The 54,041-nt window shown below is 33.1% G+C and carries 56 protein-coding genes, 1 tRNA gene and 1 pseudogene; 19 read left to right on the forward strand and 39 right to left on the reverse strand.

The genetic code is table 11. The features are described from left to right. Nucleotides 1-54: 54 nt before the first annotated feature. The 3 genes from BLP60_RS08330 to BLP60_RS08340 all read right to left on the reverse strand — a co-directional run bounded on the left by BLP60_RS08330 (nt 55) and on the right by BLP60_RS08340 (nt 1,390). Nucleotides 55-384 carry a type II toxin-antitoxin system PemK/MazF family toxin gene (locus BLP60_RS08330; protein ID WP_092062827.1) on the reverse strand — a complete coding sequence of 110 codons (330 nt, stop codon included), beginning with the start codon at nt 382-384 and terminating at the stop codon, nt 55-57. Then, nucleotides 369-569, reverse strand: coding sequence for a DUF2281 domain-containing protein (locus tag BLP60_RS08335; protein ID WP_092062824.1), 201 nt, complete (start codon nt 567-569; stop codon nt 369-371). The genes BLP60_RS08330 and BLP60_RS08335 overlap by 16 nt, the downstream gene beginning before the upstream one ends. Nucleotides 570-691: 122 nt before the next feature. After that, entirely contained in the window at nt 692-1,390 is a 699-nt protein-coding gene (locus BLP60_RS08340; protein WP_092065930.1) for a hypothetical protein, read from the reverse strand. Nucleotides 1,391-1,645: 255 nt separating this feature from the next. On the opposite strand from BLP60_RS08340, the gene BLP60_RS08345 reads away from it, so the two are divergent. Both BLP60_RS08345 and glnD read left to right on the forward strand, forming a co-directional pair. Then, complete coding sequence (locus tag BLP60_RS08345) at nt 1,646-2,872, forward strand: integron integrase (RefSeq protein WP_092065932.1); 1,227 nt, start codon at nt 1,646-1,648, stop codon at nt 2,870-2,872. 60 nt (nt 2,873-2,932) lie between these two features. Further along, the gene (gene glnD / locus BLP60_RS08350) at nt 2,933-5,479 is read left to right on the forward strand and encodes a [protein-PII] uridylyltransferase (RefSeq protein ID WP_092065934.1); all 2,547 of its coding nucleotides are present in this window, start codon (nt 2,933-2,935) and stop codon (nt 5,477-5,479) included. Here the strand turns inward: glnD and BLP60_RS08355 are convergent. From BLP60_RS08355 to BLP60_RS08410, 12 genes are all read right to left on the reverse strand, one after another. After that, a complete protein-coding gene (locus BLP60_RS08355) occupies nt 5,476-7,677 on the reverse strand; it encodes a tetratricopeptide repeat protein (RefSeq protein ID WP_092065936.1) in 2,202 nt (733 codons plus the stop codon). The genes glnD and BLP60_RS08355 overlap by 4 nt on opposite strands. Nucleotides 7,678-7,679: 2 nt before the next feature. Further along, nucleotides 7,680-8,807, reverse strand: a complete 1,128-nt coding sequence (lpxB, locus tag BLP60_RS08360) for a lipid-A-disaccharide synthase (protein WP_092065938.1) — start codon at nt 8,805-8,807, stop codon at nt 7,680-7,682. A gap of 14 nt (nt 8,808-8,821) precedes the next feature. Beyond that, nucleotides 8,822-10,198 (reverse strand): tRNA uridine-5-carboxymethylaminomethyl(34) synthesis GTPase MnmE, encoded by a 1,377-nt coding sequence (gene mnmE, locus BLP60_RS08365; protein ID WP_092065940.1) that lies wholly within the window; start codon nt 10,196-10,198, stop codon nt 8,822-8,824. Nucleotides 10,199-10,366: 168 nt separating this feature from the next. Beyond that, nucleotides 10,367-11,047: an RNA-binding cell elongation regulator Jag/EloR gene (gene jag / locus BLP60_RS08370; RefSeq protein ID WP_092065942.1), complete on the reverse strand. Its 681-nt coding sequence runs from the start codon at nt 11,045-11,047 to the stop codon at nt 10,367-10,369. Nucleotides 11,048-11,174: 127 nt separating this feature from the next. Next, nucleotides 11,175-12,770 (reverse strand): membrane protein insertase YidC, encoded by a 1,596-nt coding sequence (yidC, locus tag BLP60_RS08375; protein WP_092066023.1) that lies wholly within the window; start codon nt 12,768-12,770, stop codon nt 11,175-11,177. Between the two features lies 1 nt (nt 12,771). Next, nucleotides 12,772-13,023: a membrane protein insertion efficiency factor YidD gene (gene yidD, locus BLP60_RS08380; RefSeq protein WP_092065944.1), complete on the reverse strand. Its 252-nt coding sequence runs from the start codon at nt 13,021-13,023 to the stop codon at nt 12,772-12,774. Beyond that, on the reverse strand, nt 13,016-13,378 hold the full coding sequence (rnpA, locus tag BLP60_RS08385) for a ribonuclease P protein component (RefSeq protein ID WP_092065945.1): 363 nt from the start codon (nt 13,376-13,378) through the stop codon (nt 13,016-13,018). The genes yidD and rnpA overlap by 8 nt, the downstream gene beginning before the upstream one ends. Next, nucleotides 13,366-13,500, reverse strand: a complete 135-nt coding sequence (rpmH, locus tag BLP60_RS08390) for a 50S ribosomal protein L34 (protein WP_092065947.1) — start codon at nt 13,498-13,500, stop codon at nt 13,366-13,368. The genes rnpA and rpmH overlap by 13 nt, the downstream gene beginning before the upstream one ends. A gap of 116 nt (nt 13,501-13,616) precedes the next feature. Then, entirely contained in the window at nt 13,617-13,952 is a 336-nt protein-coding gene (locus BLP60_RS08395; protein WP_092065949.1) for a hypothetical protein, read from the reverse strand. Nucleotides 13,953-13,968: 16 nt separating this feature from the next. Further along, entirely contained in the window at nt 13,969-15,273 is a 1,305-nt protein-coding gene (gene hemA, locus BLP60_RS08400; protein WP_092066025.1) for a glutamyl-tRNA reductase, read from the reverse strand. Between the two features lies 1 nt (nt 15,274). Beyond that, complete coding sequence (locus BLP60_RS08405; RefSeq protein WP_092065951.1) at nt 15,275-16,096, reverse strand: cytochrome C assembly family protein; 822 nt, start codon at nt 16,094-16,096, stop codon at nt 15,275-15,277. Further along, nucleotides 16,080-16,751: a precorrin-2 dehydrogenase/sirohydrochlorin ferrochelatase family protein gene (locus BLP60_RS08410; protein WP_092065953.1), complete on the reverse strand. Its 672-nt coding sequence runs from the start codon at nt 16,749-16,751 to the stop codon at nt 16,080-16,082. Before BLP60_RS08410 ends, BLP60_RS08405 begins: the two co-directional genes overlap by 17 nt. A 63-nt stretch (nt 16,752-16,814) precedes the next feature. On the opposite strand from BLP60_RS08410, the gene BLP60_RS08415 reads away from it, so the two are divergent. Genes BLP60_RS08415 through BLP60_RS08425 form a run of 3 tightly spaced genes read left to right on the forward strand, consistent with a single transcriptional unit; the run spans nt 16,815 to nt 19,676 of the window. Beyond that, nucleotides 16,815-18,023: a glycosyltransferase family 9 protein gene (locus BLP60_RS08415; RefSeq protein WP_092065955.1), complete on the forward strand. Its 1,209-nt coding sequence runs from the start codon at nt 16,815-16,817 to the stop codon at nt 18,021-18,023. Next, nucleotides 18,010-18,999 (forward strand): GTP 3',8-cyclase MoaA, encoded by a 990-nt coding sequence (gene moaA, locus BLP60_RS08420; protein ID WP_092065957.1) that lies wholly within the window; start codon nt 18,010-18,012, stop codon nt 18,997-18,999. The genes BLP60_RS08415 and moaA overlap by 14 nt, the downstream gene beginning before the upstream one ends. A gap of 2 nt (nt 19,000-19,001) precedes the next feature. Then, the gene (locus tag BLP60_RS08425; RefSeq protein WP_092065959.1) at nt 19,002-19,676 is read left to right on the forward strand and encodes a septal ring lytic transglycosylase RlpA family protein; all 675 of its coding nucleotides are present in this window, start codon (nt 19,002-19,004) and stop codon (nt 19,674-19,676) included. On the opposite strand, the gene BLP60_RS08430 is transcribed toward BLP60_RS08425, so the two are convergent. Both BLP60_RS08430 and BLP60_RS08435 read right to left on the reverse strand, forming a co-directional pair. Then, entirely contained in the window at nt 19,660-19,953 is a 294-nt protein-coding gene (locus tag BLP60_RS08430; protein WP_092065961.1) for an HU family DNA-binding protein, read from the reverse strand. The genes BLP60_RS08425 and BLP60_RS08430 overlap by 17 nt on opposite strands. Nucleotides 19,954-20,044: 91 nt before the next feature. After that, nucleotides 20,045-20,455: an HIT family protein gene (locus BLP60_RS08435; protein WP_092065963.1), complete on the reverse strand. Its 411-nt coding sequence runs from the start codon at nt 20,453-20,455 to the stop codon at nt 20,045-20,047. 86 nt (nt 20,456-20,541) lie between these two features. Between BLP60_RS08435 and BLP60_RS08440 the strand changes: the two genes are divergently transcribed. Then, nucleotides 20,542-21,579, forward strand: a complete 1,038-nt coding sequence (locus tag BLP60_RS08440) for an elongator complex protein 3 (protein ID WP_092065965.1) — start codon at nt 20,542-20,544, stop codon at nt 21,577-21,579. Here BLP60_RS08440 and BLP60_RS10665 read toward each other — a convergent pair. The 5 genes and pseudogenes from BLP60_RS10665 to prxU form a co-directional block, all read right to left on the reverse strand. After that, nucleotides 21,576-21,728 carry a hypothetical protein gene (locus BLP60_RS10665; protein ID WP_200779126.1) on the reverse strand — a complete coding sequence of 51 codons (153 nt, stop codon included), beginning with the start codon at nt 21,726-21,728 and terminating at the stop codon, nt 21,576-21,578. The two genes, BLP60_RS08440 and BLP60_RS10665, sit on opposite strands and share 4 nt — an antisense overlap. A 248-nt stretch (nt 21,729-21,976) precedes the next feature. Next, nucleotides 21,977-23,029 (reverse strand): aminofutalosine synthase MqnE, encoded by a 1,053-nt coding sequence (gene mqnE, locus BLP60_RS08445; RefSeq protein WP_092065967.1) that lies wholly within the window; start codon nt 23,027-23,029, stop codon nt 21,977-21,979. Beyond that, a complete protein-coding gene (gene sppA / locus BLP60_RS08450; RefSeq protein WP_092065969.1) occupies nt 23,022-23,918 on the reverse strand; it encodes a signal peptide peptidase SppA in 897 nt (298 codons plus the stop codon). The genes mqnE and sppA overlap by 8 nt, the downstream gene beginning before the upstream one ends. Next, nucleotides 23,902-25,629, reverse strand: a complete 1,728-nt coding sequence (locus BLP60_RS08455; protein ID WP_092066027.1) for a 30S ribosomal protein S1 — start codon at nt 25,627-25,629, stop codon at nt 23,902-23,904. Before BLP60_RS08455 ends, sppA begins: the two co-directional genes overlap by 17 nt. A 433-nt stretch (nt 25,630-26,062) precedes the next feature. Beyond that, nucleotides 26,063-26,665: pseudogene (gene prxU / locus BLP60_RS08460) on the reverse strand (thioredoxin-dependent peroxiredoxin); the annotation flags it as partial. A 135-nt stretch (nt 26,666-26,800) separates the two neighbouring features. Here prxU and BLP60_RS08470 point away from each other — a divergent pair. Genes BLP60_RS08470 through rbr form a run of 3 tightly spaced genes read left to right on the forward strand, consistent with a single transcriptional unit; the run spans nt 26,801 to nt 28,185 of the window. Further along, entirely contained in the window at nt 26,801-27,226 is a 426-nt protein-coding gene (locus BLP60_RS08470; RefSeq protein WP_092065974.1) for a Fur family transcriptional regulator, read from the forward strand. Between the two features lie 10 nt (nt 27,227-27,236). Further along, on the forward strand, nt 27,237-27,578 hold the full coding sequence (locus BLP60_RS08475; protein WP_092065976.1) for a DVU0772 family protein: 342 nt from the start codon (nt 27,237-27,239) through the stop codon (nt 27,576-27,578). A 31-nt stretch (nt 27,579-27,609) separates the two neighbouring features. Continuing rightward, on the forward strand, nt 27,610-28,185 hold the full coding sequence (rbr, locus tag BLP60_RS08480; protein WP_092065978.1) for a rubrerythrin: 576 nt from the start codon (nt 27,610-27,612) through the stop codon (nt 28,183-28,185). Nucleotides 28,186-28,245: 60 nt separating this feature from the next. Here the strand turns inward: rbr and hcp are convergent, their stop codons facing one another. The 3 genes from hcp to BLP60_RS08495 form a co-directional block, all read right to left on the reverse strand. Further along, complete coding sequence (hcp, locus tag BLP60_RS08485) at nt 28,246-29,874, reverse strand: hydroxylamine reductase (RefSeq protein WP_092065980.1); 1,629 nt, start codon at nt 29,872-29,874, stop codon at nt 28,246-28,248. A 98-nt stretch (nt 29,875-29,972) separates the two neighbouring features. Beyond that, nucleotides 29,973-31,280, reverse strand: coding sequence for a 4Fe-4S binding protein (locus BLP60_RS08490; RefSeq protein ID WP_092065982.1), 1,308 nt, complete (start codon nt 31,278-31,280; stop codon nt 29,973-29,975). Further along, nucleotides 31,262-31,909 carry a 4Fe-4S binding protein gene (locus tag BLP60_RS08495; protein WP_092065984.1) on the reverse strand — a complete coding sequence of 216 codons (648 nt, stop codon included), beginning with the start codon at nt 31,907-31,909 and terminating at the stop codon, nt 31,262-31,264. Before BLP60_RS08495 ends, BLP60_RS08490 begins: the two co-directional genes overlap by 19 nt. 196 nt (nt 31,910-32,105) lie before the next feature. Between BLP60_RS08495 and BLP60_RS08500 the strand changes: the two genes are divergently transcribed. Continuing rightward, on the forward strand, nt 32,106-32,786 hold the full coding sequence (locus BLP60_RS08500; RefSeq protein WP_234970978.1) for a Crp/Fnr family transcriptional regulator: 681 nt from the start codon (nt 32,106-32,108) through the stop codon (nt 32,784-32,786). Between the two features lie 9 nt (nt 32,787-32,795). Here the strand turns inward: BLP60_RS08500 and BLP60_RS08505 are convergent, their stop codons facing one another. From BLP60_RS08505 to BLP60_RS08545, 10 genes are all read right to left on the reverse strand, one after another. After that, nucleotides 32,796-33,476, reverse strand: a complete 681-nt coding sequence (locus tag BLP60_RS08505; RefSeq protein WP_092065986.1) for an ATP-binding protein — start codon at nt 33,474-33,476, stop codon at nt 32,796-32,798. Between the two features lie 191 nt (nt 33,477-33,667). Beyond that, nucleotides 33,668-34,693, reverse strand: coding sequence for a cytochrome d ubiquinol oxidase subunit II (gene cydB, locus BLP60_RS08510; RefSeq protein ID WP_092065988.1), 1,026 nt, complete (start codon nt 34,691-34,693; stop codon nt 33,668-33,670). Nucleotides 34,694-34,727: 34 nt separating this feature from the next. Then, complete coding sequence (locus tag BLP60_RS08515; protein ID WP_092065990.1) at nt 34,728-36,029, reverse strand: cytochrome ubiquinol oxidase subunit I; 1,302 nt, start codon at nt 36,027-36,029, stop codon at nt 34,728-34,730. Nucleotides 36,030-36,063: 34 nt separating this feature from the next. Next, nucleotides 36,064-36,744 carry a DVU0298 family protein gene (locus tag BLP60_RS08520; protein WP_092065992.1) on the reverse strand — a complete coding sequence of 227 codons (681 nt, stop codon included), beginning with the start codon at nt 36,742-36,744 and terminating at the stop codon, nt 36,064-36,066. 47 nt (nt 36,745-36,791) lie between these two features. Beyond that, complete coding sequence (locus tag BLP60_RS08525) at nt 36,792-37,991, reverse strand: FprA family A-type flavoprotein (protein ID WP_092065994.1); 1,200 nt, start codon at nt 37,989-37,991, stop codon at nt 36,792-36,794. Between the two features lie 100 nt (nt 37,992-38,091). Then, on the reverse strand, nt 38,092-38,250 hold the full coding sequence (gene rd, locus BLP60_RS10700) for a rubredoxin (protein ID WP_234970979.1): 159 nt from the start codon (nt 38,248-38,250) through the stop codon (nt 38,092-38,094). A 21-nt stretch (nt 38,251-38,271) separates the two neighbouring features. After that, nucleotides 38,272-38,469 (reverse strand): rubredoxin, encoded by a 198-nt coding sequence (locus BLP60_RS10705; RefSeq protein ID WP_234970980.1) that lies wholly within the window; start codon nt 38,467-38,469, stop codon nt 38,272-38,274. 13 nt (nt 38,470-38,482) lie between these two features. After that, nucleotides 38,483-38,863: a desulfoferrodoxin gene (locus BLP60_RS08535; RefSeq protein WP_092065996.1), complete on the reverse strand. Its 381-nt coding sequence runs from the start codon at nt 38,861-38,863 to the stop codon at nt 38,483-38,485. A 42-nt stretch (nt 38,864-38,905) separates the two neighbouring features. Continuing rightward, nucleotides 38,906-39,082, reverse strand: a complete 177-nt coding sequence (locus tag BLP60_RS08540) for a MarR family transcriptional regulator (protein ID WP_092065998.1) — start codon at nt 39,080-39,082, stop codon at nt 38,906-38,908. Nucleotides 39,083-39,173: 91 nt separating this feature from the next. Continuing rightward, nucleotides 39,174-39,869, reverse strand: a complete 696-nt coding sequence (locus BLP60_RS08545; protein WP_092066000.1) for a type 1 glutamine amidotransferase — start codon at nt 39,867-39,869, stop codon at nt 39,174-39,176. Between the two features lie 162 nt (nt 39,870-40,031). On the opposite strand from BLP60_RS08545, the gene BLP60_RS08550 reads away from it, so the two are divergent. Then, nucleotides 40,032-40,367, forward strand: coding sequence for a tRNA-binding protein (locus tag BLP60_RS08550; RefSeq protein ID WP_092066031.1), 336 nt, complete (start codon nt 40,032-40,034; stop codon nt 40,365-40,367). A gap of 47 nt (nt 40,368-40,414) precedes the next feature. On the opposite strand, the gene BLP60_RS08555 is transcribed toward BLP60_RS08550, so the two are convergent. Together BLP60_RS08555 and rimO are read right to left on the reverse strand one after the other, a co-directional pair. Further along, nucleotides 40,415-42,010, reverse strand: coding sequence for an AAA-like domain-containing protein (locus BLP60_RS08555; protein ID WP_092066002.1), 1,596 nt, complete (start codon nt 42,008-42,010; stop codon nt 40,415-40,417). Nucleotides 42,011-42,193: 183 nt separating this feature from the next. Next, nucleotides 42,194-43,498, reverse strand: a complete 1,305-nt coding sequence (rimO, locus tag BLP60_RS08560; RefSeq protein ID WP_092066004.1) for a 30S ribosomal protein S12 methylthiotransferase RimO — start codon at nt 43,496-43,498, stop codon at nt 42,194-42,196. Nucleotides 43,499-43,571: 73 nt separating this feature from the next. On the opposite strand from rimO, the gene BLP60_RS08565 reads away from it, so the two are divergent. Genes BLP60_RS08565 through BLP60_RS08580 form a run of 4 tightly spaced genes read left to right on the forward strand, consistent with a single transcriptional unit; the run spans nt 43,572 to nt 47,612 of the window. Then, the gene (locus tag BLP60_RS08565; RefSeq protein WP_092066006.1) at nt 43,572-44,495 is read left to right on the forward strand and encodes an aspartate carbamoyltransferase catalytic subunit; all 924 of its coding nucleotides are present in this window, start codon (nt 43,572-43,574) and stop codon (nt 44,493-44,495) included. 16 nt (nt 44,496-44,511) lie between these two features. Beyond that, nucleotides 44,512-45,798, forward strand: a complete 1,287-nt coding sequence (locus BLP60_RS08570; RefSeq protein ID WP_092066008.1) for a dihydroorotase — start codon at nt 44,512-44,514, stop codon at nt 45,796-45,798. Beyond that, the gene (locus BLP60_RS08575) at nt 45,783-47,141 is read left to right on the forward strand and encodes a sigma-54-dependent transcriptional regulator (protein ID WP_092066010.1); all 1,359 of its coding nucleotides are present in this window, start codon (nt 45,783-45,785) and stop codon (nt 47,139-47,141) included. Before BLP60_RS08570 ends, BLP60_RS08575 begins: the two co-directional genes overlap by 16 nt. Beyond that, nucleotides 47,142-47,612 carry a metallophosphoesterase gene (locus tag BLP60_RS08580; protein ID WP_092066012.1) on the forward strand — a complete coding sequence of 157 codons (471 nt, stop codon included), beginning with the start codon at nt 47,142-47,144 and terminating at the stop codon, nt 47,610-47,612. 72 nt (nt 47,613-47,684) lie between these two features. Here the strand turns inward: BLP60_RS08580 and BLP60_RS08585 are convergent. After that, nucleotides 47,685-47,761: transfer RNA gene (locus BLP60_RS08585), tRNA-Pro, on the reverse strand. Between the two features lie 163 nt (nt 47,762-47,924). Beyond that, nucleotides 47,925-48,701 (reverse strand): inositol monophosphatase family protein, encoded by a 777-nt coding sequence (locus BLP60_RS08590; RefSeq protein ID WP_092066015.1) that lies wholly within the window; start codon nt 48,699-48,701, stop codon nt 47,925-47,927. Between the two features lie 251 nt (nt 48,702-48,952). Here BLP60_RS08590 and BLP60_RS08595 point away from each other — a divergent pair, with 251 nt between their 5' ends. The 4 genes from BLP60_RS08595 to BLP60_RS08610 form a co-directional block, all read left to right on the forward strand. Beyond that, entirely contained in the window at nt 48,953-50,773 is a 1,821-nt protein-coding gene (locus tag BLP60_RS08595) for a sensor domain-containing diguanylate cyclase (RefSeq protein WP_159427717.1), read from the forward strand. 111 nt (nt 50,774-50,884) lie between these two features. Then, nucleotides 50,885-52,174: a sulfate adenylyltransferase gene (sat, locus tag BLP60_RS08600; protein WP_092066019.1), complete on the forward strand. Its 1,290-nt coding sequence runs from the start codon at nt 50,885-50,887 to the stop codon at nt 52,172-52,174. Nucleotides 52,175-52,375: 201 nt separating this feature from the next. Beyond that, on the forward strand, nt 52,376-52,870 hold the full coding sequence (gene aprB / locus BLP60_RS08605; protein ID WP_092066021.1) for an adenylyl-sulfate reductase subunit beta: 495 nt from the start codon (nt 52,376-52,378) through the stop codon (nt 52,868-52,870). A 37-nt stretch (nt 52,871-52,907) separates the two neighbouring features. Continuing rightward, a partial coding sequence (locus BLP60_RS08610) for an FAD-binding protein (protein WP_143338929.1) occupies nt 52,908-54,041 on the forward strand: 1,134 nt, incomplete at its 3' end.

Raw genomic sequence — 54,041 nt, forward strand, 5'->3', positions numbered from 1 at the left:
AACGCTAAGGTCAGCGGCGAGCGAGTAGCGAGTCCGCTGGACCGCCTTGTTAGATTACTTTATTATTTCTATAATTCTATTTATTACTTCTTGCAGCTTATGAATTTTCAAACTACCTATTTTATATAAAATTATATCTTTATCTGCTGTAAATATTTTATTAGGTCTTATATTACTTTCTTGTCTTAAGCCTCCTGCTGCAAAGTCATCATCTTTTAGGTCTATTGCATACTTATCTTTTATATTTTTACTTGTTATTTGACACAAAATTAAATCATATCCTTCTAAATTTGAAATTATTAATGCTGGTCTTCTTTTGCTTCCGCTTAAATCAGAAAAAGGAAAAGGAATAACCACTACATCTCCTTTTATAAATTTTTCCATGCTTCATCTTCCTCTGGAAGAAGCCAATCTTTTGATAGAGATTGCTCACTTAAATATAGGGTTTCTTTTCTTTGAGCTTTTAATTGCAAATATTCTATAAAATCCATTAGTTCTTTTTTATATATCAATGGTAGTTCTCGTATTTTTTCTAATAATTTTTCTTCATCTCGAAGTTCTACTTCCATTTTTTGTTTTCTCCTTTTTATTAATCTAACGCCCGGCTCACCGAGCAAATTTTTGATGGCGGCTTTTGTGCGTGTTTTTGCACAAAAGGTGACAGCGGAAATTTGTCCGGTGCAGCCGCTTGTTAACTGATTATTCGCTCATTATTGATGTATGCATACTTAATATTTTTTAGTTCATTGAGTGCATCATTATCGGTCATATTTTTGCACCGAGTAACTACTATCTTTTCTAGGTTCGGGGCTATAACCTCAAGACCTTTTAATGTTGTTAAGTTACGGCAATAATGAAACTGTATTTCTCTTAACCTAGGTAAACACTGAAGGCCTTCTAGTGTGGAAGGGTTCGCCCAATTCACCTCTAACTTTTCAGTATTTGGAGGAATGCATAAACCATCATAGCTTTTCGCCTTAGGATTATAGCGCCACAAATCAAAGTTTTTGACCTTTAATAGCTCGATAAGTCCTTCATCCTTCTTTGTGTAATTCCAAACCATATGCTCAAGTTCAGAAAACATAGAAAAATCTATCGGTGCTCTTTTCTCTTGAATCCCGAAATACCGTAGATTTTTTAAATTATAAATGCCGTCTATATTTTTAAGGTTTATTTCCCAAAACCACAACTGCTCTACATCAGGAGTTTCTTTTAAGAAGTCCAAATTATCTTGTTTAAATCCAAATACGGGGCATCCGAACAACCCTTTGATTCCGGATTTATTTACCTCGGCAATACACTCATCGATTTTGTCTGTTTCAACCCCCAGCGAGGGAGTGATACCCAGATCATCAAATCTTAGAAATTTTCCTATTCTCTCTACTGGCATAATTTGCTTCAGTTAACATATTCATATTTATTATCTTTAATCTCCGCCAATTATTTTCTACTTACTTTATTTTTTATTGTCAATATTAGTTGTCAGTATCTAAGCTAAGTAGCAAATTTAGATAGTTGACAGAAAAATTGGGGGTGGGTATTGGAGAGAATTAGATTTGAATATTATTTGATATTTAATAATATAAAGAAACTATGATATTGGATATTTTAATATTTTAGTAATATGTTTATGTAGGGGGGAGGGATGAGGAAAGATTTTGAAAAGTTTTTGCTTAACACAGTGAGGATAGAAGAGAGAAAAGTTCCTTATTATTTAAGATGGGTTGGATTGCTATGGAAAGAGATGGGAGGAAAATGGGGAGAAAGAATAGAAGAAGATCAACAAAAGAGATTTTTAAATCTATTAGAGAAGAAAATAGAAAATTGGCAGTTACATCAAGCAAAAGAGGCTATTTCCTTTTATAATTACTATTGGGAAAAGGTAAACAAGAAAGAGCAAGCCAATGTAGAGTCGATGGCTTGGGAGCAATTTGAAGAAAATATGATTAAAGTATTACGATTAAAACATTTTTCTTATAGAACAGAGAGAACATATCTTGCCTGGATACGGAGATTAAAAATATTTGTAGAAGGTAAAAGTCCTTATTTATTAAATTCTAAGGATGTGCAAGATTTTTTAAGCTGGTTGGCCATAGAGAAAAAAGTGTCTCCTTCTACTCAAAATCAAGCCTTAAATGCTTTTGTTTTCTTTTTTAAAAAGGTGTTAGAAAAAGATTTAAAAGTAGATGCCTTAAGAGCAAAAGAGAGGAAGAGGATTCCTGTGGTTTTATCTAGGAAGGAAGTTAAAAATGTTTTAAATTTTTTAGAGATGCCATATAAACTTATGTGTCTTATTATTTATGGTTCTGGTTTACGATTAGCAGAATGTATAAGATTACGCGTAAAGGATTTGGATCTTGAGAAAGAGATAATTGTAGTGCGTTCTGGAAAAGGTGATAAGGATAGAGTCACTCTTTTATCTTCTTCTATAGTTCCTCTTATTATTAAACACTTAGAAACAGTTAAAAAAATTTTTTTAGAAGATAGAAAAAATAATATAGATGGGGTTATGCTGCCTCATGCTTTAGAAAAAAAATATCCTAATGCAGGAAAAGAATGGGGTTGGTTTTGGGTTTTTCCATCTCCACGTTTATCTGTTGATCCTAGAACTAAGATAATTAGACGGCATCATCTTCATGTGGTAAATTTACAAAAAGTTTTTAAGACAGCTTTAAAACAAGCAGGCATAAGTAAGCCCGCAAGTGTTCATTCCTTACGCCATAGTTTTGCCACACATCTTTTAGAAGATGGTTATGATATAAGAACTGTTCAAGAGCTTCTAGGACATAAACATGTTCAGACAACTATGATTTATACTCATATTGCCAAAAGGAATATTTTAGGTGTAAAGAGTCCTTTAGATAACATATAAATTTTTGAAACTATCTGAAACTATTTAATATATTTATAAAAAAAGTGCTTAGGAATATAAATGAAGGGTAAAGAAATTAACAATTTAAGTTCATTAAAGAGAATCCTTTCGCCTCGTTTTCTTACTCAAATAAGTGGCAGAAAATTTGCGCATCTATTTTCTTTTGCTACGGATTGTTATTTTAAAGATAAATATAATGATTTAAATTTGAACACAAAAGGTATTAGCTTGGTTGCTCTTGGAGGGTATGGTCGAGCAGAGTTGTGTGTTCACTCTGATATAGATATTTTGCTTTTGATACATGATAATAATTTATTAGAATTAGAAAAGATTGCTCATAATCTTTTTGTTCCCTTATGGGACATGGGATTTGAAGTAGGGCATAGTGTTTGGACTATTTCCAATTGCTTAGCTCTTGCAAAAGAAAACTTTGAAGTTTTGGCTTCTTTGTTGGATGCTCGTTTTATTGTAGGAGATAAAAATCTTTTTAAAGATTTTCAATTATCTTTAGCAAAAGTTTTAAATCCGGAGTTAAAAAAAAGATTTATCCATTGGCTTCAAGAAAATAGAATTAAGCGAGGTGATCGATTTGGCAGTGCTAGTTCCCAAATAGAGCCTCACCTAAAAGAATCATTAGGTGGGCTGCGGGATTATCACTATCTTAAGTGGGTTGCTAAGGTGTGGTTTTCTCTTTCTCAAATAGAAGATCTAGTGAGAGAAGGTCTTATATCTCATCCAGAATATGAAGAATTACAAGAAAGTGTGGATTTTATTTTTTTAGTAAGAAATCAATTACATTTTTTAAGTAAGAGAAGAAATGATATTTTACATTTTGAAATACAACCAACTATTGCTCAACAAATTGGATTTGAAGATAAAAATGGAAAATTTGCAGTAGAAAATTTTTTATCTATTTTACATAAAAAAATGTCTGTTTTGGAGGTATTATGTAATTTATTTTATAAAACACACTTTACTGAAATAAATAATTTTAATTATCTTCTGCAAGAAGAGGAAATAGATGTTTCTTTAGGAATTTGTTTAAGAAATGGTACTTTAGATTTTGAAGATACAAAATATATTTTATCTAATAATCTTATTTTATTAGAGATTTTTAAATATTCAGCAATGTATAATATCCCTATATCTTGGGAATCTAGAAGAATTATTAATGAGTTAGTCTCATTATTAAGAGACTCTTTATATAAAAATGAAGAATCATCTAAAATATGGGAAGATATTTTAGTCTCTGATAACGTTTATTTTGCTTTAAAGCAGATGTTAGATACAGAGTTTTTAGCTAAGTTTTTCCCTGATTTTGGAGTTGTATCTGATTTTGTTCAGTTTGATGCCTATCATATTTATCCTACAGGAGCTCATAGTGTAAAAACAGTAGATTTTATAGTTAAAGTAAAAGAAGATAATTTATGGAGTGAATTGATAGGGGAATATTCTAATGATATTTCCTTAAGATGGGCTGCATTGTTTCACGATATAGGAAAAATTGGTCCAAATCATTCCTTGATAGGTGCACAGTTGGCTAAAAAAATTTTAACTAAGCTTAATTTAGAAAACAATATTATAGATATAGTTTGTTTTTTAATTGAAAATCATTTGTTATTAGTAAAGACAGCAACCAGACAAGATTTAGAAGATGAATCTGTGATTGTAAATCTTGCGAGTAAAATAGAAAGCTCAAAAAAGCTTGGTCTTCTTACTTTGCTTTCTTATGCAGATGCTAAGGCTACTGGACCAAAGGCGTGGAATCCTTGGGTAGAGAGCTTGTTAAGAGAAGTGTTTTTTAAAGTGAAAAAGGTTTTAGAACAAGGAGTCTTGGCAGAGCCTCATTTGGTACATAGATTGGCTAGCACACGGGATAAGTTAAGAGAGCTGGGAAAGAAAAGGTTTTCTTTGGATTTTTTAGAATCTACTTTAGATAGTTTACCTGCTCGCTATCTTTTGCATCATTTGCCACAAGAAATTTACAAGCACATTGAGCTTATTTTTGAAAAAAAAGACAAACAAAAAAGAATAGTGTTTCAAGCAAAACCTGATAAAAAAACTAATTTATGGGAAATAATAATTGTTGGAGATGATTTTCGTGGTGTGTTTATGAAGATCGTAGGTGTTTTAACTATGTCTGGATTAAATATATTTAGCGCTGATTTAAATTCTTTAAAGAATGGATTATTTATAGATATATTTAGAGTTTCAAATCCCCCAGATCCTCTTTTTGTAGATGAATTTTGGGAGAAAGTTGAATCTCGTTTAGATTTTGTTTTTAGTAATAAGTTGGATGTAGATAAAGAAATGAGTTCTATGCATGAATTTTTTACAAAAAATGATATAGAGATAAAGGTTTCCGTTGATAATAATAAGTCTGATTTTTATACAGTGATTGAGGTAATAGCTGATGACAAACCAGGATTTTTATACAAAATTGCTAAAACACTTCTAAATTTAGATTTGGATGTATTGTTTGCTAGAGTTGCTACATATAAAGATAAAGTAGTAGATGTTTTTTATGTGTTGGATAAAGAAAAAGAGAAAATAGTAGATCCTTTAAAAATAGAAGAAATTGAATTTTGTCTAAAATCTAGTTTTTAATTGACTAGTGTTTTGTTTAATTGTTGGATTTTTTTTAGTGTTTCCCAAAAGTCAGGAATTTCTGGCTTTAACGATACACTATGTCTGGCAAGACTTTCTGCTATTTTAAGGTTTTTATTTTCTTGAAGATAGACTTTGGCTAATAAGTTTAATGCCCACGCATCGTTAGAATTTTTTAACAAGGCAGAATGTAAATATTCTATAGCTTTTGAGTTTTTATTTTGTTGAAAGTAGAGATTAGCTAAAAAGGTATCTGGTTGCGAGTTTGTAGGGAGAAGGTTTTGAGCTTTTAAATAGTATTGTTTAGCTTTAGACCAATTATGTTGTTTTTCTAAATTAAGTCCTAGCCATAGATAAGCATAACCTTTATAGTGTGGTGTTACACATTTTAAATAACAAGAAGCTGCTTGTTGATGTTCCCCAAGTTTATCAAGAGTTCTTCCTAAATTATAAAGAGCTGGTTCATTTTTAGGGTCTATATTGAGTGTTTTTATAAACATTTCCTTAGCGGTGTGTAGTTCTCCAAGGCTGGCATAAATTACACCCAAGGAATTTAAAGCCAAGACATTTTTAGGGTCTAGTAATAAAGCGTTTTGATACTCAGAAATAGCTTCATAAAAATTTTTTAGTTTAAAGAGCTTATCCGCACTGATTGTTAAGGTAGTGGAATCAAATAGAGCTAAAAAGGGACGTTTGCTAAAATAATGGGCATGCTCAAGTGCTTTTTGAGCATTTAGATAAAGGTCTGTAAGTTTGAATTGGGCTAAAGGAAGATAAGCAATCCCTATATATAGATGTTTTTTAGATTGTTCCCAAAAATGCTTCTCTAGTTTTAAACATTGTTTTTTTATTTTTTCTGGCAATGTTGTTAAAATTAATCCAAAAGTGGAGAAAGATATTTCTTGGATATAAGAAGGTCGCAGAATTGATTTTATTTTTTCTTCAAGATCTAGGTTTAAACTTTGTTCAGAGTGCTTTATAAGTACTAAACCAATTTGTTTTTTTTGGTTATAGAGTTCTTGGGCTTTTTTTAAAAGTTCGTGTTCAGGCCAGATTGTGGGGTTTGAAATTTCTAAGTCAGGTTGGGAACTAAGTTTTAACCTATCGTGAATACTTGGGGTAAGATAAGGGGCATTAGGCAAGATTAATTTGCCTTCGCTAGATCTATTATAGGTTTTGTCTATAATGATTTCTCCTTTTATCTTGGAATCAAGCTGAGAATTACTTAAAATTAAAAAACGCTTGCCTTTAGTCACCCCGCTAGTAGAACCAATATCTATTTTTACTCTATTTAGAGGAAGTAGAGCAGTAATTTTCCCTCCACACTGGATGACTTTGGGGTAAGTAAAAGGTTCATTAAAAATTTCACTTTTTTGAAGAGCAAGAAGAGTTTTTTGTTGGAGATCAAAAAAGAGGTATTTTGCATCTTCTTTTAGGTCTTTTATTTTAAGATGATGGGGAAAAGAAGTCATTGCTAGGGCAAATTGGGTTGAAAGGGGTTGTTTAGAAATAGGATGACTGAAATTAAAAGTATTAACCGATTCCCATAAGTTTTTTAAAAAAAGTTTAGATTTTTTAGAGGATAAATTAGTTAAAGTAATGGCCAAAGTGTTTATAGAGTAGGTAAAAATAGACCATGGAGAGCATTTTTGTTTTAAAAGAGAGATAAGTTGGTTAAATATGTATGTATAGAGGCTAGGAGATATTTTATCTGGTTTTACTAGCTTTAATAAAATAAGATCAAAGGAAGAATAAAAATTATCATTTAAAGATGTTGGATTAAACACATCTAAACTAGTTATAGCTGAAATAATTTTTTGGGAAAACATTTTTAGATAATTGTAATTATAAATATTTAATTCTTTATCTAAAAAGGACATTTTATAAAGGGCAAGTTTTTCTAATATAAGGTGGATAAGATGTGGCAAGGCTGTTTTTAAGCCTTTTATTTTATGAGGGGAATATTTTTTTAAAACAAGCATTCCTAAAAATTTTTGTTTATATTCTAGTGCAATATGGATTCTATCTTGCTCAAAAAAGATAATTTTATTTTTAAAGAAGCTCGGTTTAACATTGGGGAAAAATATATGCATTTCTGAAAATTTTAAAAATTGATTTAGTGATTGCTTTAATATTTTTTGAAAAGTTAGAATATCTTTGGAAGTCAAATCAGGAGGGGAAGGTAACAATACTATCATATTTAAGTCCTTTTATTTTTTAGAAACTTTATTATATACTGGCCGATAGTAGAAGTAGCTTTTTTTTCTCCAAGAATTTTTTTAATTTGTTTAGTTTTTAAAGAGATATGTTGATATTGCTCTGGTTGTAACATTTGTAAAACAGCTTGACTTAAATTTTCAGGAGTAGCTTGGTGTTGAATGAATTCTGGAAATATTTTTTCTTTTAAAATTAAATTGGGCATTCCAATAGCAGGGACTTTAACCAATAGTTTTCCTATTTGAAAAGTTAGGGGAGATAATTTGTAGGCAATTACTGTTGGCAACTCCATAAGAGCGCATTCTAAGGTAACTGTGCCTGAAGCTGCAAGGGCTATTTTAGAAGATACCATTTCTTTATAGCGATCTTTTGCAGGACAGATAGTGCATTTTAAGTCAGGGGAGAGGAATTTATGGATTAAATTAAGAGAAATATTGTCTGCTTTTATTAGTTTAAAGTTTAAATTAGGATGTTTTTCCTTTAAAAGTAAAGCAGTTTGGTTAAATATAGGTAATAGACTATTAATTTCTTGCTTACGGCTTCCTGGCAAAATAAGTAGTGTGTTAGACTTTTTAGTAACAGATAGCTTAGGAAAATCAATAAGTTCTAATAGTGGATGGCCTACATAAGAGGTCTTTATTCCTTTGGCGTGGAAAAAATTTTCTTCAAAAGGAAAAATGCAAAAAATATGTTTTATATATTTTTTTAAGAATTTAACTCGTCCTTGACGCCAAGCCCACAGTTGAGGTGCAATATAATAAAATACAGGGATGTTAAGGCCATCGGCATATTTGGCTAATCGAAAGTTAAAATCAGGAGCGTCTAAAAGAAGAATTAAGTCTGGTTTTACTTGCTTAATTTTAGATTTTATGTGGCTAAGAAGTTTGATTATTCTAGGTAAGTTGGTAATTACCTCGGTAAATCCCATTACTGATAATTCTTCTGCCTTAAAAAAGGTTTTCAATCCTGCTTGGCGGCTATAAATGCCTCCCATTCCCACAACATCTATGTTAGGAGCATTTTTTTTAAGCCATTTAATTAACAAACTAGCATAAATATCTGCTGAAGGTTCGCAAGCATTTATCCAAATAGTTGACATTTTTTGATCCATTACTTTGTTCTTTTTTATTTTCCTATACAAAAATTTTCAAAAATCTGGTTTAAAACTTCTTCAGAAGTTATTTCTCCTGTAATTTCTTTTAAATGTTGACAAGCTAAATCAAGATGAACGCTTAGTAAATCATAAGGCATCTCAAACAGGTGTTGAAGAAGTAAATTTAGTTCAGATACAGCTTTTTCTAAGCATTTTTTTTGCCTTAGGTTTGGTACAAGAGCACTTGAGGATTCTTTTTGAGTTCCAAGCAGTTGTTTGCCAATTGCCTTAGAAAGTTCTTTTAATCCTTTGCCTGTTTGAGCAGATATTTTAAATATTGGAATTTTAGGGTTAATATTTTCAGTCCATTTAGGCATTGTAGAGGATAGATCTATTTTATTTAAGACAACAAATATTTTATGATGAGGTATTTTTTCTAATATGTTCTGTTCATATGTAGAAAATTTTTCTCTTATATCTACTAGAAGCAAACATAAATCACTTTGTAGAATTAACTCCAACCCTTTTTGAAGTCCGATATTTTCTACTTCATCTTTTGTTTCTCTTAATCCTGCTGTATCAACTAACCTAACTGGTATGCCTTGAATATTAATGTATTCTTCGAGGTAATCTCTGGTTGTTCCTGGTATAGGTGTTACAATTGCTCTTTCTTTACCTATAAGAGCGTTTAAAAGGCTAGACTTGCCTGCATTTACTTTTCCTGCAATGACCACTAACGCACCATCTTGATAAAGATGCTTTTGTTCGTACGCAGTCAAAAGGGCGTTAATTTCTTCAATTGTTTTTTGGACTTTGGTTTGAATTTTTTCAGGAGGGAGGCATTCCAAATCCTCTTCAGGAAAATCTACAGCAACACAAAATTCTTGTCTTAATGTCTCTAAATCCTTTTTGAGGGTTTGAATTTTTTGTTGTAAAAGACCTTGAAGTTTTTGTTGGGCAAGAGGAATAGCTTCTTTTGTAGGAGCATTGATAAGTTCTATTACTGCTTCTGCTTGAGTTAAATCCATTTTGCCATTTAAAAATGCTCGATAAGTAAATTCTCCTGGCTTAGCTAATCTGGCTCCACTAGCTAATAATTCTTCTAGAATCAGTTGAAGAATTGCAGGACCACCATGACAGTTGATTTCCACTACATCTTCTCCTGTATAAGAGCCAGGCTTAGGCATGTAGGCAAGCAGGACCTCATCTAGGATTTTTCCTTGGTGAGAAATAAAATAACCGTGATGAAGACGATATGGCTTTATTCCAGCAAAATTTTTTTTTGAGGATTTAAAAAATTTTAAGCTAATACTTAAACTATTTTCCCCGCTTATCCTCACAATGCCCACACCTCCCTTTCCAAGGGGGGTGCAAATAGCTGCAATAGTGTCTTTATTAGAATCTAGCATTTTTTAGAATAAATTTTTAATAATTATTTTGTGTTTTTTTGAGTGTTAAAGGAAAAATTCCCCTGAATCTCTAAAAATATAAATTATTTTTGTTTGGGTGTGAAATAAATTTTTTGGGTATATTTTAAAAAAAGAAAGGCGAAGCATATTGCTTCGCCTTTCTAATGTTTAGTAGTTTGTTCTTGTTTGTAGAGACTCTTTTTTCCGGGCCATTTTTTTCTTTGGCATGATAAGTACTCGCTTAAGTGGTCCTTCTCCAAGGCTTTTGGTTTGAACAGACCTGTCTTTTTGTAAAGTCAAGTGGATTATGCGACGGTGATAGGAAGTTAAAGGTTGAGTCCGCATAGTCCTACCCATTCTTTTGGCCTTTTGAGCTAACATTAGAGCGGTTTGCTTTATCTTTTCGTTTTGCCTTTGTCGATAATTAGCTGCATCCAATTGAATTCTAGATGCCCCTGGATACTGTTTAGCAATAATTCTGTTAGCTAAATATTGAATGGCAGAAATAGTTTGTCCTTCTTTTCCAATCAGTATACCTGCATTTTCCTGTTCTTCAATGTTCACATAAATAGGATCCGAACTAACATCCACTTTAATTTCTGAAAGAGGAGCTATGTGTTTAGTCAAATTAACAATGATTTCTCTAATTTTGTTTTCCAGTTCCAGAGGATTTTTGCGTCTTTTAGCTTTTATTTTTGCTTTTTTTAATCCTACCAGCCCGAAAATGCCTGAAGAACCGCCGCTTACAATTTCGATTTCCAATTGGTCCCTTTCAGTTTGAAAATACTCACATGCCTTGGAGATAGCCTCATCCACATCCTTTCCAGTGAATTCTACAAATTCCTCCATGCTCACTCCTTACCTCATTTTCCCGGTTTTTTAATTTTCAAAGAGCATCAATTAACCCCAAACCTTTACCACGCCATTGCCCTTTTTGGGGCTATCTTACGATATCAAGTTTTTTACCGGGTTTAACTTAAGCCTGCTTTTTCATCATCCACCACTGTTGGGCAATGGACAGTATATTGTTGACCAGCCAGTAAATAACCAACCCAGATGGAAAATTTAAAAACAAAAATGTAAAAATTATAGGCATAAAGAGCATCATCTTAGCTTGGGTTGGATCGCCTGGCGCTGGAGTCATTTTCTGTTGAATAAACATTGTAGCACCCATAATCAAGGGTGTTATATAATAAGGATCCTTTGCTGACAAGTCTGCTAGCCAAATTAAATTTGTAAAAGGAAGATGAGAGATAAAGGCCGCATGTCTAAGTTCAATAGCGCCTAATAATCCTTGATATAATCCAAAAAATACTGGGATTTGAATAAGCATGGGCATACAACCGCCAGCTGGGTTGACTTTATAAGTTTTATATAAACGCATCATTTCTTCATTCATTTTTTGGCGGTCGTCTTTATATTTTTCTCTAATTTCTGCCATTAAAGGCTGAAGTTTTTTCATCTGATTCATAGATTTATAGCTTTTATTAGAAAGGGGCCAAAAGAGGAGCTTAATAAGAATTGTTAGTAAAATAATAGCAATACCATAATTATGAGTATATTTATAGAAAAAGTTTAGAACTTCAATTAAGGGTTTAGCAATAAAATCAAACCAACCATAATGGATAGCAGATTCAAGATGATTTGGTACTAAAGATAATTGTTTTTTTTCTTTAGGTCCTAAGTAATATATACAACTTACTTCTTTGGGGAATGAGCCTTCTAAGTTTTGAGCTAAAGCAAGACGATAAATTTTTTCTTCTAGTTTGGCTTTAAATACAAAATTTTTACTAGTAGGGATAAGACCTAATAAAAAGTAGTTATTGGCAATAGCTCCCCATTTAACTTGATTTGAGGTAATAATCCCCTTACTTAAATCATCTTTATCATGCTCTTCTTCTAAACCTGATTGTCCTAAATAGACAATACGAGTTGGATTATAACGATTTTCATCCCTTGTTAATGGAAGGGTTGATATTACAAAAGCAATTTCTGCATTAGTAATTGGTTGGGTAGTTAATATTTTAAGGTGTTCTTTTATTTGATATGTATTGGCATTGAATTGTAGTTCACGTAAAAGAGTAATCCCATTATACTCGCCTTTGAATACGAGTTTTTTAGTTTCATTTTGAGTCAAGTGGAGGTCTTGTCCTTGATATGACCAATTAAATTTTAACCAAGAAGGTATTTTATTCCAAATTATTCCTAGTGGTCCTTTGGTTAAGGCGTCTGGGCTTATAAGATCTATATTAGGAGAGTTTGGTTTAACACTAACTTTATATTTTTTTAAGATAAAGTGTTCTAGAATTCCCCCTTGGGAGTTCAATACAGCCTTGTAAAGAGGAGTCTCTACTATAATTTTTTTGCCTGCTTGAGGATTAAACTCTCCTACAGGAGTAAAGTTGCTTTTTACTGGTTGTGGTTTTGGTTGAGATTGGCTGGTTTTTACTTTTTGAGTCTTGTTTTGAGAAACCACAGGCTTAGATTTTGGTGGAGGGAAAATAAAATTCCATACTAATAAAATTAAAAGTGAAAGACCTACTGCTAAAATTACTCTGGTGTTGTTGTCCATTTTATCCATGAGATTTTTTACTCCTTAAAAACACAAAATTTTCAGGCACAGGGTCAATACCGCCTTTAAAAAGAGGATTGCAACGAATAAATCTTTTTAAAAAAAGCCATACTCCCTTTATCACCCCAAAACGAGTAATGGCTTCAAGAGCATAGTTAGAACACGTAGGATAATATCTACATTTGCAAGGAAAGAGGGGAGAAATACAATACTGATAGGCTTTGATTAAAATTAGAAAAAATTTCTTACCCAAGCCTATGCTCCTTTTGCTTAGCAAAAAAATGATCTAAGTCTGCCTGAACATTTTGGAGTTTAATTTGTTTCCAGTTTACATGCTTCTTAGGTATAATAACCCAATCATAACCTTTTGGTATTATACTTTGATTTAGACGAAAGTATTCGCGTACTAACCGCTTTATCCTATTTCTTAGCACTGCTTTTCCAATCTTTTTACTAACTGTAATCCCTACTCGCCAATAATCAAGCTCATTGGAATGTCTAAAAATAATAAATAGGGAGGTAAAAAAACGGCGACCTCGCTCATAACATATTTTAAATTGAGGTCGCTTTAAGAGTCTGAATTTCTTAGGAAACTTTAAACGGCTAATCTTTTTCTGCCCTTGGCTCTACGTCTTCTTATAACTTGTTTTCCACCTCTTGTTCTCATACGTACCAAAAAACCGTGCCTTCTTTTACGTTTGATTTTGCTTGGTTGATATGTTCTTTTCATTTTTCTTCTCCTTGTGTAGTAAAGGTAAACATAAAAAATATCCTTGAATAAGGAATTGGTCAAGAAAAAAGTCAAGCGGTCTAAAAAAGCTGTTAGAACGAGGAGTTTTTTTAAATTCAGATAAAAATATTAAGTTCTTGAAGGAGATTTTCGGCAAAAGATATAAGAAAATCTCTTTGTTCTTGAGTTGCATAAGAGATACAAGCACATCTTATTTTTTGTTCAGCTCTTATTAAAAGCTCAAGCTTAAGCCAATTTTTCCCAGTTTCTATAGCAAAGTAATAAGGTCCACAGGTTTTTAGATGTTCTTTTTGTTGAGAGGTATAAAGATTTTCAGGAAGATAAAGCCAATACAACCCATCAACAGGTTGTTTTAAGTTTTGTTTTTTTAGGTTATTAGTGATTTTTTTCATTTCTTCTGAGTTTAGCTCATCTATAAAATAAGATCTCATTGTTTGCTCCTTTATTTTAATTTTTATGAGAGTGAATTTTTTGTTCTAGTTCTATTTCATCTAAGTTAAACATTTTTCTTAGTGCATCTATATATTTGGTAATAGTGTCTTCTTCTTGTTGGCGCCGTTTTAAAAAAATAATAGGATCTGTATAAAGCTTTTTTACTAAAGAAAGGGCAAGGGTTTCTATGTGTTTTTGCTCTTGTGGTGAAAGGTGTAGTTTTTTTAGAGTCTTATATAGTTCTTTGTAAGCTATTTGTTCTCCTTTACTCATAAGTTCTTTAATGGTTGGAGTAATATCAAGGCTATTTAGCCATATTTTAAATTTTTCTACTTCTTCTTCTATTATAAGGGAGGCTCTTTTGGCTTCTTCTTTCCTAGAGGCTAAATTTTCTTCTACTACTTCTTTTAAATCATCAATATCGTAGAGAAAAACATTTTCTAATTGGTTAACATCTGGGTCAATGTCTCGTGGCACTGCGATATCAATAAAAAACATTGGCCGATATTTTCTTTTTTTAAGAATGGTTTTTACTTCTTTGGCTTGAAGAATAGTATAAGGAGCTCCAGTAGAGCTTATAATTATATCTACGTGAGTAAGGGTTTGAATGAGATTATTATAGTTTACTGCTTTTCCTTTAAATTTTATAGCCAGTTCTTTTGCCCGCTCAAAAGTTCTATTGGCCACTAAAATATTTTTGACGCCATTGTTTAGCAGATGAAGTGCTGCGAGTTCTGCCATTTCTCCTGCTCCAATTAAGAGCGCTACCGAATGTTTGAGGTTGCCAAATATTTTCTGAGCAAGTTTTACTGCAGCATAACTAATAGAGACTGCGCTGGAAGCAATGTTTGTTTCTGTGCGAACTCTTTTGGCTACTGAAAAGGATTTATGGAGAAGGCGATTTAGAATTACTTTAGCAGTATGAGCTTTTACAGCTTGTCGATAAGCTGTTTTTAGTTGACCTAAAATTTGAGGCTCTCCAACTACCATTGAGTCAAGACTGGCAGCTACCGTGAAAAGATGTCTTATGGCTTCTAAGTCTTGATATATATATATGTGCTGCTGAAGCTCTTCTAGGCTTCCATTGCAGAAATTTACCCAAAAAGAAAATAATTCTTGAAGTATTTTATCTTTTGCTCCTCCAATGGCTAAAATTTCGACTCTATTACAGGTAGATAAAATTAGATACTCCTCAAGGGATTTTGAGTTTAATAGTAGGTTGTGTTCTTTTGGAGAATAGCTACTGAGAGCATATTTTTCTCTTATTTCAACAGGTGCTGTTTTGTGGTTGAGTCCAATTAAAATGATATTTTTTTTCATTTTACTTAAATGCATGGTGCGTTGGCATAAGAAAGTTTATCCCTATAAGAGAGATTAAAAATAAAATAAAGATAAAAATTGCTAATTTCGCAGGGCGTCTTCCTTTCCAACCCAGAGCTAGCCTTTGATGAAAAAGATAAGCAAAAAAGATCCAAATGATAAGGGCCAGCACTTCTTTAGGATCCCAGGTAAAAATTTTTTGCCAGGCCAAAGAAGCCCAGATAAAGCCAGTAAATAAACCTAAACTAAATAAAGGAAAACCACAAATTGTGGCTAGGTGATTTAGTTTGTCAAAGGTAGTAAGAGAAGGCATGTCCTTAGAAAAATTAGGTAATTTACTTTTGGTTTTTATTTTTTTTTCTAAATATAGATAAACTAGTCCGCTGCCAAAGGCGAGTGCGAGAAACGCAAGACTTAGGAATAGAGTTAAAATATGTAAACCAAACCAGAGGCTAATGGTTTGTGAGGCTATCAGATTTTTTATTTTAAAAGTTGTCAGTATGCTTGAAATATAAAAGAGGAGAGCAAGGGGGCCACCAATAAGAAAAAGGAATTCAAGTTTTATCTTTATCCATAAAATAAAAATAACTACTAAAATAATCCAACTTAAGAGATTAAAATAAAAAGGACCATTTAAAATATTTAATTTGGTTTGAGCAATAGAGATATTAAGTAGAGCCAAAGAATGAAGAATAAACCCAACACCAAGGGTTATAGAGCCTATTTTCTTAAGTTTTGGATTTTGTTTAAGATAGCCTGTAAAAATTTCTAAACATGCTAAAAAATAAAAAACAGCAATGATTAATTCAATTTTTAAGTTCATCTACAATTTCTCCCACATAAGGGATTAGAGGTGTTGGTAAGATTTTTTTTAGCAGTTTAGCAACTGTTTGGAAATCATTTTTTTTAAGCACAGGAACTAAAGTTTTTACTAATTGGTTTAATAACTTAGAGTTATCTTCGCTAGAATTATTAAGTTTTAAAATAAGAGGTCTTATTTTTTCTAAAATTTGGGCCATTAAATCATACTCGGGGCCAATATTTTTCGAGATCTCGTTTTTTACATATTTAGCTAGAGCAGGACCTATACCATGAGTAGAAATAGATATTGTCAGATGTTTTTTTTCAATAATTGCAGGCAAAATGAAATTGCTTTGTTCTGGTTTTGTAGCACTATTTATTAGCAGGTTTCTTTTTTTTGCTAAATCCGCAATGGTAGAATTTAGTTCTATGTCTGAAGTACAGGCAAAGACAATGTGGTGATGATTTAGGTCTTTTTCTTCAAAGGATTTTTTTTTGAATTGAATAAATGGATAAGATAAAAAATTAGAAGGTAACACAGTATAAGGATCTATCACTGTAATGTGAAGAGGATTAAATTTAATTAATGTCTGTAGCTTTCTTTTTCCTACCTTACCTGCGCCAACAACTAAGCATTTAAATTGAGCCAAGTTTAAACTTAAGGGATAGTATTTCATTGTCTTGCTTTATTGAAAATTTCCTTGCTTCTTAATCTAGGGTATGTTTAAATTATTTTATTCATGGCTGCAAATTTTTTAGTCATCCAACTGGCTCGCTTGGGGGATATACTTCAAACCAAGCGTTTGCTTCTATCTTTGCTTTCCCAGGGGAATGTTGTCTTATTAGTAGATAAAAGTCTAGCAGAGTTTGCCTCTAAAATTTTTCCCCAAGTAGAAGTTATGTCTATTATTGCCCATGGTGGCGAATTATCTGAAAAGAATTTAATAATAGAAAATAAAAAAAGTTTTGCTAGACTTAAAACCTATAATTTTGAGAAGGTTTATAATCTTAATTTTTCTCCTCTAAACTTTGTTTGTGCTAAATTGTTTTCTGGAGAGAAGGTTATTGGATATACTCATGAAAACAGACAAAATTTAAAATCAGTTTGGACGAAAAAGGGTTTTCTTTGGACGAGAAAAAGAAAGTTATCTCCTTTAAATCTAGTAGATTTTTGGGCTTATCTTTGTCCTTGTCCTCATCCTGCTCAGAGTGTGAATCCTGAGGCTAAGTTAAACTCTGGTCCTATAGGGGTTGTGGTTAGTGGACGTAATCAAAGGCGTTCTCTGGGGTTAGAAAAATTGGCTTTTTTAATAAGTTACTTTATAGATAAAGGACAAGAGTGTTATTTGCTAGGATCTTGGCAAGAGAAAAAAGTAGCTAAAAATCTCATGAAGGTTTTGGCTCCTAAATATAGAGAGAAGGTTGTAGATCTAACAGGACAGACTTCTTTATTAGATTTAATAGAAATAGTAAAAAATTTAAGTTTTTTAATTACCCCAGATACTGGGATCATGCATTTAGCATGTCATTTTGGAGTAAAGACTTTAAGTTTTTTTCTTTCTTCAGCTTGGTGTTTTGAAACAGGTCCTTATGGAAAGGGACATGAGGTTGTTCAGGTATGTTTAGACTGTTCTCCTTGTATAGAAAATAGAGAGTGTTTTTTTGATTTAAAATGTCATCAGATTTTAAATGAAAAGGTATTATACTTTTTAGCTGAGAAAAAAAAATCTCCTTCAGCTCATGTTTTAGTAGGTGAAAGTTTTTTTGATGAAATAGGAGTGGATTATTTTTTAGAAGTAGAACCTGATTTTTTAAAAGAGCGTCAAAAATTGCGTCTTAGTTTAAAGGAATATCTTTTAGGGATAGATCTTGGGATAAGATATCCAGAATTCCTCTTTTCAGATAGGGAGTGGATTTTGGATTGGAGGAGAGCTTATGATTGTAGATAAACATGGTAGAGGTATTAGTTATTTGCGGCTGAGTATTACTGATAGATGCAATTTAAGATGTTTTTATTGTCAGGGGGTAAGAGGCAAGCTAGTTTCTCATCACGATATATTGCGATATGAAGATATGGAAAAGTTACTTTATGTTGCTAGTGAACTTGATATTAAAAAAGTTCGTTTAACAGGCGGAGAACCTTTTTTAAGACGAAATTTTTTTGAATTCTTAGAAAAGTTAACCTCAAAGTTTCCTGAATTTGACTTTAGAATTACTACTAATGGAACTATTACGGGGAATAGAAATAGTTTGGTACGGCTAAAAGAGATGGGGTTGAAAGGTTTAAATGTTTCCCTTGATACTTTTTCCAGGGATAAATTTGTTCAAATAACAGGTAAAGATTTGCTATCAGAAGTCTTAAATACTATTTACTTAGGTGTAGAGATTGGTCTTAGGATAAAAGTAAATGCAGTTGCTTTAAAGGGAATTAATGATTCTGAATTAAAGCAATTTGTGCAGTTAGCTATAGATTATCCTGTAGATGTACGTTTTATAGAATTTATGCCTGTTGGAGAAAAAACTTTATGGAAAAGAGACTATTTTTGGTCTGCAGAAGAAATTTTGCAAGAAATGCAAAAAATAGTAGAGCTTACTCCTGTTCAGCATAAAGTTAATAGTGGTCCTGCTAGAGTATTTGTTATTAAAGAAGGAAAAGGAAGAATAGGAGTTATTTCGCCTTTAAGCAATCATTTTTGTAATGAATGCAATAGATTACGTTTTACATCTCAAGGTAAATTAAGACCATGTTTGTTTTCAGATAAAGAATATAATTTGCTTGGTTTATTACGGAATTCAAAAATTAGTCTTTCTCAGTTAAAAAAAGTAATTGAGCTTATAGGAAAAAATAAACCTATAGGGGCACATTTGCTTGCAGAACGTCAGAAGGAAGTGTGTTTGACTAAAATGGTCAATATTGGGGGATAGAAATGGCAAGAAAACTTCTAAGTTGTATTTGTTTGCTAATATTTTTTTTCAGTGGATGTTCTTCAAAGCCTAAATTAAAACAGTCCTTTTCTCCCAAGGCTTATAGAGTGTATGGCAAAACATATAGACCTTTGTCCTCTTCTCATGCTTTTGTTGAGGAGGGTTTTGCTTCTTGGTATGGACCTAAGTTTCATGGGAAAAAGACTGCAAGTGGTGAGATATTTAATATGTATGCTTATACAGCAGCTCATAAAGTCTTACCTTTTCAAACCAAGGTTCGCGTAACAAATCTTCAAAATGGTAAACAAGTAGTTGTGAGAATAAATGATAGAGGACCATTTGTTCGAGGTAGAATTATAGATTTATCTTATCAAGCGGCTAAGGCTTTAGGAATGATTGGCCCAGGTACAGCAAGGGTTAGACTAGAAGTAGTTCAAGGTATACAAGAAAAAAGTTTTAAGGGAAAATTTTATATTCAAGTAGGTGCCTTTGCGCAAAAAATTAATGCTTTGCGTGCCAAGACCAAAGCGGTCAGCTTAGGATATAAATGTAGAGTTGTAAAAAAAGATAGTCTTTGGCGAGTTCAGGTTGGCCCTTTTTTATCTCTTACAAGTGCTAAGGTTAATCAGCAAAGATTATGGAATTATTTTAAAAATAGCTTTATTTTTGCTGATTGAGTTCAGCCCTAAATTTTTTAGAAATTCTAAATACAACTACCTTCCGACCAGGTAAGATAATAGTTTCATTTGTTTGAGGATTTCTGCCCTTACGAGGATTTTTTTGATAAGCTTCAAATTTACCAAATCCGCTTATAAGCACTGAGCCTTCTTCTTTAATTCCTTTTTTTATTAGCCAAATTAGGTGTTCTACAATCTCTTTTACTTGGGTTCGATTTTTGGGACTGTAATTGCAAATTTTTTCAACAATATCTGTTTTTGTTAAAGTATTAGACATATAGAACCTCCTCTTAAATAATCTTATTTTGTAAATGGAGTTATGAAAATATTTTTCATATTCATATTTTTGATAAATATTTTTTAGTTATTTAAATGTTATTGGCAAGTTTTTGAGCAAGAGCTAGCATTTCATCATTATTGTTGTATTTTTTTTGGGGCCATAAGCTTAAACCATCATTTTCATATCGAGGAATTATGTGAAAATGAGCATGAAAAACTAATTGTCCTGCGGGCTTGAAATTGTTCATACCAAGGTTTATACCTTCTGCTTGGACAGTTTTGCGAAGAGCTTCACCCACTTTTTGCATAACTTCTAAGAGCTCTTTTCCAAGCTCAGATGGTAAATCAAAAAGAGTTGGATAGTGTTTTTTGGGAATAACGAGTGTATGCCCTTTATTAACAGGAGCTATATCAAGGAAGGCTAAAGTGTTTTTTGTCTCATAAACTTTAGCACAAGGGATTTTACCATGTATAATATCACAAAAAATGCACTCACTCATTTTATGCTCCTTTAGATTTATTATAGTAAGTGGAAATCATATTCTATTAAAATACTTAAAAAAAATTTTTTTTGCAAGTCTAAAAAATGAAAACAAAACTTTTTGCTATAAAACATCCAGCACCTACAAAAATGAAACGTTCTATTTGGCCAATTTTTTTGCCTTTTGCAGGTTGCAAAAAGAGATGTATATTCTGTTCTCAAGAAATTAGCACAGGCAGAAAAAAAGTCAAAGATTTTAAGGCATTGGTTTCTAAAGAACTTACTGAGTTAGAATTTAGAGCAAAGAAAAATAATAAAGTGTATGGAGTGGGTTTTTTTGGCGGGACATTCACAGGTCTTCCTTATGAACTTCAAAGCTGGATATTAGAGAGGGTAGTAAAATTAAGATGTAAAAATATTGTGGATTTTGTATGTCTTTCTACAAGGCCAGATTTTATCAATAATGAAGTAGCAGAGTTATTAAAGTCTAAGAATGTAGATTTAGTAGAGCTTGGCATTCAAAGTTTTGATTCTGAGGTATTAGATGTGGCAAATAGAGGATATACTCTTTCCACTATTTTAAAAGCTATTCACTATTTGAAGAAGTATAATTTAAAATATGGCTTTCAGTTATTGCCAGGCTTACCCAAACATAATTTAGCCAAATTTTGGCAAGATATTGAGTTAACTATTTGTTTAAAGCCTAGTACTTTAAGAATTTATCCTTGTTTGGTTTTGGAAAATACTTTGTTGGCCAAACTTTATAGATTAGAACAATATAGGCCTTGGTCTATTGAAAAGACAGTTTATGCCTTAGGCTTTGCTTTATTAGATATTTGGAGAAATAATATAAAAATTTTGAGAATAGGCTTGACGCCTGAACGTTCTCTTTTGGCAAATATTATCGCAGGGCCTTGGCATGAAGCTTTGGGATTTATGGTTCGTTCTTTTGCTTTGAATATGTATCTAAAACGCTTGATTGCTTCTCTTTCTTGGCAGCCGACTTCTCTGGAAGTTCCCTCACGTTACTTATCCGAACTTTGGGGATATAAGAATGTTTACCAACAATTTTGGTATAATCTAGTAAATGGACCTACCTTTATAAAGATAGGTCCATTTAAAGAATTTGTATTTATGGGTTAGTGATGTTTTTCGTTTTCAAGATTTTGTTTAATTCGATAACAGGCTGTGGCTACAATAATAATGAAAAAAATAAAAATTCCAGCTACTCCAAACTTTCCTTCTGTGCTGCTGTGAGCCATATTAGTGAGTAATTCTATTAATGTTTGCATTTGGTCCTCCTTGTGAAATAATTATCTTTATTACCCTAAATAGGCTTTAAAAGTCAATAAGGGTATTTTTCTAAAATTCTATACTCTGTTCACTTGTTCTAAATTGTGCCAGGGAGTTTTGAGGGAAAAATGATTTTAGTTTAATTTTAGTACTCCTTTGTTCTTTTTAATAATTTTAGGGAATATAAATAGTTCCCCCTTAAAGCTTAAAAAGTTAAAAAGAAGGAAGAGTGCCAATTTATATATCTTTAAATTTCTTGAAAAAAAGTATTTCTTTGAACAGGAGTAAATCCTGCTTGTTGAATGTATGTTTTTAACTCAGCTTGAGTAAGGCCTTTAGGACTATCTGCTCCTGCAGCATGTCCTATTTTTTCTTCTACAATTGTGCCATCAAAGTCATCTGCTCCAAACCAAAGGGCTAGTTGGGCAGCTTTTAGACCAGAGAATGCCCAATAGGCTTTTATATGTTTAATGTTGTCTAAAAAGATTCTAGAAATGGCAATCATTTGAAGAAAATCTTGGCCATTTGGACCCTTAGCAGATAGTTGGTTGTTGTTAGGTTGATAGGGTAGAGGAATAAAACATAAAAAACCTTTGGTCTTGTCCTGAAGTGTTCTTAGTGAATGGAGATGATCTAATCTTTCTGGCCAAGTTTCTATATGTCCAAATAAGAGGGTGCAATTTGTGGGAATGTTTAAGTTATGGGCCAGTTCGTGGATTTTCAGCCATTTTTCAGCTGAAATTTTTTCTGGGCAGAGCTTTTGTCTGAGAGATGTTGAGAAAACTTCTGCTCCTCCTCCTGGTAAAGCGTCTAAGCCTGCGTTTTTTAGTTTAAGTAAGATATCCTTTTCTGAGAGATTGTGTTTTTCTGCTAAAAAAGCAATCTCTACTGCTGTAAATGCTTTAATTCTCACATCTGGTCTAATGTTTTTAATAGTGGAAAGCATTTCTTCATAATAAGATAGGGGAAGATCTGGGTTAAGTCCTCCTACTATATGGATTTCTACAATAGGCTCGTGGATTCTTTTTTTTATCTCTTTTTTTATATCAGCGATAGAAAAGGTATATGCCCCTTTTTGATTTTTTTCTTTAAAATAAGCACAAAATTTACACTTATTTTTACATATATTGGTATAGTTTAGGTGTTGATTATAGATATAATAGGTCTTTTTTTGATGAAAAGACTTTCTTTTTTTAAAGGCAAGCTCTCCTAACTCGTGAATAGAAAAATTTACAAGTTGTAAGGCTTCTTGAGGAGATATTCTTTCATTTGCCAAGACTTTCTCTTTTATTTTATTCATAGCTAAATATCCATCTTGGGCCAACTATTTGATAGTTTAATTTAAAATTTTCAAGACCTAAGATTCTACTTAACAATGGCTGTTTTTTAGGTGGACCTTCAATTAATATGGGTTTTGATGAGAGTTTAAGCATTTTTTTTATCAGATTTAAGGCGTGGTCAAAGCCTCCTAAGTCATCTATTAAACCTGCTTTTAAGGCCTGCACTCCAGTCATTGCCCTGCCATCTGCAAGTTTTTGAACTTTTTCTAAGGGTAAGTGTCTATTTTCTATTACTGCTTGCACGAATTGGGAATGTAGATCTTGAACCAGCTCTTGAAAATATTGTTTTTCTTCTGGGGTAAGCGGTCTAAAGGGTGTACCTGCATTTTTAAGCTTTCCACTAGTTATGGTCTCTTCTTTGATACCTAACTTATCCAAAAGACCTTTAAAATTAGTAAGACTTGCCTTTACCCCAATACTCGCAGTTAAGGTGCCAGGGTTGGCAATTATTTTTTGTGCTCCTAGAGCAACATAATACCCGCCTGATGCTGCTACTGCTCCCATAGAAGCGATTACTGGTTTTTTCTTTCTGGCTTGTTTTAATGCCTCATATATTTCTTGAGATGGGCCAACTACTCCACCTGGCGAGTTTATACGCACCAAAATAGCTTTTATGTCTTTTCTTTGAGTAAGTTTATTTATCCATCTAGTGATAGGAATAGGGTTATTAATAACCCCTTCAACATAAACAACTCCTATTTTGGACTTGTTAAAGGAAAGAGCACTATTTTTAAAAAGAAAAGAACTAAAAATGGCCATGGCTCCTAAGATTAGAACCATGGCCAAAGAGATCAATGCAAATCCAAAAATAAGAGGATGCTTTTGGCTGAATTTAAGACTTTTGTTCATTTTCTTCTAATTTTTGGCGAAGAATATCTCCTAAATTACTGCCACCAGCATTTTTTTGTTTATTTTTTTGCTCTTCAGCTCGTTTTTTTTCTATTTCTTCTTGGTATTGTTTAATGGATAAACCAAGGCGTCTTTCTTCTGCACTGGCATTTATAACTTTAGCAGTAACTTCTTGGTCTTCTTTAAAAACTTCTCGTGGATCCTTGATCTTTTTTTGACTGATTTCAGAAACATGGACTAGACCCTCGATGCCTTCTTCTACTTCAACAAACAAACCAAACTCTGTTACATTGGTAATTTTTCCTGTTACTACAGTGCCAGAAGGATATTTTTCTGGAACTTTTAACCAAGGATCTTCTGTGAGTTGTTTTATACCTAGGGTAAATTTTTGATTATCTTTATCAACAGTTAATACCTTAGCTTGAACCATGTCTCCTACTTTATAGAGATCTCCTGGATGGCGGATTTTTTTTGTCCAAGAAATATCAGAAACATGGATAAGACCGTCAATTCCTTCTTCTATTCCAATAAATAATCCAAATTCTGTTATATTTTTAATAGGAGCTTCTAAAATGGTACCTTCTGGATATTTTTCAGCTACAATATCCCAAGGATTGGGATAGACTTGTTTCATTCCCAATGAAAGTCTTTTTTTATCTTTATCTATATCTAAAACTACCACCTCAACCTCGTCTCCTTCTTTGACCATTTGAGATGGATGTTTTAATTTCCTGGTCCAAGACATCTCTGTAACATGGACTAAGCCTTCTACTCCATCTTCTAACTCTACAAAAGCACCATAATCTGTGAGGCTGGTAATTTTTCCTTTTAATTTTGTGCCAATTGGAAATTTTTCGTCAATGTTTTCCCAGGGATCTGGAGAGAGTTGTTTAAGTCCTAAGGAAACTTTTTGTCCTTCTTTGTCAAAGTTTAAAACTTTTAATTCTAATTCATCACCTAAAGAAACCATTTCTTTAGGATGTTTAAGCCTTTTCCAAGACATATCTGTAATATGTAAAAGACCATCTAGGCCACCTAAGTCTATAAAAACTCCATAGTCAGTTATATTTTTGACCTTGCCTTTAACAATGTCGCCCTCATTTAAGGTTTCTAATAATTTTTGGCGGGCTTTTTCTCTTTCTTCTTCCAATAAAATGCGTCTAGAGACAATGACATTGCTACGGCGACGGTTAATTTTTACTATTTTAAAATCAAAACTTTCTCCTACTAAAGCATTCATATCTGGAACAGGCCTTAAATCTACATGAGAGCCAGGTAAAAAAGCGATAAGACCTCCTAGATCTACTTGGTATCCACCTTTGATGCGTTTTACTATTTTTCCTCGAATACTTTCACTGTTGTTAAAAGCTTCTTCTAATTTGTCCAAAACGTGAGCTTTGCGTGCCCTATCATAAGAGAGATAAATAGTTCCTTCTAGATCATTTTTGCGAATTAGAAATACTTCTACTTCATCTCCTTCTTGGACTGTTAGGTTCCCATCTACATCCATGAATTCTGCAATTGGGATTTGTCCTTCTGATTTATAGTTTACATCTACCAGGACAAATTCTGGCGTAATCTTAACCACCTTCCCTTTAATAATACTTCCATCTTGAAATTCATCAAAATCAAAGTTTAAGTATTTTTCTAATTCTGTCTCAAAGTTCACCTCCATGTCTTGATTTTTGTTAATCGCTTCATTTGAATTCATCATAAAAAACCCCCTACACGACGATATATTCTACCAATTTTAGCAAAGAAAATTTTAAAAGACAACTATAATTATGGTTAAATCCAAGGCTATTTCATCTAAATTGATTTTTTAAGTTACTAAAGGACATGATTTTCGACTAGATAGACAAAGATTTAAAGCGATTTAACGTTTGTTTTTGGATAGGGTATAAAATAGCTTTCAAGAATATAAAAATATGTTAATTGTTTTTTTCTTTAGACCAGTTAACAATTAAAAAGTATTTACTTAATAATTTGGATGAATTGCTTTTTAGAGTCTCTTTTAAAAGGAACTTTTTAATTTTTAATGTGATGCAGGAGAGAATTCCTGTTTTTAAAAAAGAAATTTAGTTTAAAAAAGAAAAACTTAACAAACTTGAGACTAAAAAAGGGAGCTTAAAGCTCCCTTTTTTTTAGTCTTTGGCGTATTCTACTTTCCACACTTCGTATACTTTGCCTGCAAGTGCAGGAGAAGGTGTTAAAGTAGGTTTGCCTGGACGCCAGCCTGCAGGACAAGCTTCATTGGAATGTTCTCTTACATATTGGAATGCCTGAATTTGACGAATTAATTCATCTGTATTTCTACCTACAGGAGCATTTAGAACCTCTACTGCTTGGACTATTCCATCTGGATCAACCAAAAATCTTCCTCTTAAATTAACTCCCATTTTTTCATCATAAACTCCATAAGTTTGACCTGTTTTTCCTCCTACATCCCAAAGCATGGGAAAAGGAGCTCCTCCTTCTACCATTTTGGATAATTCTTCTTCTTGCCAAACTTTGTGACTAAATACAGTATCTGTGCTAATGGCAAGGACCTCTACTCCTAATTCTTTTAATTCTGGATAGCGAACCGCTATTGCTGAAATTTCAGTAGGTCAAACAAAAGTAAAGTCTGCAGGGTAAAAGCAGATTACTACCCATTTACCCCTAAAGTCAGAAAGTTTGAATTCCTTTACTCCACCTTCATAATAGCCTTGTAAAGAAAACTCTGGGGCTTCTACTCCTGGACGTACGTTCATAATTATTACCTCCTGTTATTTTTTTGTTGACAAGACGATAATTGATAATTATTATCAATATCATTGGAAGTCAAGCGTATTATTTAAAAAATAAATAGAAAATTTAAATTTTATTTAAGGAAGTTAATTATGAAATTACCTAAAGACAAGAGGTTAACAAAACAACGTCAAATAATTTTAAAAACTTTGAAAAAAGTTAAGACACATCCAACTGCAGATGAAGTATATGATATGGTGCGAAAAGAATTACCTAAGATTAGCTTAGGTACAGTATATCGCAATTTGGAGATAATGTCTGAAATGGGGATTATTCAAAAGTTAGAGTTGGCTGGGCATCAAAAGAGATTTGATGGAAATCCAGAACCTCACTTACATATCCGTTGTCTTGAATGTGGTAAAGTTGCAGATGTAGATTTGGATGTGGATTTAAGTTTTGATCAGGAATATATTTCAGGTTTTTTATTAAAAGGGTATAGAATAGAGTTAGTTGGCATTTGTCCAGAATGCCAAAAGCAGGTGCAAAGGTCTCCAAGGCCTTTTAACTTAGACCAGTAAAGGAGGCTTTATGTGTGATTTAAAGAAGTTTAGAGATTTGCCTATAGAATGGGATATGACTCAAGAAGATGCCATTACCAGGCATCTAGAGTGGGGTAATAATCCTTATAAGGGAGAGAGAAGGGCTGTACAGTTTGAAGGAGAAACTTCTTATTATTTTGTAGTAAATACTTGGGATTCTCCAAAAGTTATGTTAATTAAAATGAGTTCAGAAGGGCCTGAAGAACTAGCAGAGCTTGATCTCCCTGATAATTTGGCTCAAGATTTTTATGCCAAGATGGGCAAGTTAAAAGGAGTGTTTCCTATTACTCCTAAGATAAAAGCATGGTTAGAAGAAAAAATGGGGTTATAATTTTAACAAAAATATAAAATTAGGAGGAGATATGAAATCAATCAAAGGAACTCAAACAGAAAAAAATTTGCTTACTGCTTTTGCTGGTGAGTCGCAGGCAAGAAATCGATATACTTATTTTGCTAGTAAGGCTAAAAAAGAAGGGTATGTTCAGATTTCTAAAATTTTTGAAGAAACGGCTAATCAAGAAAAAGAACATGCCAAGCGTTTGTTTAAGTTTTTAGAAGGTGGAGTAGTAGAGGTAAAAGCATCTTTCCCCGCAGGAGTAATTGGATCTACATTAGAAAATTTAAAAGCTGCAGCAGAAGGGGAGAAAGAGGAGTATGAGCATATGTATCCAGAGTTTGCAAAAATAGCAGATGAAGAAGGATTCCCTGAAATTGCTGCTGTGTTTAGAGCAATTGCTATAGCTGAACAGCAACATGAGAAGAGATATAAGGAATTAGCTGCTAACTTAGAAAATGGTAAAGTATTTAAAAAAGATACTAAGGTTGTCTGGAGATGTTTGAATTGTGGATATTTACATACAGGAGAGGAAGCTCCAGATAAATGTCCTGCTTGTGATCATCCCCAAGCGTATTTTGAGTTGTTAGCAGAAAATTGGTAATATAATTATAAATTTAAGGAGGAAAAGGCCGCTTTCTTTAAGAAAGCGGCCTTTTCCTTTTTATCCCAGAATTGCCTTGAGGTCTTCTTCTGGAGTGCTAATGGGCTTGATATCGTAATTTTTTACTAAAAAGTCTAAAACATTTGGAGTAATAAAGGCAGGTAAGGTTGGTCCAAGACGAATATTTTTTATGCCAAGAGAAAGTAGGGTAAGTAAAATTGCTACAGCTTTTTGTTCATACCAAGATATAATAAGTGAGAGAGGTAACTCATTAACATCACAATTAAATGCTTTGGCTAAAGCAAGGGCAATTTGAATGGCAGAATAAGCATCATTGCATTGTCCTAAGTCAAGGAGCCTGGGTATACCATCTATTTCTCCAAGATTTTTATTAAAAAATTTGAATTTTCCACAGCCTAAAGTCAAAACAAGACAGTCGTGTGGTATTTTTTCTACTAACTCTGTGTAGTAGTTGCGCGAAGGCTTTGCACCATCACAACCACCTACTACGAAAAAGTGTCTTATTTTACCTGCTTTTACGCCTTCAATAACTTTGTCTGCGACAGAAAGTATTGCGTTGCGTGCAAAACCAACTGTCACATAACCTAAGTCTGTATCTTCTTTAAATCCTTCCATTTCTAAAGCTCGTTCGATAGCAGGAGTAAAGTCCTTATCTTCCCCAATATGAGTTATGCCTGGCCAGGCAACAAGACCTGTAGTGAATATATTATTTTTATAATTATCTAAAGGTTTTTGAATACAGTTAGTGGTCATAATGATTGCCCCTGGAAACTTGGCAAACTCTTTTTGTTGGTTTTGCCAAGCAGTACCATAGTGGCCATAAAAATGTTGGTATTTTTTGAGTTCTGGATAACCATGACAAGGAAGCATTTCTCCATGGGTGTATACATATATTCCCTTGCCTTCAGTTTGTTTTAAAATAATTTCCAAGTCTCTTAAGTCATGACCAGAGACTAAAATAGCTTTACCTTTTTTAGCTCCTAATGGGACCTTAGTAGGGGTAGGATGCCCATAAGTAGTTGTATTGCCTTTGTCTAAAAGTTCCATAGTTAGTAAATTAATACGCCCACATTCTAAGACCATCTCTACCCATTTACCTAGATCCATATCTGTTCTTAAAGTGGCAGCAAAGGCCTCTTGGATAAATTTATAAATACGATCATCTTCTTGTCCTAAGATTTGAGCATGGTCTGCATAAGCTGCAACACCCTTTAATCCATAAATAAGAGTTTGTTTTAAAGAATGAATATCTGGATCTGGGTCTTTTTCAGCAAGAATTCCATGCTCTTCTCCTTGAGCTACTAGTCCTTTTAGATCCGAGGCTAGTTTCAATCCAGCAGGTCCGTTTTCTGGGGCAACGCCACCTCTTTCACTAATTTTTTTCTTTAGTTCATCTCTTAATTCCACACATTTTTTTACTAAGTTTGCCACTCTGTTGGCATCAAAGTTTACATTGGTAAGAGTAGAAAAAGTAGCCTCTAACATAAATACATTAACTTTTTTTTCATTTATTCCTTTTTCTCTTGCAACAAGAGCTACTTGAGAGAGTCCTTTTAAGGTATAGATTAATAAATCTTGTAAGGCAGCCACCTCAGGATCTTTTCCGCAGATGCCTATTTTCTCACAACCTTTGCCTTTAGCTGTTTGTTCACACTGATAACAAAACATTTTATCCTCCTTAAATAAGGGTTTATCCCTGTTTGAAGATTAGTTTATTAATTTTTAAATAATATACTTTGACTTAAGTCAAGAAGAGATTGTTTTGTTTAAATTCTTGCTACGCCTAAAAAGATAGCATGGATACTGCTGATGACTGTGAAAAAAATTTTTTGAGACAAACTAGGGTTTAGATTTAACAGATATAAATTAATAGCTTTGCTTTTACACTCATCAATGCAATCTCCGCAAAGGGTGCAAGAAATATTAGGAGTTCCTTTTGTTAATTTAGATAAATCTAGTGCATTGTACCTACATACAGATATACATTTTTTACATTGACTACAGAGATTAGGATTTATTTTTAATCTCCAGGGAGATATTTTGCCTAAAATATTACTTAAAAAACCTATAGGACAGAAGGTTGTACAATGAACCATTTGTCCTCTTTGTTTAGAGAAATATATCATTATAATAAACCCAATTATTCCAAAGATGATCGCTAAAAAAGTAGCTATCTGCCAAGATATATTAAAAAAATGTAAAAGGTAGGCTACTACGATAACTAATATAAGGTTTATAAATTGAAACCATTTGGTTTTTTTAGATAAAGGTTTTATTGTAGAGGCTTGTCTGCTGACAAAATCGTCCCATGCTCCAATGTAACATAAATAACTGCACCAAGCAGGACCGACTAAAAATATTGTTGAGATAAACAAGATAAGCATAAAAAAGCCATTTCCTCTATAGATAGGTCCTGCCACAATAAGGGCAGGTATAGGAAGGTGTAGTTTACCTGTCATAAGCATTTGTTGGATGCCTAAAAGACCAAAAATAAGTTGAGCAAAAAACACGCATGAAAATAAAAGCCAGATTTTAGGTCTTAATTGTTTATTCTTATGCGGCTCTAAAAATTTTCCTGTTAACCAAGCAGAGTAGGTAGATAAAATAAAAATTTCAGTAAAACCTAGGGGAAGGGAAAATCTATTTCCTAAAAGAATAGGAAAACTAGTTTTATACTCTGCTAAGCTAAGTAAAATAAAAGAGAGTAAAAAGGATGCTAGTTGAAAGTGAGAAGAAGATTTTTTTCTAGGAAAGAGAAGATCTCCTTTTGCAAGGATAATAAAGATAGAAATTAAAAGAATAATTAAAACTCCGCCTAAAATAAGAGAAAGTCTTATCCACGGGAGGTTGAATATCAATCTAAATTGAATAAGAGTAAGGCTTATTTTAATCCAAAGCACCGAACCTATAAGAAGGCTCAAAGTTAAGATATATTTTACCCAACTGTTTTTAACAAAAAGCAAACTTACAAAACATAACCATAAGAGAGCAAGGTTGACACTTCCTATTCTTAAATTGTGAGCTGCTAAGATAATGAAGCTAACTATGGGTAAGATTAACCATTTTCTTGACATAACATTAACTCGTTAAAATCAGAAATATGCAGCAAATCTCCTAATCTTTTTCCTTTTTGATAGTGTTTTTGGTAGAATTCTAGGATCTTGATGAGTAATTCTATACTTTTTTCAGTAGAAAGGATAACTGGCAATTCTTGGGCTAGACGTGGATGTCGCCCGAGTTTCCCTCCTATTAAAATTCTAAATCCATCTTGTTTTTTAAAAATAGCATTTTCTGGGCACTCTCGCCAACATTTACCACAGCCAAGGCATTTTTGAAAGTTAAAAGCAGGATAGTTGTTTTCTAAAGTAATAGCTTGTTCTTCACAATAATTGATACATTTTTTACATTGCGAACATTTATCTTTATCTAAAATAGGTATTATTGCTCTTATTAGGCCGAAGTCGACTATTTGAGGTTGGGAACAAGCATTAGCGCATCCAGAAATACTGATTCTAAATTGTTGATGGGCCTTGGGAGGAAATTTTACTTGTGTCTTTAGAAATTCTGGCCATTTACTTTGGGAAATAGCTTGTTTTATTTTTTCAATAAGTAGGTGGTCTATGCCTAAGGAATTAGGACAATCATTTTCTTTGGCACAACCTCTACAGGTTTTTATTTGAAAACTTTGGGAGAGGGTTTTCATTTGTCTTTTCTCATATATTGGATTATTTATTTCGGTGTTATTTTTTAACTTTAATTTTTTGCAAAAGCAAAAAGAAAAAATTTTTTATTCAATATAATTAATTTTTAACTCGTTCTAAAAAAGCTAGTTTTATGTTTATTTTGTCTAAAATAGTGTTTCCTTGACTTAAGTCAAAAATAAGGATTTTGAGGTAATAATGAAGACTTTAGAGCAGTTAAAATCCATTCCTATTTTAAAGGATTTATCGGTTTCTGATTTAAACAGCTTAAGCGAGATAGTAGTATCTAAGACTTACTTGGCAGGAGAAGAAATTTTTTACGAAAAGGAACAAGCTAAGGGTTTTTTTGCTTTAATCTCTGGGAAGGTAAAGATTTATAAACTTGCTTTTACAGGTAAAGAACATATTCTTCATATTTTTGGCCCAGGTGAGATTTTTGCAGAAGTAGCAGTGTTTTTTGATCAGGAGTATCCTGCCAATGCAATGGCTTTAGAAGATAGTTTTGTTTTATTTTTCCCAAGAGTAGAGTTTAAGAGGCTTTTAGGTCAAAGTCCTGATCTTGGTTTACACTTAATGGGATTGTTTTCTTTAAGATTGCGAGAAATGGTAGCAAAAGTTGAGGCCCTTAGTTTAAAAGAAGTCCCTGCCAGGTTGGCTAGCCATTTGTTATTTTTTAGAGAAATAAAAAAGAAAAATGAGTTTACTCTTGAAATCAGTAAACATCAGTTAGCTAGCTTGCTTGGAACTATCCCAGAAACATTGTCTAGAGTGATGAAAAAATTTAAAGAAAAAGAAATTTTTTATCTAAAGGGAAACAAAGTAATATTAAAAGATATAGAAGCTCTTCAGCAAATTGCTTTAGGTAAAAAAAGAATTTAGCTTTTTAAACTAAAAAATTGCTTTCATTGTTTTTTCTTCTTTTACCATTCCATTTCTAAACACAACTATTCGTGTAAAAGGAATTTTTTTATCTGCTTGACTTAGAGCTTGTAAGACAATTCTATGTAATCCAAAACAACAAGGAACTTCCATTTCTAAAACTGTAATAGATAATATAGAATTATTTTGAAAAATTTCAGTAAATTTATGAAGATATTCATTTTGATTGTCAAATTTTGGACATCCAATTAAAACAACTTTTTGATTAATTTTAGTTTGAAATTGAGAAAAGGCTACGGGTACGCAATCACCTGCTACTAGAAGATGACTGTTTTGTAAAAATTTTGTTTCCACGGGTATAAGCTTAATCTTAACAGGCCAATGAGAGAGAAGAGATGTTTTAAGTGAAGTAGGAGTATTAAAGCTAGAGCAATTCGCTTGTTTAAAAGACTTAACATGTTCCATGGCAGCATTTTCATCAAACTCTTCAGCTTCTCTTTCAATTATAGTTAGGGCTCCTGTAGGACAAGTTCCAATACAATCCCCTAGGCCATCACAGAATTTTTCTGAGACAACTTTTGCTTTGCCATCTATGATGGCTAAGGCCCCCTCTTCACAAGCAGGAATACATTTTCCGCATCCATTGCATAACTCTTCGTTTATTTGAATAATTTTTCTATAGATTTTCATTGTTACTCTCCTTTTTATTCAAATTTAAATGTATATTAAATTAAGTACTTTTTTATGGCTTTGACTTAAGTCAAGATTTGTAAATAAAAGTGATGAAAGAAAATATTTTAAAGTAAAGTGTTATTAAAGATAGTTGCCCCCAGCAATGGAAATAACTGGGGGCTTGGTTAGAGCAAGGTCTAAAGGCCTAACTAGTAAGCTTCTTCATATTCTAAGTCTTTTGGAGTTAGAGGATGGCTAAATTTTTTATAAACCCAAAATTGGTATCCAATTACAAGAGGAACAAAGATAAGTGCGACTCCAAGCATAATTTTAAGAGTAAGAGTACTGGAAGAGGAGTTATATATAGTCATACTATAAGCTGGATTAATACTAGAGGGTAGAAGTGCAGGGTAGATCCCAATTACACCAAACATTGCAGTACCAAAAATGGTTAAAGCAGAAGCTATCCAAGCTTTAAGCCATTGTTGAGTTCCTGTATAAATTCTAGATAGAAAAATACCTATTATGGGTAAAGCTAAAAGGATAAATAAGATAGGATTAGCGAGATAATTAGCAAAAAGTTGCGTACTTATTGCACTATAGACTAAGAAGATAAGTAAAACAATAACCTTAATTGGCCAGATTTTAGCAGCTGTAGCACCACTTCTGAGTTGCAAGTCTCCTGTTGTCCTAAAGGCCAACCATAGAGCCCCGTGTTCTAAGAATAAGAGTACAAATAGAATGCCTCCTAAAAGCCCATAAGGGTTTAATAAGGTAAGGATATTCCCTTGGAATACGCCGTTGGCATCAATGGGAATCCCTTTAAAAATATTAGCAAATGCGACTCCTAATAATAAAGCAGGTAAAAAGCTACCTATAAACATACAAGTATCCCAGATTTTTTTCCAACCAGGACTCTCTACTTTACTTCTAAATTCAAAACTAATGCCTCTAATAATAAGGGCAATTAACAAAAGCATTAATGCAGTATAAAGACCAGAAAACATTACTGCATAGGTTTTAGGAAATGCGGCAAAAGTAACACCTCCTGCAGTAATAAGCCATACTTCATTGCCATCCCAAAATGGCCCCATAGCATTATAGATAAATCTTTTATCTTGTTCATTTTTAGCTAAAAAGGGCATTAAAGTCCCCAAGCCAAGATCAAAGCCATCTAAAACAAAATATATTGCCCAAAGTATACCCCAAAGTAAAAACCAAATTGTTTCTAACATAATTGCCTCCTAGGTATTCTCTTTTTTGTGGATTCTAAGCATCAGGCCCCTTACGTGCATATTTAGCTAAAAGATATATATCTACAGTTCCTAAAAAAGAGTAAAGTAGGGTCAGGGCAATAAAAGAAAACCAGACTTGGCCAGTATTAATTGGAGAGACAGCATCTGATGTTTTCATAAGACCATATACAATCCAAGGTTGACGCCCAACTTCAGCCACAACCCATCCTAGCTCTATCGCAATATATGGCAAGGGTATTGCCCAGATTAAAAATTTAAGTAAACGCTTGCTTTTAAGTGGATTGAATCTATTTTTCCAGGCCCAAAAGGAGAGGAATAAAAATAAAAAGCCTAATCCAACCATAATCCTAAAGGAAAAAAACGTAAGGGCTACAGGAGGACGTTCATCTTTTGGAAAATCTTTGAGGCCTTGCACTTTTGCAGAAAAACTATGATGGGCTAAGAAACTTAAAAGACCTGGAATTGGAAAGGCTTCGATGGAGTTTTTTTCATTTTTTTCATCTGGAAGAATTAAAAGGTTCATAGGAACATTAGTGCCAGTTTCCCACAAAGACTCCATTGCAGCTAATTTAGCTGGTTGAGTTTCTGCAATTTCAGAACCATGATAATGACCTTCTATTATTTCAACACAAGAAAATATAAATGCAAATGTGGCTGCTATTGCAAAAGATTTTTTAAAAAAGTCTACATTGTTATTTTTTAATAGATGGTAAGCAGAAATACCCAAAACAAAGAAACCAGCTAAAATATAGGCAGCGCTTAAGGTGTGAATGATTTCTAGCCACGCAAATTTGTGGAAAACTACATCCAGAAAGTTAGCTAATTCTGCTCTACCGTTTCTCATTACATAGCCTACAGGGTGCTGCATAAACGCATTGGCAATTAAAATCCAAACAGCAGAAACACTAGAGGCAATAGCCACTAACCAAATACTTAAAAGATGTAATTTAGGAGAAAGTTTTTCCCAGCCAAAGACCCATACAGCTATAAATGTTGATTCAAGGAAAAAGGCAGCAGTGGCTTCAATTGCAAGAAGAGATCCAAAAATATCTCCTACATACTCTGAATATTTAGACCAATTGGTGCCAAATTGAAATTCAAGAGTAATCCCTGTTACAATGCCTAAGGCAAAATTTATGAGAAATAATTTTCCCCAAAACTTTGCCATTTTTTTGTAAGTATCATCTCCTGTTTTAACATAAATTGTCTCCATAATAGCCACTAACACAGAAAGCCCTAATGTAAGAGGGACAAAAATAAAATGAAACATTGTTGCCATGGCAAATTGTAGCCTAGACAAAAGAACTACATCCATTGCTGCCTCCTTTTAAAAGTATGTTGGTTAATGTTTATTTATTTAAACCACTTACCAGACTACTTAAAGGTACAAATGAATAATTCCAGTAAATTTTGATATGCTTATATTTGACCATAACAGGGATAAAGGTTTTGGGTATATCTAATTTTAAGACTTTTAAAAATAGAACACTATAGGCTAAAATATATGCATCTGTTTCTAAATTTAGAGCTGCTAATATTTTATCTTGTGCCTTTATTCCTAAATTTGGTCTTTTTTGAGCTAATCTCGCAGTTCCCCAGTATGCGCCTCTTCGAAGAGGCGCATACTCTAAAAAATTATCTTTCCCTTGCTCGTTCTCTTGAAGATAAGAAAAGAGAATAGTATGGTATTCCTTTGCTATTTGAGAGTTTATGGCCATAATTTCGCCCATTGCTTCTGGTACTCCCCACCCGATTCCGCCAGATTCATCATTTAGCATCCACATGAATCTTCGCATAACAACTCTAGCATCTTCTATATAATTTTTAGCCATTTCGTTTACTACTAAGCCAAACGCACTTATTCCATGCCAGCGGATTTTTTCTTCTGGATGTAGAAGAGCAGAAAACAGAGGATTTACTACTTTTTTTAAGGGAAAGGTGAGAAGCTCTTTTAAAGCAGTTTGGGGATTGTCCTTTTCTAAGATATCAAAAACTTTATATTTTAGTTTTTTATTACTAATAGTAGACATTTATAATCCTATCTTTTGTTCTCAATATACTTGCTTAAAAATAGTCATTAACTAAGTTTTTTCTTTATTTCTAAGGCAAGTGCTTTCCCCATTTCTTTGCACTTGGCTAGGGTTTCGTGAGTTGGAACGTTTTTTACTTTTAAAGGTTCAAGAGGAAGTTCAAATTTTGCATCTTCTAGTATTTTGGCAATGTGTTTTGGTGCTTCTCCACTCCAACCAAAAGAACCAAAAGAAGCGCCAATTCTACCCACAGGTTTTAAGCCTTTCATATAAGTTAAAAAGTCTGCCATTAAGGGCATCATGCTATTGTTGTGAGTAGGAGAGCCACAAATAATAGCAGCTGCATCCACTACTTCTCCCATCACATCGCTGTGATGATATGATTTTAAAGACATAATTTTTACTGATATTTGTTGGCTAACTAATCCTTCTGCAATAGCCTTGGCCATTTTTTCTGTACTTTGCCACATTGTATCATAAACTATAACAGCTTTATGTTTAAGTTTTTGAATGCTTAACTCTTTGTATAAATTTATCACCTTATCTAAATGAGAGCGCCAAATAAGGCCATGGTCAGGAGCTATCATGTCAATGTCCCAACCAGCATTTTGAACATTTTCCAAGGTTTTTTGTACAATTGAAGAATAAGGTAGGATAATATTAGCATAATAATGCTTTGCTTCAGCAAGTATTAATTCAAGTTCTATTTCATCATCAAATCGTTCTGTAGAGGCAATATTTTGCCCAAATCCATCATTAGAAATTAGAAGTTTATCTTCTGGAATAAAGGAAAACATACTGTCAGGCCAATGAAGCATCCTTGTTTCCATAAATTTAATACTTTTTTTGCCTAAGGATATAACAGTTTCATTATTTACTACTTCGTATGGCCAATTTGGGTTGTGATAATGGTCTAAAAGGGCTTTTTTACCCATTGTAGAACAAAATATTTTTTCTGGCTTTGCTTTTTCTATAATAAAAGGCAAAGCACCTGAGTGATCAGGCTCTACATGGTTAACCACAATATAATCAATATCTTCAATTTTTATAAGGTGTTGAATTTGGTGATATAAATCTAATTTAAATTTTTCTGGGACTGTATCAAAAAGAGTAATTTTTTCATCTAACACAAGATAAGCATTATAGGTTGTTCCTTTGTCAGCTAGAGAGTATCCATGAAAATTACGTAAATTCCAATCTATAACTCCTACCCAATAAACATTTTCCTTTATTTTTAATACCGCCATTACTGTTAACTCCTTTAATTTCCTTAAAAAATAAACTATAAGCTCTTAGCCCCTTGGACTGTAAAGAGCAAAGAGCCCCAACACTGGGGCTCTTAATTTTTTATTCTTTGTTAAAATTCTCTTTTGTAGCACCACAAACAGGACAAACCCAATCCTCTGGGAGGTCTTCAAATTTTGTCCCAGGTTGGACTCCATGCCCAGGATCTCCTTCCTTAGGATCATACACATAACCACAAATTGCACATACCCAACGTTCCATATTTTTTCTCCTTTAATGTTTTTATTTCACAGCGTTTGGGCCTCCTAAGGGCCGAAAGCTTTTTTTAGTTGCTCCACACACAGGACATTTCCAGTCTTCAGGTAAATCTTCAAATGCAGTCCCTTTAGGTATTTTAGCCTTACGATCTCCTTTATCTGGATTGTAAATATAACCACAATTAGATACCTGACATTGCCACATATTTTCTGGATTTGTCATAATACTTCCTTTTTTATGCTTCTGCTTTCCAAAGTCCATGTAAATTACAATAAGCTCTAGCAGTTACTTTGTCAGCAGAGATACAAAATTCAGCCGTTGGTTTGTCTCCTGGGACTAAAAATTTTCTATATGCCTTATTGTCTGCTATAAGCTCAATCCATTCGATATAGTGTTTTTCTTCCATAGGGTGTGCTGTACTACCTACTGTTACTTTATAACCATTGTTTGTCTTTTCAATTACAGGCACGTGTTTTTCATAAGCAGCATCAACACTATTTTCTGTGTATAATTTCATTGGTTGACCACAACAAACAAGCTCTCCTTTTCCATCATGAACCATTTCTACTATGTTGCCGCATATTTCACATTTGTAAATTTCCAATACCTTAGTCATAACTTCCTCCTATTTTTATTTTTTTTTATTTATTACAAAAAATTAATCTTGTACACAAGCATAAAAACATCTTTTTGGTGAATAAATTAGATTTTCTTTTTTTAGCTCTTTTATGATTTTGGTTACATCTGAAGTTGCAACTCCCAATTTTTTAGCAATATCTGCAGACTTTAAAGGATTACTAGATGATTTTAACACTTCTATTACCTTTTCCTTCATTTTTACCTCCTTTAGTTGAGATTAATAATTATTACTATTAATTTTAAAAGTTAAGGGTGTCAAGTGTTTTTAATTGGATTCAGATTGTTTTTTATTTTGTTAGTAATTTGTTGAGGATCTTTTTCATTAACTTATTGATTAAAGTGAACTTTTGGCTGTTAGATAATATTTCTTTTTCAGATTGGACATATTTTGAGTTGTCTAAATCCTGTCGACAATTTTTTATTAACTTAGTTGCAGACTCTAATGTAGTTTCCAAATGAAATTGAAAGCCTATAATTCTATTATCAATTATGAATCCTTGATTTTTACAGGCATCACTAGATGCAATTAATTTTGCTTCTTTGGGAATTTCAAAAGTATCTCCATGCCAATGAAATGCTTCAATAGAGTTAGGAAACACATCATCTAGAATAGTCCCTTTTAGCTCACTAGATTTTACTATATTAAACCAACCGATTTCTTTGTATTTGTTTTTATAGACTTTTGCTTTAAGAACATTGGCTATAAGTTGGGCTCCTAGGCAAATGCCTAATATGGTTTTTGAGCTATCTTCTATTGTATCTAGAATGAATTTTTTTTCTTTTATTAACCAGGGGTATTTTTTCTCATCATCCACACCCATAGGTCCTCCCATGATGATAAGCCAATCAAAGTCTTGAGGGTTGGGTAATTTTTCATTTTTATATAGTTTTGTTGAGTTAATAGTACATTTTTGTTTTAAGAGGTAGTCTTTAATGCTTCCTAAATCTTCAAATGGTACATGTTGAAGATAGTGAATTCGCATTTATTTTCTCCTTTTTTAAAAATTAATTTTGAGTTTATCTCACCTTTGTTGTAATCTCAATAATTAATTTGAGTCGTTTAAGGAGGTTTTAGAGAAAAAGGTTTTAATTATAACAGATTATTGTTAGGTAAAATAAAAATTTATAAAAAAGGAGTGCATGTTATGGAGAAAATAACATGGGATGATTTTGAAAAAATTGAACTTAGAGTGGGAACTATTATAGAGGTTCAAGAATTTTCTGAGGCAAGAAAGCCTGCTTATAAGCTAAAAGTAGACTTTGGACCTTTTGGGATTAAAAAGTCTAGTGCTCAAATTACTCATTTGTATACGCCAAAAGAGCTTGTGGGCAAGCAGGTAATAGGAGTAATCAATTTTCCCCCAAAACAAATAGGACCTTTTAAGTCAGAATGTTTAATTACAGGTTTTATTCAGGAAGATGGAAAAGTTGTTTTAGCTGTTCCTGATAAACCAGTAGAAAATGGCTTGAAATTGGCTTAATATTTTTATTTTTAATTGTTTATTTATAAAGATAAGGAGGATTAGGATTACATTCCCCAAATTTTTATTTTTTTGCCTTTATATTTTTTTTCTTGTTTAAATATTTTTTCGTCCCAAGGTATATCTTTTCGTCTGTCAAATATTATTAAATGTCCTTCTGTTGTGCCGCATCTATCCATATACGCATAAGTTTGTGCTAATCCTTCTTCTATTGTCTTTTCCAAAGATTTATATAAAATTTTTAATTCCAAAACTATTTTTTGCACTTCTTTAGCTTTTAATAAATTATCTGTATCTACTGGCCACATTATTAACAAATCTGTTCGCTTTCTACCAAGTCCATATTCTCTTTCTATTCTACCTCCTCCATTTATTATGCGTTGTAAAAATGCTTGAAGCAATAACTGAGGGCCTGCTTCTTTATATTGAAATTTTTCTAACCAAATCTCACTATGTTCTCTAAAAAATTCTTGAAACGCTTTTAGCAATTTGTCCATATCCAAGCGACCATCTTTTTTTACATACCACCATGTCTCATGGGTTATGGTTACTTGAGTGCCAAAGGTTAGTTCTCTTGGAATTATTTCTTGATAGATTTTATTTGCTATTCTTAAACTAGGCCGATTTTTAATAAGACCAAGGTCTTTTACATACAAAATATCATCCACTGGCAAATCCTCTGGATTCATATCGCCGCTTAAAATCCCTTCTATTACTCTTTTTACTCTTTCTTCTTTTAATTTATCTGCCAACTGATCTATGTGAGTATATCTATCTAAAATTATCTTTTCTTTTGCCTCAGAAATTAAAGCCTTAGTTATTTTATTGGTTCTATCTTTTCCTTCTTTTAATTCAAAACACGCGACATAACCTAAGGCATTTACCAACCAAGGCTGTCCTTCTGTAAGCTCCCATATATAATCTATTGCTTCTGGTTCAAATTTTTGACCTGTTTCTTGCGTGTGTTGAGCATAAAGTATTTCTATTTCTTTTTTATTAAAATCTCCTAAATGAAGAGATTTTGCCTTAATATTAAAAGCACTTCCGCCAGTAATTATTGCCTTTTCCTTGTTTGAATGAATGCGATAGTCCCTTACATCCCTGACTCCACATAAAATTATACTCTGCGGAAATGCTTTGGGCCTTAAGGTATAGCCACTTCTTAACTGTCTAAGCACGCTAATTAGAGTATCACCTACTAAACTGTCTATTTCATCTAGCATTAAAACCACTGGTTTTTTGGCTATTTTGCTAAGATACCCCAGTATTTTTAATAAAGCAGCATCTTCTCCATTTTCTTCTAATATTTCTTTACCTTTTATTTTTATCTCTTGTCCCCAGTATTGTTCTATCATTATTTCTATGGTGCTTAAAATAGCACGCATACCTCTATACACATTTTCTCTGGCTCCTTGCGCTGCCTCTACATTTACGTATAAGGATTTATACTTACCTTCTTTATTAAGATATTCTTGCAAAGCTAAAAGGCATGAGGTTTTGCCTGTTTGACGAGGGGCATGCAAGACAAAATATTTTTTTTGCTCAATGAGCATTAATACTTCTTCTAAATCAAATCTTTTAAGTGGATCTAGACAATAGTGCTCATCGCATCTTACTGGGCCTGCTGTGTTGAAATAGCGCATAGAATCTCCTTTGGAGTTTTAGGTTATTATATTTTTAATTTTTATTGACTGACATATTAGTCTCCTGCTCTAATCCTTGATAAGATATTTTTTGGTATGTTTACAAAATGTAAAACTAAAATAATATATCTATATATAAAATAAGAATCAATGGCAGATTTGGAACGCAGAGATAAAGAGATTTTAATCAGAAATATCTAAAGCAATAAGATCATATGTTTTTGTATCTTCAATATTAGCTAAAACAAATTTTCCAGGTGAAGCGTTAAGAGAGCTAATATAAGTAAAGCCATCTATCTCTGGGGCTTGGAACCAGGTTCGACCTTTGAATAAAGTGGGCCATTCAGGGTGAGGTTCATCTATTAATATCTTTTCCTTTTTTCCTTTCCATGTTTTTAGCCATTTTTTAGATATTTCTTGTTGTAATGTCATTATTTCCTGATAGCGTCTTTGTTTTTCTCTTGATGTCACCTGATTAGATAACTTTGCCGCTCGGGTGCCTTGTTCTGGAAAATAAGTGAATACGCCTAGATAGTGGAATTGATTTTTTAAAACAAACTGAACAAGATATTCAAAGTGGGAGATAGATTCTCCTGGATAACCTACAATTAAGGTAGTACGAATAACAGCCTCTGGAATATGTTCTTTAATAAGTTCTAATACTTTTTGAGGATTTTTAGCAAAAGGCCTACCCATTGATTTTAGAATTTCTGGATGAGCGTGTTGTAAAGGTAAATCAAAATAAGGTAAGATATTGTTATATTTTTTAATTATATTGAGAAGATTTTTATTTATTCCGCCTGGATAGAGATAAAGCATTCTTATCCAAGAAAATTCCAAATTTGCAAGATGTTCTAAGAGAGTTGCAAGTCCGTTTTTATATCCAAGATCTCTTCCATAAGCTGTAAGATCCTGCGCTATAAGAATGATCTCTTTTACTCCACAATTTTTTATATGAGAGGCCTCTAAGATGAGCTTTTGGAGTGGTTTAGATTTTAATTTTCCTCTTATTGAAGGTATAGTGCAAAATGAACATCGGTTATTGCATCCTTCGCTTATCTTTAAGTAGGCATAAGAAGAAGTAGTAAGGACGCGTTTGCTTTTTTTAAAGGCATTTGGAAAATATTTTTCTAATTTAGAGGTTAGTTGCGATTGTTTTGCTATCGGAAGCCATAGATCAACTTCTGGAAATTCTTTTTTTATTTCGATTCCATATCTATTAACTAAACATCCTGTGACTATAAAAAATGGTTTTGGGTTTAAATGCTTGATTTGTTCTATAATAAAGATAATTTTTTCTAAGGCTTCTTCCACAGCAGGTTGAATAAAGGAGCAAGTATTCAATAAAATAAGATCAGCTTCTGTGGGTGAATGTACAGGTTTAAAATTTTTTAATATTCCAAGGATATTTTCTGTATCTACTAAATTTTTAGGACAACCAAGACTAAGAGAAAATACTTTTAAAGATGTAGATTTGGGACTTTTCATTTTAAATGATATAGGTTAGCCTATTTAGTTAAATAAGTTCTCAATATTTTAAAAAATTAGGAGAATAATTATTATGCAATGGAAACATAAGCATTTACTCGATGTTGACCAACTAAGTAAAGAAGAAATTTATCATATTTTTGAATTAGCCAAGAGTTTTAAAGAAATAAACAAGAGGCCAGTAAAGAAAGTTCCAACTTTAAAAGGCAAAAGTGTTGTACTATTTTTTGCAGAGCCATCAACGCGCACTAAAACCTCTTTTGATATGGCAGGAAAGAGATTATCTGCAGATACATTTTCTTTGGCTAAGTCTAGTAGTAGTTTAAAAAAGGGGGAAAGTCTAAAAGATACTGTTCTTACCTTAGAAGCTATGAATCCAGATTGTATTGTAATTCGTCATTGGCATAGTGGTGCTGCTAGTTTTGTTGCTTCGTGTGTAAAGTGCTCTGTGATTAATGCAGGAGATGGTTGGCATGCGCACCCAACACAAGCTTTGCTTGATGGATTTACTTTATATTCTCTTGGCTTTGAGTTTAAGGAAAAAACTATTCTTATCCTTGGAGATATAGCTCATAGTAGGGTAGCAAGATCTGATATTAAACTTTTTACTAAACTGGGAGCAAAAGTAAGACTTTGTGCTCCAAAAACGCTGCTTCCTTTTGATACTTCAACCTGGCCAGTGGATGTTTTTTCCAACTTAGAAGACGCAATACAAAATGTAGATATAGTTATTTGTTTACGTCTTCAGTTGGAAAGACAAGAAAATGGACTTTTGCCAGATTTACGAGAATATAGTATTCGATATGGACTTAATTATAAAATTTTAAAAAAAGCTCGTCCTGACGTTAAAATAATGCATCCAGGGCCTATAAATAGAGGTGTTGAAATTGATTCACATTTAGCTGATTTTGAGAGAAGTTTAATTTTAGATCAGGTAAATTCTGGTGTGGCTGTGAGAATGGCACTTTTATATTTATATATTTTAGGAACTAAATAAGCATTAGGGAGTTTTTATGAATATAGAAATAGTTATAAAAAATGTTGTGTGGATGGAGAATAGGGTTAATATAATCATAGCAGAAGGAAAAATCGTAGATATAGTTGAGAAAATAGATTTTAATTTAGATAATAAAAAAATTTTTGATGCCAATGGGCTTATATTATTGCCAAGTCTTATTGACGCTCATGTTCATTTAAGAGAGCCAGGGTACGAGTATAAGGAAGATATTGCTTCTGGCCTACACGCTGCTGCTGGAGGAGGATTTGGAATAGTAATGGCAATGGCGAATACTAATCCAATAAATGATAGGGCTAGTGTGACTGAGTTTATGTTAGATAAAGCAAAAGAGAGTTGGCCCAATGGTCCAAGACTTTATCCTATTGGAGCCTTGACCAAAGGTTTGGCTGGTAAGGAAATGGCTCCATTAGCTGAGCTTGCAGAGGCTGGATGTAAAGCGTTTTCAAATGATGGGCTTCCTGTAATGAACAATGAGATTTTTAGAAGGTGTGTGGAGTATGCATGGGATTTAGGTTTAAAAGTGATAGACCATTGTGAAGATAGTTTTTTAGCCAAAGATGGGGCAATTAATGAGGGTAAATTATCTTCTTTTTTGGGCTTAAAGGGAATTCCCTCTGTAGCAGAGAGTTTACAGGTTGCAAGAGATATTTTACTTTCTGCATATTTAGATATTCCCATTCATCTAGCTCACATAAGTTGTAAAGAATCTGTAGAGCTTATTTATTGGGCAAAACAAAAAGGTATACCAATTACAGCAGAAACTTGTCCTCATTATCTTTTTTTAACTGAAGATGCTTGTAATGAATACAATACCCTAGCAAAAGTAAACCCTCCTTTGCGTACCAAACAAGATCAAGAAGCATTGCTCCATGCTTTGCGAGAAGGAGTTATTGATATTTTGGTAACAGATCACGCTCCTCATGCTGATTTTGAAAAAGAACAAGCTTTTGCAGATGCGCCTAATGGAATTTCTGGTTTAGATACAGCTTTAAGTTTAAGTCTAAAACTTCTTAAAAAAGGATTTAGTTTTAAAGATATTATAGGGCTTTGGGGTAAAAGACCTGCTGAAATTTTTGGACTTGAGTTTAGTGAGTTAATGTCAGGTCAGGAGGCTAACTTTATTTTGGTGGATTTAAAAGAGGAGTGGTTAGTTAATCCTAATACCTTGTTTTCTAAGGGAAAGAATACTCCGTGGTTAGGACATAAGCTAAGAGGAAGGGTAAAGTTTCATTTTTATAAGGGACAATTGATATTCGGAGAAAAATTATGGCCCGGATTTTAATTGTAGATGATGATGCTAGCTTGCAGCAAGTATTGGAAATTGCTTGTTTAAAGAAAAAATGGTCCCCGTATTTGGCTGGAGACTTAAAAACTGCTAGAAATTATCTCAATAATTATCCTGTTGATGTAGTCTTGTTGGACTTAAAATTGGGGCAGGAAAGTGGTTTAGATTTGCTTAGAGAAATTAGAGAGTCCATGCCTGATTTGCCAGTGGTTATGATTACTGCTTTTGCAGAAACTCAAAGTGCCGTAGAAGCAATGAAATTGGGTGCAATAGATTATTTGGCAAAGCCGTTTGATATTACCGAGTTGTTTATTATTGTAGATAGAATCTTACAAGAAAAACGCCTTAAGGCTGAAAATCTTTACTTAAAGAGAAAAGTAGGGGGATATTTTGGAGAGATAATTGGATTATGCCCCCAAATGCAAAAAGTTTTTGAACTAGTTAAACAGATTGGTCCTACTGAAATAAATGTACTTATTACAGGAGAATCTGGCACAGGTAAAGAAATTATCGCTAGAAGTATTCATGAGGCTAGTGGACGAGCTTCTCAACCTTTTGTTCCTATTAATTGTGGAGCAATTCCAGAAAATCTGTTTGAAAGTGAACTCTTTGGTTATAAGAGAGGTGCCTTTACAGGAGCAGATAGGGCTAAAAAGGGATTGTTAGAGGAAGCTCAAGGTGGAACCATTTTTTTGGATGAAGTGGCAGAATTGCCTCCTAGTATGCAGGTAAAACTACTTCGTTGCATACAAGAAAAAACTTTTAGACCCCTTGGAGGGGCAGAAGAGAAAAAAATAGATGTTCGGTTTTTAGCTGCTACTAATCAAAATATTTTAGAAATGGTTAGTCATGGACAATTTCGTGAAGATTTATTTTACAGATTAAGTGGTGTGATTATTAATTTGCCTCCACTTAGAGATCGTGGAGATGATATTATTGCCTTGGCTGAATATTTTTTGAAAAGGGCTTGCAAGGAACAAAAAAAGAATATTATTGGATTTGCGCCAAAAGCTATCCTTAAATTAAAAGGATACTCTTATCCTGGTAATGTTCGGGAATTGGAAAATATTATTGAAAGAGCTGTGGCTTTAGAAAAAGAGGATGTGATCCAACCAGAGTCATTGATTATGTATGAATATGACAGTGCCTCTCAAAAATTAGAAATGGACAAGGTTTTAAAGGGAGAAATATCTTTAGACGATTATTTAATTCTAAAAGAAAGAGAGATATTAGAGGCAGCTTTAAAAAGAGCTAAAAATAAAACACAGGCTGCTGAGCTGTTGGGTTTAAACTTAAGACAGTTTAGATATAGACTGCAAAAGACTGGACTGGAGGGATAAATGCGTTTTGGTGTATTATCTGATACGCATCTTTATTCAATGTCTACCGAATTTGAACAATTATATACTAAATTTTTAAAAGATGTAGATGTCTTGATTCATTGTGGAGATTTTACAGGAGAGGAAATATATTATTTTTTAAATAATCATCCAAAATTTATTGCTGTAAAAGGAAATTGTGATTTTTTTGAATTATCGCCAAAGGCTTATTTGGAAGTTAATGGCTTTAAAATAGGAGTAACTCATGGATTTGGTGTTTTAGACCTGGAAAAAAATCCCCAACAACTTTTAAATATTTTTCCAGATGCTGACTTAATTTGTTTTGGGCATACTCATAAAAAATATTTTTCTAAAATAAAAAATACATATTTTTTAAATCCTGGAACATGTCAGTTAAAGAGAAGACAAGGAACTTTTGCCTTACTGGATTGGAACGAAAAAAATCCTAAGATTCAGTTTGTAGAAGTGTAATTACGGCAAGATTATAAGAAGAAGTAATTTAAATAATAAAAAAGCCAGCTTAAAGCTGGCTTTTTTACCATCTGGTCGGGAAGACTGGATTTGAACCAGCGACCCCCTGCTCCCAAGGCAGGTGCGCTACCAGGCTGCGCCACTTCCCGCAGTCGAGAAAACGCTTTTTAATGTTTTCTTATAAGACTGTCAACCAAATTGTTTTATATTTTTTACTTTAACTAAATTATTAATCTGTAGGTACAATTGTATCGTTATTTTTTAGAAAGTTAGACTGTTTGTGTTTGATTTCAAAATTTAGTTCAGATATATTTAGGTAGTTAATAAATCTACTAGTTCTTGATGAACAAGGCCATTGGTAGCCAATATTTGGTTAGAATATATATTGTAAGGTTCATTGGAGAAATTGGTGACCTTACCTCCTGCTTCTTCTACTAAAAGCCATCCTGCGGCTGTATCCCAAGGCTTTAATCCGATTTCATAAAATCCTTCAAATCGTCCACATGCTGTATAAGCAAGGTCAATAGCTGCTGCCCCAGCTCGCCTTAGTCCTTGAGAAGACAGAAGAACTTTTTTCATGAGTTTTAAGATATAGTCTGCTTTGGTGGAGATGTTGTAAGGAAAACCTGTAGCTATAAGGCTATTTTTTAAAATGTTTTCTTTAGAAACAGAGATGGGCTTGCCATTTAAAAATGCTCCTTTTTCTTTTTGAGCAAAAAAGAATTCATTAAGAATGGGTAAATAAATAAAACCCAAAACAATTTTTTCGTTTTTGGCATAGGCTACAGAAATCGCCACAAAAGGAAATCCGTGAGCGAAGTTAGTTGTGCCATCTAAAGGATCAATGATAAATGTTTCTTCTTCTAGTTTTGTTTTAGTTGTTTGTTTTTGCTCCTCTGCTAAGAAAGTTGCGTTAGGGAAAATACTTTTAATTTTTTGGATTAGAAAATTTTCCACTGCAACATCCGTATCGGTAACTAAGTCTATTTCTCCCTTATGACTGATTTTTCTTGGTTTATCCCAATTTTTTTTAATTATATCTCCTGCTTGGTAAATAATTTGAGTAAGTGCAGTAAGTTGTTTATTCATAAATATACTACTCCTCATCTAGTTTTATTACTCTTACAAAGTTTAATTTTTTTAATACAACTTAAATTTTTTTCTTTCTTTTCTTTCAAAATATTCTATCAAACATCTTGCATTTAATCTATATTTAGACTAATTAATTCTAACAAAAAAATAAAGGAGTTTTCTTAACTATTTCACCAATGTCCTTACGCCATAAGATTACTATAGTTTTTTTGATATCGTTTTTTGTTATAGTCTCCATTAATTACTTTGTGTTTCGACATTTTTTAAAACGCGAGTTTTTGTATCGAGAGCAAGCAAACTTAATATCTCAAGTACATAGGGTTAATAAAGCGTTTGAGCAAGAATTTAAGAGGCTATTTTATTTTAATTCCTTCATTATTTCTAGTGGGTTAATCAATAGAATATTTATTACTGCATCTCAAGATAGAAAGAATTGGTCAAAAAAACTTTTGCAAAGTGCATCTCTTGATGGAGTTGCTATTGTCAATTCTTCAGGAGAAGTTAGATTTTCTTCTTGTATAAAAGATAAAGAAAGAGAGTTCTTTTTTATTTTAAATAAGAAAATTCATCAGTTAATTAAATTACTGGAATTAGAGCAAAAGAACACAATTGTTGGATTGATTCCCAACTTTAAAATGTATTCCGTGGTGGCGGTAAGTAATTTTAAGTACAAAAAACAAACTTATGTTTTTTTATCCGCATATTTTTTTGATAAGGTACGCCTTAAAAGTATAATAGAGGGATTAGGTTCAAAATTAGAATTAAGGTTTATACATAAATATACTCCAGAACTTGGATTAATTGTTGAGAATCTAAATAAGAAGAAGTTTTTTATAGATATTACTATTAGTGATGCCAAAATTTTTTGGTTAAAAGAAGATGTATTTGGCAATAAATCTATATTATTTTCTATTTGTCAAAATAGATCAGTATTTCAGCAAACTCAAGAGTTATTTTATTTTTCATTTCTTTTCATTTTGGTGTCTCTATTATTTGTATTTTTTATAATAAACTTTTTTTTGAAAAAAATAGTTGAAAAGCCAATCAGCCTCATAAATGCTTGTCTTCAAGATATTGTTGATTGGAATTCTCTTAAAAATATAGATTTATGTCCTAAAGAAGATGAGCTTAAGTGCATAGTTGATAAGATAAATAGTATAGTCACTAAGTTAAAAAAAGGATATTCAACCTTAGTAGATAGTTTTTCTTTATACTCTGCTATAGTTGAGCAGAGTGGAGATATAATATTTTTGTGTGATTTGAAAAGCAAAAAGATTCTAAAGTATAATAGGAGTTTTAGTAATTATTTTGGCTATAAAGATGAAGAAATACATAAAATACTATTCTATGATTTGGTTGATCTGTCTAAAAAAGATGTTGATGCTTTTTTTCATAGCGTGAGTAAAAAAGGAAGTTTTTTAGGAGAATTTCCATGTAAAGCAAGAGATGGAAAGATTTTTTATGTTGATTTAAGTGCATATTTTATAGAGCTAGAAGATAAGCAAGTTATTAGTATTTTGGCTAAAGATATTACAGAAAAAAAAGCTGTTCAAAAGAAGATGCAATATTTAGCTTTTCATGATGTCTTAACTGGGCTACCTAATAGGTTATATTTTTTAAAAGTAGCTGGTAAGGCTCTAGAAGAGGTAAAGAATAGCAATAAGTTTTTGGGATTAATTTATATAGATGTAAATGACTTTAAGCTTATAAATGATATTTTTGGGCATGGGGTAGGAGATGCTATTCTAGTGGGTGTTTCTAAAAGATTGGAAGAGATTTTGAGGGAGGGCGACTTTATTGCTAGGCTTGGAGGAGATGAATTCGTAGTTTTAATAAAAGATCTTAAGAAAAAGGAATACTTGGAACAAATAGCTAAAAAAATAATAGAAGGCTTTAAAAAACCCTTCTTGGTAGATAATGAAGAGATAATTTTGAGTTTAAGCTTAGGATTAAGTGTTTTCCCAGAACATGGCAAAACTCTTAATGCTTTGTTAAAGTCTGCTGACGAGGCTATGTATATGGCTAAAAATGATAAAACTAAAGAGTATGTAGTATTTGTAAAGGAATAAAAATTTGTGAAAAAAAGGACTTGCAAGTTAAAACTTAAGCGTATATAGTGCGTGCATAAATTCACAAGCTATAGTGATGCTAAAAGTGAAAATTAATTAAGGAGGTAGGGTATGTCTAAACTTGTTCCCCCTCATGGCGGTAAAGGGCTTGTTATCCGCCTGTTGGAAGGAGATGCTAGGGCTGAAGAATTAAAAAAAGCTGAATCTTTGAAAAAGGTGCCTGTAAGTAGCCGTGAAAAGGGCGATCTTATCATGATTGGTACAGGTGGCTTTAGTCCTTTAGATGGGTTTATGACTCGTGCTGACTGGAAGGGTGTTTGTGAAAACTTTTTGTTAGCAGATGGAACATTCTGGCCTGTGCCAGTAACTTTTTCTGTAACTAAGGAAGATGCTGCTGAAATAAAAGAGGGAGATGAGATTGCTCTTGTTGATCCAGAGAATAACAATGAAGTTGTTGCTACTATGAAGGTAACAGAAAAGTGGGAGAAGACTGAGGCTGATAAAAAGTGGGAATGTGAGATGGTTTATAAGGGGCAAGGTGAAGATAGTGCTGATGATAAGTTCTGGAAAATTGCTCTTGAGGATCATCCTGGTGTTAAAATGGTTATGGCTGAGAAGGATGTTTGTTTAGCTGGTCCAGTAAATGTATTGAGCGAAGGCGAATTTCCTACTAAGTTTAAAGGCGTATACATGCGTCCTGCTGAGATGAGAGCAGAATTAGAAAAGAGAGGCTGGAAAGAAGTTGCTGCTTTGCAGTTGCGTAATCCAATGCACAGGTCTCATGAATTTTTGGCAAAGATTGCAATTGAAGTGTGCGATGGTGTTGTTATTCATTCTTTAATTGGAAAATTGAAACCAGGAGATATTCCAGCTGAAGTTAGAATTAAATGTATTGATACCTTAATTGAGCACTATTTTGTGAAAGAAAATGTAATTCAAGCTGGTTATCCATTAGATATGCGTTATGCTGGTCCTCGTGAAGCTCTTTTACATGCAACTTTCCGTCAAAATTATGGAATTTCTCGTATGATTATTGGTCGTGATCACGCTGGTGTAGGTGATTTTTATGGTTTGTTTGAAGCTCAGGAAATTTTTGATCGTATTCCTTATCCAGAAGAGCCAGGCAAAGCTTTGCTTTGTACTCCTTTGAAGATAGACTGGACTTTCTATTGTTATAAGTGTGATGGTATGGCTTCCTTACGCACTTGCCCTCACTCTAAAGAAGATAGAGTGATTTTGAGTGGTACAAAGTTGCGTAAAGCTTTGTCTGAGGGTCAGCCAATCCCAGATCATTTTGGTCGCGAAGAAGTATTAGCTATTTTGCGCGAGTACTATGAAAATCTAACTGAAAAAGTTGAGATTAAAATGCAAAAGGCTGCTAGTGGAGATCCAATGAAATAAAGTCGAGAGTGTGTAATGTTAAGAGGGAGAGATTAATCTTTCCCTCTTATTTTAGACTTTGAGATAAATTTCACTTTCTCCTTGACAAGGAGAAAAAGGCGCTGGTAAAAGGCGTGTAGTCGCTACTTCTTGTTTTAGATAGTAGCGGAAGAAATGGCTAGGGGTATCAATTAACAAAACTATATTAGAGGAGGATGAATTATGCCAACCTTTGTTAATCCAGCCAAATGTGACGGCTGCAAGGGTGGAGAAAAGACTGCTTGTATGTACATCTGCCCCAATGATCTTATGATCTTGGATCCTGAGGAAATGAAAGCTTATAACCAAGAACCTGATGCTTGCTGGGAATGTTATTCCTGCGTAAAGATTTGTCCTCAGGGTGCTATTGAGGCTCGTCCTTATGCTGACTTTGCTCCTATGGGTGGTACTAGTATTCCTATGCGCAGTGCTTCTGACATTATGTGGACAATTCAATTTAGAAACGGCAACATTAAGCGTTTCAAATTCCCTATCAGAACCACTGATGAAGGTTCTATCAAGCCTTATGAAGGAAAACCTGAAGCAGGCGATTTAGATAATGAGCTTCTTTTCACTGAGACTGAGTTGAAGAAACCAATTGAGGTTTTGGGTAAGAAGTACGAAGTTGCTAATGCTGACTTGGTAGAAACCTGGGTTGATCCTAAGTTCAGAAAATAACAAATTAACTAGAAAATAAACTAAGGAGGGTAAAGATATGCCTCAGATTCCTGCTAAGGCCAAACCATTAGGGTTGCCTTTGGCTGAACCCGAAGTTGTAGAATTGACAACCGACGTATTGCTCGTCGGTGGTGGTATGGGTTGTTGTGGTGCTGCTTTTGAGGCCAAAAGATGGGCTGATAAATATGGTGTAAAAGTTCTTTTGGTAGATAAGGCTGCTTTAGAAAGATCTGGTGCTGTTGCTCAGGGTCTTTCTGCTATTAATACTTATTTAGGCGAAAATACTCCTGATGATTATGTTCGCATGGTAAGAACTGACTTGATGGGTATTGTTCGTGAAGACCTTATCTTTGATCTTGGTCGTCACGTTGATGATTCTGTTCATCTTTTTGAAGAATGGGGTCTTCCTCTCTGGGTTCAAACCGATGAAGGTAAACGTTTAGATGGTGCTCAAGCAAAGAAAAAAGGTTTGCAAGTTCGCAATGGAGCCAAACCAGTTCGTTCTGGTCGTTGGCAGATTATGATTAATGGTGAGTCTTATAAATGTATTGTTGCTGAAGCTGCTAAGAATGCTTTGGGTGAATTTAGAGAAGAAGATGGCAAGGCCACTGGTTATATTGAAAGGCTTTTTATTGTAAAGCTTCTCTTAGATGCTAATGTACCTAACCGCATTGCTGGTGCTGTTGGCTTTTCTTTACGTGAAAATAAAGTTTACATCATTAAATGTAATGCAATGTTGGTAGCTTGTGGTGGTGCTGTTAATATTTATCGTCCTCGTTCCACTGGTGAAGGTATGGGCCGTGCATGGTATCCTGTATGGAATGCTGGTTCTACTTATACTCTCTGTTCTCAAGTTGGAGCAGAGATGACCATGATGGAAAACAGATTTGTTCCTGCTCGTTTTAAAGATGGTTATGGTCCTGTAGGTGCTTGGTTCTTGCTTTTTAAAGCAAAAGCAACCAACGCTAAGGGTGAAGATTACTGTCAGACCAACCGCGATATGCTCAAGCAGTATGAAGAAAAAGGTTATGCTCATGGTCCAGTTATTCCTACTTGTTTGCGTAACCACATGATGCTCAAAGAGATGAAAGAAGGACGTGGTCCTATCTTCATGGATACTGCTACAGCTCTTCAAGAAACTTTTAAGACCTTGGATAAGAAAGAGCAAAAG

This window comes from Desulfonauticus submarinus, from assembly GCF_900104045.1.
Classification (GTDB): Bacteria; Desulfobacterota; Desulfovibrionia; order Desulfovibrionales; family Desulfonatronovibrionaceae; genus Desulfonauticus; species Desulfonauticus submarinus.

Excerpts from the sequence above, each read along its gene's own strand:
- BLP60_RS08330 (WP_092062827.1), bottom strand. The coding sequence starts at position 384 with ATGGAAAAATTTATAAAAGGAGATGTAGTGGTTATTCCTTTTCCTTTT.
- BLP60_RS08335 (WP_092062824.1), bottom strand. The coding sequence starts at position 569 with ATGGAAGTAGAACTTCGAGATGAAGAAAAATTATTAGAAAAAATACGA.
- BLP60_RS08340 (WP_092065930.1), bottom strand. The coding sequence starts at position 1,390 with ATGCCAGTAGAGAGAATAGGAAAATTTCTAAGATTTGATGATCTGGGT.
- BLP60_RS08345 (WP_092065932.1), top strand. The coding sequence starts at position 1,646 with ATGAGGAAAGATTTTGAAAAGTTTTTGCTTAACACAGTGAGGATAGAA.
- glnD (WP_092065934.1), top strand. The coding sequence starts at position 2,933 with ATGAAGGGTAAAGAAATTAACAATTTAAGTTCATTAAAGAGAATCCTT.
- BLP60_RS08355 (WP_092065936.1), bottom strand. The coding sequence starts at position 7,677 with ATGATAGTATTGTTACCTTCCCCTCCTGATTTGACTTCCAAAGATATT.
- lpxB (WP_092065938.1), bottom strand. The coding sequence starts at position 8,807 with ATGGATCAAAAAATGTCAACTATTTGGATAAATGCTTGCGAACCTTCA.
- mnmE (WP_092065940.1), bottom strand. The coding sequence starts at position 10,198 with ATGCTAGATTCTAATAAAGACACTATTGCAGCTATTTGCACCCCCCTT.
- jag (WP_092065942.1), bottom strand. The coding sequence starts at position 11,047 with ATGGAGGAATTTGTAGAATTCACTGGAAAGGATGTGGATGAGGCTATC.
- yidC (WP_092066023.1), bottom strand. The coding sequence starts at position 12,770 with ATGGACAACAACACCAGAGTAATTTTAGCAGTAGGTCTTTCACTTTTA.
- rpmH (WP_092065947.1), bottom strand. The coding sequence starts at position 13,500 with ATGAAAAGAACATATCAACCAAGCAAAATCAAACGTAAAAGAAGGCAC.
- BLP60_RS08395 (WP_092065949.1), bottom strand. The coding sequence starts at position 13,952 with ATGAGATCTTATTTTATAGATGAGCTAAACTCAGAAGAAATGAAAAAA.
- hemA (WP_092066025.1), bottom strand. The coding sequence starts at position 15,273 with ATGAAAAAAAATATCATTTTAATTGGACTCAACCACAAAACAGCACCT.
- BLP60_RS08405 (WP_092065951.1), bottom strand. The coding sequence starts at position 16,096 with ATGAACTTAAAAATTGAATTAATCATTGCTGTTTTTTATTTTTTAGCA.
- BLP60_RS08410 (WP_092065953.1), bottom strand. The coding sequence starts at position 16,751 with ATGAAATACTATCCCTTAAGTTTAAACTTGGCTCAATTTAAATGCTTA.
- BLP60_RS08415 (WP_092065955.1), top strand. The coding sequence starts at position 16,815 with ATGGCTGCAAATTTTTTAGTCATCCAACTGGCTCGCTTGGGGGATATA.
- moaA (WP_092065957.1), top strand. The coding sequence starts at position 18,010 with ATGATTGTAGATAAACATGGTAGAGGTATTAGTTATTTGCGGCTGAGT.
- BLP60_RS08425 (WP_092065959.1), top strand. The coding sequence starts at position 19,002 with ATGGCAAGAAAACTTCTAAGTTGTATTTGTTTGCTAATATTTTTTTTC.
- BLP60_RS08430 (WP_092065961.1), bottom strand. The coding sequence starts at position 19,953 with ATGTCTAATACTTTAACAAAAACAGATATTGTTGAAAAAATTTGCAAT.
- BLP60_RS08435 (WP_092065963.1), bottom strand. The coding sequence starts at position 20,455 with ATGAGTGAGTGCATTTTTTGTGATATTATACATGGTAAAATCCCTTGT.
- BLP60_RS08440 (WP_092065965.1), top strand. The coding sequence starts at position 20,542 with ATGAAAACAAAACTTTTTGCTATAAAACATCCAGCACCTACAAAAATG.
- BLP60_RS10665 (WP_200779126.1), bottom strand. The coding sequence starts at position 21,728 with ATGCAAACATTAATAGAATTACTCACTAATATGGCTCACAGCAGCACA.
- mqnE (WP_092065967.1), bottom strand. The coding sequence starts at position 23,029 with ATGAATAAAATAAAAGAGAAAGTCTTGGCAAATGAAAGAATATCTCCT.
- sppA (WP_092065969.1), bottom strand. The coding sequence starts at position 23,918 with ATGAACAAAAGTCTTAAATTCAGCCAAAAGCATCCTCTTATTTTTGGA.
- BLP60_RS08455 (WP_092066027.1), bottom strand. The coding sequence starts at position 25,629 with ATGAATTCAAATGAAGCGATTAACAAAAATCAAGACATGGAGGTGAAC.
- BLP60_RS08470 (WP_092065974.1), top strand. The coding sequence starts at position 26,801 with ATGAAATTACCTAAAGACAAGAGGTTAACAAAACAACGTCAAATAATT.
- BLP60_RS08475 (WP_092065976.1), top strand. The coding sequence starts at position 27,237 with ATGTGTGATTTAAAGAAGTTTAGAGATTTGCCTATAGAATGGGATATG.
- rbr (WP_092065978.1), top strand. The coding sequence starts at position 27,610 with ATGAAATCAATCAAAGGAACTCAAACAGAAAAAAATTTGCTTACTGCT.
- hcp (WP_092065980.1), bottom strand. The coding sequence starts at position 29,874 with ATGTTTTGTTATCAGTGTGAACAAACAGCTAAAGGCAAAGGTTGTGAG.
- BLP60_RS08490 (WP_092065982.1), bottom strand. The coding sequence starts at position 31,280 with ATGTCAAGAAAATGGTTAATCTTACCCATAGTTAGCTTCATTATCTTA.
- BLP60_RS08495 (WP_092065984.1), bottom strand. The coding sequence starts at position 31,909 with ATGAAAACCCTCTCCCAAAGTTTTCAAATAAAAACCTGTAGAGGTTGT.
- BLP60_RS08500 (WP_234970978.1), top strand. The coding sequence starts at position 32,106 with ATGAAGACTTTAGAGCAGTTAAAATCCATTCCTATTTTAAAGGATTTA.
- BLP60_RS08505 (WP_092065986.1), bottom strand. The coding sequence starts at position 33,476 with ATGAAAATCTATAGAAAAATTATTCAAATAAACGAAGAGTTATGCAAT.
- cydB (WP_092065988.1), bottom strand. The coding sequence starts at position 34,693 with ATGTTAGAAACAATTTGGTTTTTACTTTGGGGTATACTTTGGGCAATA.
- BLP60_RS08515 (WP_092065990.1), bottom strand. The coding sequence starts at position 36,029 with ATGGATGTAGTTCTTTTGTCTAGGCTACAATTTGCCATGGCAACAATG.
- BLP60_RS08520 (WP_092065992.1), bottom strand. The coding sequence starts at position 36,744 with ATGTCTACTATTAGTAATAAAAAACTAAAATATAAAGTTTTTGATATC.
- BLP60_RS08525 (WP_092065994.1), bottom strand. The coding sequence starts at position 37,991 with ATGGCGGTATTAAAAATAAAGGAAAATGTTTATTGGGTAGGAGTTATA.
- rd (WP_234970979.1), bottom strand. The coding sequence starts at position 38,250 with ATGGAACGTTGGGTATGTGCAATTTGTGGTTATGTGTATGATCCTAAG.
- BLP60_RS10705 (WP_234970980.1), bottom strand. The coding sequence starts at position 38,469 with ATGACAAATCCAGAAAATATGTGGCAATGTCAGGTATCTAATTGTGGT.
- BLP60_RS08535 (WP_092065996.1), bottom strand. The coding sequence starts at position 38,863 with ATGACTAAGGTATTGGAAATTTACAAATGTGAAATATGCGGCAACATA.
- BLP60_RS08540 (WP_092065998.1), bottom strand. The coding sequence starts at position 39,082 with ATGAAGGAAAAGGTAATAGAAGTGTTAAAATCATCTAGTAATCCTTTA.
- BLP60_RS08545 (WP_092066000.1), bottom strand. The coding sequence starts at position 39,869 with ATGCGAATTCACTATCTTCAACATGTACCATTTGAAGATTTAGGAAGC.
- BLP60_RS08550 (WP_092066031.1), top strand. The coding sequence starts at position 40,032 with ATGGAGAAAATAACATGGGATGATTTTGAAAAAATTGAACTTAGAGTG.
- BLP60_RS08555 (WP_092066002.1), bottom strand. The coding sequence starts at position 42,010 with ATGCGCTATTTCAACACAGCAGGCCCAGTAAGATGCGATGAGCACTAT.
- rimO (WP_092066004.1), bottom strand. The coding sequence starts at position 43,498 with ATGAAAAGTCCCAAATCTACATCTTTAAAAGTATTTTCTCTTAGTCTT.
- BLP60_RS08565 (WP_092066006.1), top strand. The coding sequence starts at position 43,572 with ATGCAATGGAAACATAAGCATTTACTCGATGTTGACCAACTAAGTAAA.
- BLP60_RS08570 (WP_092066008.1), top strand. The coding sequence starts at position 44,512 with ATGAATATAGAAATAGTTATAAAAAATGTTGTGTGGATGGAGAATAGG.
- BLP60_RS08575 (WP_092066010.1), top strand. The coding sequence starts at position 45,783 with ATGGCCCGGATTTTAATTGTAGATGATGATGCTAGCTTGCAGCAAGTA.
- BLP60_RS08580 (WP_092066012.1), top strand. The coding sequence starts at position 47,142 with ATGCGTTTTGGTGTATTATCTGATACGCATCTTTATTCAATGTCTACC.
- BLP60_RS08590 (WP_092066015.1), bottom strand. The coding sequence starts at position 48,701 with ATGAATAAACAACTTACTGCACTTACTCAAATTATTTACCAAGCAGGA.
- sat (WP_092066019.1), top strand. The coding sequence starts at position 50,885 with ATGTCTAAACTTGTTCCCCCTCATGGCGGTAAAGGGCTTGTTATCCGC.
- aprB (WP_092066021.1), top strand. The coding sequence starts at position 52,376 with ATGCCAACCTTTGTTAATCCAGCCAAATGTGACGGCTGCAAGGGTGGA.